Annotated in this window: 55 protein-coding genes (1 of these 55 running past the window's edge); 24 read left to right on the top strand and 31 right to left on the bottom strand. The window is 71.6% G+C overall.

Going from position 1 to position 56,651, the window contains the following annotated elements:
- Both AB0I71_RS28505 and AB0I71_RS28500 read left to right on the top strand, forming a co-directional pair.
- Positions 1 to 1,965 carry the 3' portion of a 3-hydroxyacyl-CoA dehydrogenase NAD-binding domain-containing protein gene (locus AB0I71_RS28505; RefSeq protein ID WP_357589774.1) on the top strand. Its footprint begins 102 nt before the window's first position, so 1,965 of the gene's 2,067 nt are visible here — the last part of the coding sequence; its start codon lies off the left edge, out of view; it ends in the stop codon at positions 1,963 to 1,965.
- Between the two features lie 132 nt (positions 1,966 to 2,097).
- Positions 2,098 to 2,943, top strand: coding sequence for a hypothetical protein (locus tag AB0I71_RS28500; RefSeq protein ID WP_357589772.1), 846 nt, complete (start codon positions 2,098 to 2,100; stop codon positions 2,941 to 2,943).
- Positions 2,944 to 3,045: 102 nt separating this feature from the next.
- On the opposite strand, the gene AB0I71_RS28495 is transcribed toward AB0I71_RS28500, so the two are convergent.
- A complete protein-coding gene (locus tag AB0I71_RS28495) occupies positions 3,046 to 3,477 on the bottom strand; it encodes a helix-turn-helix domain-containing protein (RefSeq protein WP_357589770.1) in 432 nt (143 codons plus the stop codon).
- Positions 3,478 to 3,604: 127 nt separating this feature from the next.
- On the opposite strand from AB0I71_RS28495, the gene AB0I71_RS28490 reads away from it, so the two are divergent.
- The gene (locus AB0I71_RS28490) at positions 3,605 to 4,477 is read left to right on the top strand and encodes an aldo/keto reductase family oxidoreductase (RefSeq protein ID WP_357589768.1); all 873 of its coding nucleotides are present in this window, start codon (positions 3,605 to 3,607) and stop codon (positions 4,475 to 4,477) included.
- Positions 4,478 to 4,537: 60 nt separating this feature from the next.
- On the opposite strand, the gene AB0I71_RS28485 is transcribed toward AB0I71_RS28490, so the two are convergent.
- The 4 genes from AB0I71_RS28485 to AB0I71_RS28470 form a co-directional block, all read right to left on the bottom strand.
- Positions 4,538 to 4,951 carry a VOC family protein gene (locus AB0I71_RS28485; RefSeq protein WP_357589766.1) on the bottom strand — a complete coding sequence of 138 codons (414 nt, stop codon included), beginning with the start codon at positions 4,949 to 4,951 and terminating at the stop codon, positions 4,538 to 4,540.
- A 730-nt stretch (positions 4,952 to 5,681) separates the two neighbouring features.
- Positions 5,682 to 6,824 carry a HAMP domain-containing sensor histidine kinase gene (locus AB0I71_RS28480; RefSeq protein WP_357589801.1) on the bottom strand — a complete coding sequence of 381 codons (1,143 nt, stop codon included), beginning with the start codon at positions 6,822 to 6,824 and terminating at the stop codon, positions 5,682 to 5,684.
- Positions 6,825 to 6,868: 44 nt separating this feature from the next.
- On the bottom strand, positions 6,869 to 7,537 hold the full coding sequence (locus tag AB0I71_RS28475; RefSeq protein ID WP_357589764.1) for a response regulator transcription factor: 669 nt from the start codon (positions 7,535 to 7,537) through the stop codon (positions 6,869 to 6,871).
- Between the two features lie 117 nt (positions 7,538 to 7,654).
- Positions 7,655 to 8,950 carry a PQQ-binding-like beta-propeller repeat protein gene (locus AB0I71_RS28470; RefSeq protein WP_357589762.1) on the bottom strand — a complete coding sequence of 432 codons (1,296 nt, stop codon included), beginning with the start codon at positions 8,948 to 8,950 and terminating at the stop codon, positions 7,655 to 7,657.
- A 97-nt stretch (positions 8,951 to 9,047) separates the two neighbouring features.
- Here AB0I71_RS28470 and AB0I71_RS28465 point away from each other — a divergent pair, with 97 nt between their 5' ends.
- Positions 9,048 to 10,871, top strand: coding sequence for a hypothetical protein (locus tag AB0I71_RS28465; protein ID WP_357589799.1), 1,824 nt, complete (start codon positions 9,048 to 9,050; stop codon positions 10,869 to 10,871).
- A gap of 7 nt (positions 10,872 to 10,878) precedes the next feature.
- On the opposite strand, the gene AB0I71_RS28460 is transcribed toward AB0I71_RS28465, so the two are convergent.
- The 8 genes from AB0I71_RS28460 to AB0I71_RS28425 form a co-directional block, all read right to left on the bottom strand.
- Positions 10,879 to 11,268 carry an AtzH-like domain-containing protein gene (locus AB0I71_RS28460; RefSeq protein WP_357589760.1) on the bottom strand — a complete coding sequence of 130 codons (390 nt, stop codon included), beginning with the start codon at positions 11,266 to 11,268 and terminating at the stop codon, positions 10,879 to 10,881.
- Between the two features lie 104 nt (positions 11,269 to 11,372).
- Entirely contained in the window at positions 11,373 to 13,055 is a 1,683-nt protein-coding gene (locus tag AB0I71_RS28455) for a regulator (protein WP_357589758.1), read from the bottom strand.
- Positions 13,056 to 13,067: 12 nt separating this feature from the next.
- Positions 13,068 to 13,760, bottom strand: coding sequence for a cysteine hydrolase (locus AB0I71_RS28450; protein ID WP_357589756.1), 693 nt, complete (start codon positions 13,758 to 13,760; stop codon positions 13,068 to 13,070).
- An 8-nt stretch (positions 13,761 to 13,768) separates the two neighbouring features.
- Positions 13,769 to 14,458 (bottom strand): isochorismatase family cysteine hydrolase, encoded by a 690-nt coding sequence (locus tag AB0I71_RS28445; RefSeq protein WP_357589754.1) that lies wholly within the window; start codon positions 14,456 to 14,458, stop codon positions 13,769 to 13,771.
- Between the two features lie 18 nt (positions 14,459 to 14,476).
- On the bottom strand, positions 14,477 to 16,330 hold the full coding sequence (gene atzF / locus AB0I71_RS28440; protein WP_357589752.1) for an allophanate hydrolase: 1,854 nt from the start codon (positions 16,328 to 16,330) through the stop codon (positions 14,477 to 14,479).
- Between the two features lie 75 nt (positions 16,331 to 16,405).
- The gene (locus AB0I71_RS28435; RefSeq protein ID WP_357589750.1) at positions 16,406 to 17,071 is read right to left on the bottom strand and encodes a GntR family transcriptional regulator; all 666 of its coding nucleotides are present in this window, start codon (positions 17,069 to 17,071) and stop codon (positions 16,406 to 16,408) included.
- A gap of 44 nt (positions 17,072 to 17,115) precedes the next feature.
- A complete protein-coding gene (locus tag AB0I71_RS28430; RefSeq protein WP_357589748.1) occupies positions 17,116 to 18,936 on the bottom strand; it encodes a hypothetical protein in 1,821 nt (606 codons plus the stop codon).
- Positions 18,936 to 20,750 (bottom strand): hypothetical protein, encoded by a 1,815-nt coding sequence (locus AB0I71_RS28425; RefSeq protein WP_357589797.1) that lies wholly within the window; start codon positions 20,748 to 20,750, stop codon positions 18,936 to 18,938. The genes AB0I71_RS28430 and AB0I71_RS28425 overlap by 1 nt, the downstream gene beginning before the upstream one ends.
- A 662-nt stretch (positions 20,751 to 21,412) precedes the next feature.
- Between AB0I71_RS28425 and AB0I71_RS28420 the strand changes: the two genes are divergently transcribed.
- Entirely contained in the window at positions 21,413 to 22,615 is a 1,203-nt protein-coding gene (locus tag AB0I71_RS28420; RefSeq protein WP_357589746.1) for a hypothetical protein, read from the top strand.
- A gap of 153 nt (positions 22,616 to 22,768) precedes the next feature.
- Here AB0I71_RS28420 and dxs read toward each other — a convergent pair whose 3' ends face one another.
- The 3 genes from dxs to AB0I71_RS28405 form a co-directional block, all read right to left on the bottom strand.
- Entirely contained in the window at positions 22,769 to 24,721 is a 1,953-nt protein-coding gene (dxs, locus tag AB0I71_RS28415; protein ID WP_357589744.1) for a 1-deoxy-D-xylulose-5-phosphate synthase, read from the bottom strand.
- A 150-nt stretch (positions 24,722 to 24,871) separates the two neighbouring features.
- On the bottom strand, positions 24,872 to 26,092 hold the full coding sequence (locus AB0I71_RS28410) for a TRAM domain-containing protein (RefSeq protein ID WP_357589742.1): 1,221 nt from the start codon (positions 26,090 to 26,092) through the stop codon (positions 24,872 to 24,874).
- Positions 26,093 to 26,168: 76 nt separating this feature from the next.
- A complete protein-coding gene (locus AB0I71_RS28405; RefSeq protein WP_357589740.1) occupies positions 26,169 to 28,220 on the bottom strand; it encodes an APC family permease in 2,052 nt (683 codons plus the stop codon).
- Positions 28,221 to 28,372: 152 nt separating this feature from the next.
- Here AB0I71_RS28405 and AB0I71_RS28400 point away from each other — a divergent pair, with 152 nt between their 5' ends.
- Both AB0I71_RS28400 and AB0I71_RS28395 read left to right on the top strand, forming a co-directional pair.
- Positions 28,373 to 29,035, top strand: a complete 663-nt coding sequence (locus tag AB0I71_RS28400; RefSeq protein ID WP_357589738.1) for a TrkA family potassium uptake protein — start codon at positions 28,373 to 28,375, stop codon at positions 29,033 to 29,035.
- A 2-nt stretch (positions 29,036 to 29,037) separates the two neighbouring features.
- Positions 29,038 to 29,727, top strand: coding sequence for a TrkA family potassium uptake protein (locus tag AB0I71_RS28395; protein ID WP_357589736.1), 690 nt, complete (start codon positions 29,038 to 29,040; stop codon positions 29,725 to 29,727).
- 84 nt (positions 29,728 to 29,811) lie between these two features.
- Here AB0I71_RS28395 and AB0I71_RS28390 read toward each other — a convergent pair whose 3' ends face one another.
- From AB0I71_RS28390 to dut, 4 genes are all read right to left on the bottom strand, one after another.
- A complete protein-coding gene (locus AB0I71_RS28390; protein WP_357589734.1) occupies positions 29,812 to 30,534 on the bottom strand; it encodes a DUF3159 domain-containing protein in 723 nt (240 codons plus the stop codon).
- Between the two features lie 31 nt (positions 30,535 to 30,565).
- Positions 30,566 to 30,946 (bottom strand): OB-fold nucleic acid binding domain-containing protein, encoded by a 381-nt coding sequence (locus AB0I71_RS28385; RefSeq protein WP_357589732.1) that lies wholly within the window; start codon positions 30,944 to 30,946, stop codon positions 30,566 to 30,568.
- 175 nt (positions 30,947 to 31,121) lie between these two features.
- Entirely contained in the window at positions 31,122 to 31,808 is a 687-nt protein-coding gene (locus AB0I71_RS28380) for a DUF3710 domain-containing protein (protein ID WP_357589730.1), read from the bottom strand.
- Positions 31,805 to 32,335 carry a dUTP diphosphatase gene (gene dut / locus AB0I71_RS28375; protein WP_357589728.1) on the bottom strand — a complete coding sequence of 177 codons (531 nt, stop codon included), beginning with the start codon at positions 32,333 to 32,335 and terminating at the stop codon, positions 31,805 to 31,807. Before dut ends, AB0I71_RS28380 begins: the two co-directional genes overlap by 4 nt.
- A gap of 86 nt (positions 32,336 to 32,421) precedes the next feature.
- Between dut and AB0I71_RS28370 the strand changes: the two genes are divergently transcribed.
- Positions 32,422 to 32,913: a DUF3093 domain-containing protein gene (locus tag AB0I71_RS28370; protein WP_357589726.1), complete on the top strand. Its 492-nt coding sequence runs from the start codon at positions 32,422 to 32,424 to the stop codon at positions 32,911 to 32,913.
- 22 nt (positions 32,914 to 32,935) lie between these two features.
- Here the strand turns inward: AB0I71_RS28370 and AB0I71_RS28365 are convergent, their stop codons facing one another.
- A complete protein-coding gene (locus tag AB0I71_RS28365; protein ID WP_357589724.1) occupies positions 32,936 to 33,733 on the bottom strand; it encodes a hypothetical protein in 798 nt (265 codons plus the stop codon).
- A gap of 143 nt (positions 33,734 to 33,876) precedes the next feature.
- Complete coding sequence (locus tag AB0I71_RS28360) at positions 33,877 to 34,173, bottom strand: DUF4193 domain-containing protein (protein ID WP_007075406.1); 297 nt, start codon at positions 34,171 to 34,173, stop codon at positions 33,877 to 33,879.
- 429 nt (positions 34,174 to 34,602) lie between these two features.
- Here AB0I71_RS28360 and AB0I71_RS28355 point away from each other — a divergent pair, with 429 nt between their 5' ends.
- Positions 34,603 to 35,118 (top strand): LytR C-terminal domain-containing protein, encoded by a 516-nt coding sequence (locus tag AB0I71_RS28355; RefSeq protein WP_357589722.1) that lies wholly within the window; start codon positions 34,603 to 34,605, stop codon positions 35,116 to 35,118.
- An 84-nt stretch (positions 35,119 to 35,202) separates the two neighbouring features.
- Here AB0I71_RS28355 and AB0I71_RS28350 read toward each other — a convergent pair whose 3' ends face one another.
- Positions 35,203 to 36,024 (bottom strand): inositol monophosphatase family protein, encoded by an 822-nt coding sequence (locus AB0I71_RS28350; RefSeq protein ID WP_357589795.1) that lies wholly within the window; start codon positions 36,022 to 36,024, stop codon positions 35,203 to 35,205.
- Positions 36,025 to 36,312: 288 nt separating this feature from the next.
- Between AB0I71_RS28350 and AB0I71_RS28345 the strand changes: the two genes are divergently transcribed.
- Positions 36,313 to 37,911, top strand: a complete 1,599-nt coding sequence (locus AB0I71_RS28345; RefSeq protein ID WP_357589720.1) for an RNA polymerase sigma factor — start codon at positions 36,313 to 36,315, stop codon at positions 37,909 to 37,911.
- Between the two features lie 244 nt (positions 37,912 to 38,155).
- Positions 38,156 to 38,389: a hypothetical protein gene (locus AB0I71_RS28340; RefSeq protein WP_099846999.1), complete on the top strand. Its 234-nt coding sequence runs from the start codon at positions 38,156 to 38,158 to the stop codon at positions 38,387 to 38,389.
- A 200-nt stretch (positions 38,390 to 38,589) separates the two neighbouring features.
- Here the strand turns inward: AB0I71_RS28340 and AB0I71_RS28335 are convergent, their stop codons facing one another.
- From AB0I71_RS28335 to AB0I71_RS28325, 3 genes are all read right to left on the bottom strand, one after another.
- Positions 38,590 to 40,320: a DEAD/DEAH box helicase gene (locus AB0I71_RS28335; protein ID WP_357589717.1), complete on the bottom strand. Its 1,731-nt coding sequence runs from the start codon at positions 40,318 to 40,320 to the stop codon at positions 38,590 to 38,592.
- Positions 40,321 to 40,516: 196 nt separating this feature from the next.
- On the bottom strand, positions 40,517 to 41,170 hold the full coding sequence (locus tag AB0I71_RS28330; RefSeq protein WP_357589715.1) for a TRIC cation channel family protein: 654 nt from the start codon (positions 41,168 to 41,170) through the stop codon (positions 40,517 to 40,519).
- A 39-nt stretch (positions 41,171 to 41,209) separates the two neighbouring features.
- Complete coding sequence (locus tag AB0I71_RS28325; protein WP_099847002.1) at positions 41,210 to 41,428, bottom strand: DUF3039 domain-containing protein; 219 nt, start codon at positions 41,426 to 41,428, stop codon at positions 41,210 to 41,212.
- An 88-nt stretch (positions 41,429 to 41,516) separates the two neighbouring features.
- On the opposite strand from AB0I71_RS28325, the gene AB0I71_RS28320 reads away from it, so the two are divergent.
- Both AB0I71_RS28320 and AB0I71_RS28315 read left to right on the top strand, forming a co-directional pair.
- On the top strand, positions 41,517 to 42,452 hold the full coding sequence (locus AB0I71_RS28320; RefSeq protein ID WP_357589713.1) for a pseudouridine-5'-phosphate glycosidase: 936 nt from the start codon (positions 41,517 to 41,519) through the stop codon (positions 42,450 to 42,452).
- 5 nt (positions 42,453 to 42,457) lie between these two features.
- Positions 42,458 to 43,393, top strand: coding sequence for a PfkB family carbohydrate kinase (locus AB0I71_RS28315; RefSeq protein WP_357589793.1), 936 nt, complete (start codon positions 42,458 to 42,460; stop codon positions 43,391 to 43,393).
- Positions 43,394 to 43,409: 16 nt separating this feature from the next.
- On the opposite strand, the gene AB0I71_RS28310 is transcribed toward AB0I71_RS28315, so the two are convergent.
- Positions 43,410 to 43,772, bottom strand: a complete 363-nt coding sequence (locus AB0I71_RS28310) for a DUF3099 domain-containing protein (RefSeq protein WP_357589711.1) — start codon at positions 43,770 to 43,772, stop codon at positions 43,410 to 43,412.
- A gap of 110 nt (positions 43,773 to 43,882) precedes the next feature.
- On the opposite strand from AB0I71_RS28310, the gene AB0I71_RS28305 reads away from it, so the two are divergent.
- The gene (locus tag AB0I71_RS28305; RefSeq protein ID WP_099847004.1) at positions 43,883 to 44,182 is read left to right on the top strand and encodes a hypothetical protein; all 300 of its coding nucleotides are present in this window, start codon (positions 43,883 to 43,885) and stop codon (positions 44,180 to 44,182) included.
- Between the two features lie 2 nt (positions 44,183 to 44,184).
- The gene (locus AB0I71_RS28300) at positions 44,185 to 44,496 is read left to right on the top strand and encodes a hypothetical protein (RefSeq protein WP_357589791.1); all 312 of its coding nucleotides are present in this window, start codon (positions 44,185 to 44,187) and stop codon (positions 44,494 to 44,496) included.
- Between the two features lie 139 nt (positions 44,497 to 44,635).
- On the opposite strand, the gene AB0I71_RS28295 is transcribed toward AB0I71_RS28300, so the two are convergent.
- On the bottom strand, positions 44,636 to 45,862 hold the full coding sequence (locus AB0I71_RS28295; protein ID WP_357589708.1) for a low temperature requirement protein A: 1,227 nt from the start codon (positions 45,860 to 45,862) through the stop codon (positions 44,636 to 44,638).
- Between the two features lie 33 nt (positions 45,863 to 45,895).
- A complete protein-coding gene (locus AB0I71_RS28290; protein ID WP_357589706.1) occupies positions 45,896 to 46,477 on the bottom strand; it encodes an HhH-GPD-type base excision DNA repair protein in 582 nt (193 codons plus the stop codon).
- A 118-nt stretch (positions 46,478 to 46,595) separates the two neighbouring features.
- Between AB0I71_RS28290 and AB0I71_RS28285 the strand changes: the two genes are divergently transcribed.
- From AB0I71_RS28285 to AB0I71_RS28275, 3 genes are all read left to right on the top strand, one after another.
- Complete coding sequence (locus tag AB0I71_RS28285) at positions 46,596 to 47,651, top strand: iron ABC transporter substrate-binding protein (protein ID WP_357589704.1); 1,056 nt, start codon at positions 46,596 to 46,598, stop codon at positions 47,649 to 47,651.
- Between the two features lie 65 nt (positions 47,652 to 47,716).
- Entirely contained in the window at positions 47,717 to 49,252 is a 1,536-nt protein-coding gene (locus AB0I71_RS28280; RefSeq protein WP_357589789.1) for an iron ABC transporter permease, read from the top strand.
- Positions 49,253 to 49,328: 76 nt separating this feature from the next.
- Positions 49,329 to 50,402: an ABC transporter ATP-binding protein gene (locus AB0I71_RS28275; RefSeq protein WP_357589702.1), complete on the top strand. Its 1,074-nt coding sequence runs from the start codon at positions 49,329 to 49,331 to the stop codon at positions 50,400 to 50,402.
- A gap of 101 nt (positions 50,403 to 50,503) precedes the next feature.
- Here AB0I71_RS28275 and AB0I71_RS28270 read toward each other — a convergent pair whose 3' ends face one another.
- Complete coding sequence (locus AB0I71_RS28270; RefSeq protein WP_357589700.1) at positions 50,504 to 51,724, bottom strand: S8 family peptidase; 1,221 nt, start codon at positions 51,722 to 51,724, stop codon at positions 50,504 to 50,506.
- A 176-nt stretch (positions 51,725 to 51,900) separates the two neighbouring features.
- Here AB0I71_RS28270 and AB0I71_RS28265 point away from each other — a divergent pair, with 176 nt between their 5' ends.
- The 5 genes from AB0I71_RS28265 (at position 51,901) to AB0I71_RS28245 (ending at position 55,266) form a co-directional block, all read left to right on the top strand.
- Positions 51,901 to 53,385, top strand: a complete 1,485-nt coding sequence (locus tag AB0I71_RS28265; protein WP_357589698.1) for a methyltransferase — start codon at positions 51,901 to 51,903, stop codon at positions 53,383 to 53,385.
- 52 nt (positions 53,386 to 53,437) lie between these two features.
- A complete protein-coding gene (gene dtd, locus AB0I71_RS28260) occupies positions 53,438 to 53,860 on the top strand; it encodes a D-aminoacyl-tRNA deacylase (RefSeq protein ID WP_357589696.1) in 423 nt (140 codons plus the stop codon).
- A 77-nt stretch (positions 53,861 to 53,937) separates the two neighbouring features.
- Positions 53,938 to 54,402: an SRPBCC family protein gene (locus tag AB0I71_RS28255; protein WP_357589694.1), complete on the top strand. Its 465-nt coding sequence runs from the start codon at positions 53,938 to 53,940 to the stop codon at positions 54,400 to 54,402.
- The gene (locus tag AB0I71_RS28250; protein ID WP_357589692.1) at positions 54,399 to 54,737 is read left to right on the top strand and encodes a metalloregulator ArsR/SmtB family transcription factor; all 339 of its coding nucleotides are present in this window, start codon (positions 54,399 to 54,401) and stop codon (positions 54,735 to 54,737) included. Before AB0I71_RS28255 ends, AB0I71_RS28250 begins: the two co-directional genes overlap by 4 nt.
- 88 nt (positions 54,738 to 54,825) lie before the next feature.
- The gene (locus AB0I71_RS28245) at positions 54,826 to 55,266 is read left to right on the top strand and encodes an SRPBCC domain-containing protein (protein ID WP_357589690.1); all 441 of its coding nucleotides are present in this window, start codon (positions 54,826 to 54,828) and stop codon (positions 55,264 to 55,266) included.
- 23 nt (positions 55,267 to 55,289) lie between these two features.
- Here the strand turns inward: AB0I71_RS28245 and AB0I71_RS28240 are convergent, their stop codons facing one another.
- Entirely contained in the window at positions 55,290 to 56,078 is a 789-nt protein-coding gene (locus AB0I71_RS28240; RefSeq protein WP_357589688.1) for a sporulation protein, read from the bottom strand.
- 272 nt (positions 56,079 to 56,350) lie between these two features.
- On the opposite strand from AB0I71_RS28240, the gene AB0I71_RS28235 reads away from it, so the two are divergent.
- Positions 56,351 to 56,651, top strand: a 301-nt coding sequence (locus AB0I71_RS28235; protein WP_357589686.1) for a sigma-70 factor domain-containing protein, incomplete at its 3' end; no start/stop codon positions are given.

Below are 56,651 nucleotides of genomic sequence, written 5' to 3'. Positions count from 1 at the left end.
GGATTCGACCACACCAAGCCGAACACCTTCGGCCCGGCCGGCCTGACCAGCCTGGACGAGGCGATAAGCGCCGCGCTCGCGGCCGACCCGGCGTTCATCGCGGTCACCGGGAAGCCGTACATCTTCTGTGTCGGCGCGGACATCACCGGCCTGCCCCAGCTCGCGGACCGCGAGCAGGCGCTGGAGATCGGCCGGCTGGGTCACCGGGTCTTCGCCCGGCTCAAGGACAGCTCGGTACCGACCTTCGCCTTCGTCAACGGCGCGGCGATGGGCGGCGGTCTGGAACTGGCCCTGCACTGCCACTACCGGACCCTGTCGGCCGGCGCGGCGGCCCTGGCGCTGCCCGAGGTCTCCCTCGGCCTGATCCCCGGTTGGGGTGGCACCCAGCTGCTGCCGAACCTGATCGGCATCCCGGCAGCCACCCAGGTGATCATCCAGAACCCGCTGATGCAGAACAAGATGCTCAAGCCGAAGCAGGCCGCCGAGCTGGGCATCGCGGACGTGCTGCTGGAACCGGCCGACTTCCTGGAGCGGTCCCTGGAGTGGGCCGCCGGTGTCGTCCGGGGCGAGGTCGAGGTGACCCGGCCCGAGGTCGACAAGGACATGTGGGCGGGCGTGCTCTACTTCGCCCGGCAGACGCTGGACCAGCGGCTGCACGGCGCGGTACCGGCCGCGTACCAGGCGCTCGACCTGCTGGAGACGGCGAAGGACGCCGACTTCGCCACCGGCACCGCCGCCGAGGACGAGGCCCTGGCCGACCTGGTCTTCTCCGAGGAACTGCGCAGCGGCCTGTACGCCTTCGACCTGGTGCAGCGGCGGGCCAAGCGGCCGGCCGGCGCGCCGGACAAGGGCCTGGCCCGGCCGGTGACCAAGGTCGGCATCGTCGGCGCCGGCCTGATGGCCAGCCAGTTGGCGCTGCTGTTCGCCCGCCGCCTCCAGGTGCCTGTCGTGCTCACCGACCTGGACCAGGGCCGGGTCGACAAGGGCGTGGGCTACGTGCACACCCAGATCGAGAAGGCGGTGAGCAAGGGCCGGATGGACAAGGGCACCGCCGCGAAGCTGTACGGCCTGGTGTCCGGCTCGGTCGACAAGTCCGTCTTCGCCGACGCCGACTTCGTCATCGAAGCGGTATTCGAGGACCTGAGCGTCAAGAAGCAGGTCTGGGCCGAACTGGAGAAGATCGTCAAGCCGGAGGCGGTGCTCGCCACCAACACCTCGTCGTTGTCGATCACGGAGATGGCCGCGGAGCTGGAGCACCCGGAGCGGGTCGTCGGCTTCCACTTCTTCAACCCGGTCGCGGTACTGCCGCTGCTGGAGATCGTGCGGGGCGAGCGGACCGACGACGCCACCCTGGCCACCGCGTTCGCGGTCGGCAAGCAGCTGAAGAAGTCGAGCGTGCTGGTGAAGGACGCCCCGGCGTTCGTGGTGAACCGGCTGCTCACCCGCTTCCTGGGCACCGTGTTCGCCGCCGTCGACGCCGGCACCCCGCTGGAGGTGGCGAACCGCGCACTGGACCCGCTGGGTCTGCCGATGCGCCCTCTCGCCCTGCTCCAGCTGGTCGGGCCGGCCGTCGCGTACCACGTCGGCGGCACCCTGCACGCCGCGTTCCCGGACCGGTTCGGCGTCAGTGAGAACCTCAAGCGGATCGCCGACTCCGGTCAACCGATCGTCGTCGACGACGAGATCAACGCCGAGGTGGCGAAGCTGCTGGTGGTCGGCGACGAGCCGCTCACCGAGGAGCAGGTACGCCAGAACGCGCTGGACGCGCTGGCGCAGGAGATCCGGCTGATGCTCGACGAGGGCGTCGTCGCCGAGGCGCAGGACATCGACCTGTGCATGATCCTCGGTGCCGGTTGGCCGTTCCACCTGGGCGGCGTCACGCCGTACCTGGATCGGACCGGCACCAGCGAGCGGGTCACCGGCAAGCGGTTCCTGCCGCGCGGCGCGGCCAGCCTGGCCGGCTGAGACGGGCCTGACGACACCGATCGCGGTGGTCACCCCGACGAGGGTGGCCACCGCGATCGCGTTCGGTGCCGAGGGTGCGGGTGAAGCACCTGGCTACGATGACCGGTCCACCCGAGACCAGGAGCTGACAGGATGTCCCACCCCCCGGACGAGCACCAGAACCCGCCGGCCGCCGGGCCGTACCCGCCGCCGGGCGCGTACCCGAACACCGGCCCCACGCAGCCCCAACCTGGTGCCACGCCGTACCCGTCGGCCGGCGCCCAGTCGGCGCCGCAGCCCGGCGGCTACCCGGCATCACCCGGAACCTACCCGCCGCCCGGCGACCTGCCTCCGCCCGGTCAGCAGTACGCCACCGGCCCAGCGCCCACCGGTCCGGGGCCGGCCGGGCCGCCGAAGAAGAAGTTCGGGGTCGTGAAGATCGTGCTGATCGTCTTCGCGGTCCTGCTGGTGCTCTGTGTTGGCGGCGGCACCGCCATCTGGTTCGTGGTCAAGGACGATGTCACCGAGGCCGTGGACGCCACCCGGACCCGGATGGTCGCGCCGGACACCCTGGCCGGCCGGCCCAAGATCACGGACCCGGAGTTGCAGCAGGCGGCGGACGACATCGTCCGCGACATCCGGTCGACGGTCACCAACGAGACAAGCGCGGTGGGCGCCTTCTACGGTGATCCGGCCGACGAGGACCTCGTCATGATCGCGGGCGCGTCCGGCCTGATGTCCGACCCCAAGCAGGAACTCGACGCGGCGGTCCAGAGCCTCTCCGCCGACCTGGACCTCAGCAACATGACACCGGTCGATCCGGGTCCGCTCGGCGGCGAGGCCAGGTGCGGTGACGGCGGGTCGGAGGGTGTCCCGCTGGGCATCTGCACCTGGGCCGACCGGGGCAGCGTCGGCCTGATCGTGATGTTCTTCTCGTCCCGCGCCGACGCCCAGGCCGAGTTCGTCACCATCCGCGGCCAGGTCCAGCAACGCGAGTGAGCAGGGCCGGCAACAGGGCCGGCCGTGACCCCGCCAGCCCTGTTGCCGGTCGCTCCGGGGCGCGTGCCCCGGAGGGGTCGATGGAGTCTGGCCGGTGCCGCGTCAGGAGGCGTCGTAGTCGTCGCGGTGCGCGAGAACCTCGCCCATGTGTGCCTGGGCCCAGTACCTGATCTCGCGGGTCGTGCGGTGCAGCGAGAGACCGAGGTCGGTCAGCTCGTAGGTGACGGTGACCGGGACGGTCGGCGTCACGGTACGGGTGAGCAGGCCGTCGCGCTCCAGCGAGCGCAGGGTCTGGGTCAGCATCTTCTGACTGACACCGGCCAGCAGGCGGGCAAGCTCGGAGTAGCGCATCGCTCTCGGCGCGTCCGACGCGTCGGGTCGCTGAGCGGCATCACCGCCCAACGCGCACAGGATCAGCACGACCCACTTGTCCGAGATCCGGTCGAGCAGCTGACGGCTGGGGCAGACCGCGAGGAACGCGTTGTACTCCTCCCTGGCCTGCGCCTGCCGCTGAGCCGCTTTCGTCGTCGTCACTGATCGCCTCTCTTGCTGCTGGGTGGGTTACGCACTTCGAAGTGCCTACTTCCCGTTGGAAAGTTTCTCTCCAAGACTGAGCCAGGCAAGCGAAACGCGCCACCCTCTCACCAGCGACGGAAGCGACATGATGAGCACTACCCCTTCTCTTCCCGGCGGCACCTGGCCACTCGGCGATCGGACCATCACCCGATTCGGGTACGGCGCCATGCAACTCGCCGGCCCCTGGGTGATGGGTCCGCCCGCCGATCGCGACGGCGCCCTGGCCGTGCTGCGCGAAGCGGTCGACCAGGGAATCACCCACATCGACACGAGCGACGCCTACGGGCCCCGGGTCACGAACGAGCTGATCCGCGAAGCACTGCACCCTTACCCGGAGTCACTTGTCATCGCCACGAAGGTGGGGGCGAACCGCGACGCACAGGGCGGCTGGCCGACGGCCCGCCGGCCGGAGGATCTGCGCGAGCAGGTCCACCAGAACCTGCGCTCCCTCGGGGTCGAGACCCTCGATCTGGTCAACATGCGCATGGGTGACGCCGAAGGCCCCCAGCCCGGCTCGATCACCGAGGCGTTCGAGACGCTCGCCGCGCTCCAGCAGGAGGGCCTGATCCGTCACCTCGGCGTCAGCAACGTCACCGCGGCGCAGATCGCCGAGGCCCGGGCCGTCGCCCCCGTCGTGTGCGTGCAGAACATGTACAACCTCGCTCACCGCCACGACGACGGCCTCATCGAGCAACTCGCCGCCGACGGCATCGCCTACGTGCCGTTCTTCCCGCTCGGCGGCTTCTCGCCGGTGCAGTCCGAGGCGCTCTCGGCCGTCGCCGCCCGGGCGGGGTCGACACCGATGTCCGTCGCCCTCGCCTGGCTGGTGCAGCGCTCACCGAACATCCTGCTGATTCCCGGTACGTCGAAGGTGGCACACCTGCGGGAGAACATCGTCGGCGCAGGGCTCTCGTTGCCCGCCGAGGACGTCGCCGCGTTGGACGGTATCGGTCGCTGACCGTACGCAGACATCGGAGCGGCGGCACCCCGCCGCTCCGATGTCGTGGCGTCGTTTCGCTCAGGCGTCCGTCACGGTTCCCTCCGCCGCCTGCCGGGCTGCCGCCTTCTCGGCGGCGCTCCGCAGTACGCAGAACTCGTTGCCCTCCGGGTCGGCGAGCACCACCCAACCGGCACCGGTCGGCCCGATGTGGTCGGCGATGTGCCGCGCCCCGATGCCGAGCAGCCGCTCGACCTCCTCGTCCCGGGTCCGGTCGGTGGGTTCCAGGTCGAGGTGCAGCCGGTTCTTCACCGTCTTGCCCTCGGGCACCGCCAGGAAGAGCACCTCCGGACCGCCCGGCGGCAGCAGCATGGCCTCCGGGTCGCCCGGGAAGTCGTCCGGCTGGCGGGGGCACTCGAAGACCTGGGCCCAGAAACCGGCCAGGGCGTACGTGTCGTGACAGTCGATTCCGATGTTGTGGATCCGTGCGCTCATGTGTCGTCCCTCGTGGTGTTCGCCACCGGCGTCGCAGCCCTGTCGGCTACCGGCCGACAGACCACCAGGGCCGGCGCGCCTGCGAAAGGCACGACACGGCATGGCGGGGTCGGAGGCGGCCCGGCGGGCACGGACGTCGGGGCAGTCAGAACTGGCGTGTCTGGTCCGCTGAGTGGCGGGACAGCGATCCCACTACCGGTGCCCCGCGAGGATGAGCGGTCAGCCGGCAAGGCGGGGCGCGGACAGCATCATGGTGAACATCGACGCACCCCCCTCCTTGATCGGGCTGACGTCGTGATCATCGCATTGCCACGCCCCCGGGAGCAACCATCCGGACTTGATCCACGGGCAGGAGACCCTCGGGCGTCACCTTCCGTGTCCATCCAACCTGTCCTGTCCTCTGGTGCCCCACCCCTTTGCTCTGCTTCAACTGACGCAACGGTCACGCTCGGTGTCCAAGCTCGGCCGATAGCCGATTCTCATCTACCGCATCGCCGCTGTTCACCGACCATTGCGTGGGTTGAAGCAGAGCAAAGCACGCGAGGTGGCATAGCCGAACCGGGGCGATATGGTCACACAGCGTAGATAGCACGGAGAGTCATCCACCGGCGAATTGCGGGTGGCCTACCGGGAAAGCGGCTCATTGCCGAAGCCGACCACCGTCATGTCCTGCGGCATCCTGACGGCCGCCCCTCGGCAGCGTCCGCAGCTCGCCCGAGGCGATCATGTGTCACCGGGCGGCTTCCGCAGCCGGCAGGCTGACGGTCACCTCCAGGCCGCCGCCGGGCTGCGCGATGGCGGTCACCGTGCCGCAGTGGGCGTCGCAGACCGCGCGCACGATGGACAGCCCCAGGCCCGATCCGCGTGCCCCGGTTCGCTCCCGGCCGCCCCGCCGGAAGGGCTCGAACAGCCCCGGCACGTCGGCCGGGTCCACCTCGAAGCCGGTGTTGCCGACCACCAGCCAGGACCGCTGCCCGTCCGATCCGGTCCGCACCCAGAGCCGGCCGTGCAGGTGGTTGTAGCGGACCGCGTTCTCGATCAGGTTGCCGGCCAGCCGGTCCAGCAGCCCGGGATCGCCCACCACCGGCGCCGGCTCCAGGGACGTCTGGACCGCCAGCTTGATCCGCTCCACCTCCCGGCGTACGGCGGAGAGCGCGTTGACTGTTCCGGCGGCCAGGTCGAACTCGCTGCGCCGGCCGAGCCGTTGGCCGGTCTGCGCCTCGCTGCGCGCCAGCACCAGCAGCGCGTCGACCAGACCGTTTGCGCGCTCGGAGGCGTCGCGGACCACTGTCGCCATCCGGCGGTACTCGGCCGTGTCCGCCTCATCGTCGCTGAGCGTCACGTCGATCTCGGTACGCATCACCGCCAGCGGCGTACGCAGCTCATGCGAGGCGTTGGCCACGAACCGCTTCTGCGCCTCGAACGCGGCGGCGATCCGGTCCAGCATGGCGTCGAACGTGTCGGCCAACTCAGCCACCTCGTCGTCTGCCCCGGAGTAGCCGATCCGCTGGTCCAGCGTGGTCTCGCCGAGCCGGCGGGCGGTCGCGGTGACCTGGTGCAGTGGACGCAGCGCCCGGCCGGCGACCGCGTACGCCCCGACCACGCCGACCATGCCGATCGCCAGCAGCGCGGCCAGCCCCTTGGCCAGGAGTTCCCCGGAGGCCGAGTCGACGAGCCGCTGCTGCCATGCGGCGGCGTCCAGCGTGCTTCCGTCGGCGAGCACCACTGTGGCGCCGGGCAGCAGCTCGTCGGTGGGGCGCAGCGCGTCGCGCACCAGCAGCCAGGCCAGCAGCACCAGGATCGCACCGGCGCCCACCAGCAGCACGCCGTTGAGCAGGGTCAGCCGCAGCCGCAGCGTGGGACGTAGCCGCAGCGAGGGCCGGCGCAGGACGGGCAGCCGCCGGTTCGCCGGGCGGCTCACGCCACCACCTCGGCCGTCCGGTAGCCGGCACCGACCACCGTCTCGATCAAGGGTGGGTCACCGAGCTTGCGCCGCAGCGTCATCACGGTGACCCGGACGATAGTGGTGAACGGGTCGGTGTTGGCGTCCCAGACGCGTTCCAGCAGTTCCTCGCTGGAGACCACCGCACCCCGGGCCTTGAGCAGTTCGCAGAGCACCCCGAACTCCTTGTTCGTCAGCTCCACCGGCACCCCGCCCCGGGTGGCCGTGCGGCGTGCCGGGTCGACCACCAGGTCGGCGACCTCCAGCACCGGCGGCGCCGCCGGGGTGGCCCGTCGGCCCAGTGCCTGCACCCGGGCGACCAGTTCGTCAAAGGCGAACGGCTTGGGCAGGTAGTCGTCGGCACCGAGCTGCAAGCCCTCCACCCGGTCGGCGACCGTGCCGCTGGCGGTCAACATCAGCACCCGGGTCAGTGCGCCCGACGCGGCCAGCTCCGCGCAGATCTGGTCACCGTGCATGCCGGGCAGGTCACGGTCGAGCACCACCACGTCGTAACGGGTCACGAAAGCCATCTCGTGACCGCTGTCGCCGTCGTACGCGACGTCCACAGCGATGCCGCGTTTGCGCAGGCCCCGCGCTATCGCGTCGGCGAGGTTGCGCTCGTCCTCGACCACCAGTACCCGCATGCCCGCCCCTTTTCCGCCCGCCGACCACCGACAAAGTAACGTCGCCGACCAAGCCGCCTGTGACGGGTGCGGACCCGACCGGCCGGGACAGAGCCAGGCCGCCCGTGCCGGAGCGGGTCAGCCGGGCAGTTGCCAGATGCCGTAACGACCGTCGAGCAGGCGGCAGGCGACCAGGTCGTACCGGCTCTGGCAGTCACCGCCGGCGTCCGGCAGCAGATCGATCCGGCGGGCCGGTGCGCCAGTCGGGTCGAGCCGGGCCAGCACCAGACCCACCTCGGCCACCGGACGCACCGCGAGCACCTGCGGGGCGTACTCGTAGCGGGCGACCATGTTCCACGACCCGTGCTCGGCCACCAGCGCACCGGAGGACAGGGCGATCGTGACGATCTCGTTGGTGTTCCTGGCCACCGCGAGGGCGTTGCGACCATCGACGAGCGCGAGGTCGAGGATCTCCTCGCTGCCCCACCGCACCGCCCCGGTGGCCGGGTCGAGAACCTGCAACCCGCCGCCGGCCAGTCCCGCGCAGAGCATCGGCCCGCAGACGGTGACGTAGGTAGCCGTCGGCACGGTCACCTGCCAGCGCTCGACCAGACCGTCGATGGTGAGCGCGACGACGGTGCTGGAGTTGCGTACCACCGTCACCATCTCACCGGTCACCCACGCCTGCTGGTAGCTGCTCGAATGGTCGGCGGGCGGGGGAAGGCGGTGCCGTACCGTCCCGGTCAGCGGGTCGACCACCTGGACCTCGCCGTCGATCGTGGCCACGACGATGGAGTCGAGCGTGCCGTCGTCCCGCTGCCAGTGGTCGACACTGGCCGCCGACAACGGCATCGACCACAACTCCCGGGCGGTCGCCAGGTCGATCATCCGGAGGACGTTCGGCGCACTGTCGCTGTACGTGCGCAGCAGTGCCCGGTCGGACATCTCCATGATCGCGACACCGGGCACCCGCCAGCGCTCCTGGCCGGTGCGCGCGTCGAGTCGCGCGGTCTCGCTCGTGCCGGTGTCCGGCCGGGCCGTGGCGACCAGGATCCCGCCGTCGGTGACGGGCTGCACCCGGTAGACCCGGTTCTGCGGTGACACGGGTGTCCGCCACTGCGGCACCAGTCGCTGCGGCGTGACGGTGGCCCGATCGGGGCGCGGGTAGGCGAGGAGTTCCTGGCTGCCGTCGGTGACCCCGGGCAGCGGGGCGACGGTGAAAATCTGATCCGCGGTGAGGAACAGGTCGCTGCCCAGAGCGGCGGGCACGATCGCGTGGATCCGCCTGGCCGGTGGTGTGGCACCCGCCAGGGTGAGCAGCGCTACCAGCGCCATCACCACCGCCGCCACCCGGCGGCCAGCCGGCCGGGGGCGTCGGCGCGGCGCTGGCGGATCGGTCAGCTCGGTGAGTTCACCGAGGTCGATCAACGTCACGCTTGTCCTCCCCTGACACACACCAGACGCGCGGCGGGCGGGCGGGGTTCCGCCTGTACGATGGCCCGTCGTGGCTGTGCCGGTGGTGAATCCCTCGCTGAACTCCGTCTCCGATTCCGTCGAGACGCGATCAACGACAACCCGTCCCCGGCGGCGGCCGACGCGCGCCGACGCGCTGGCCATCGGAGCCTACGTGCTGCTCGGCGTCATCGTCTGCCTGAACTACTGGGCGGACGTGAACAACCGGGTGTCGTCCCATCTGCCCACCGATCACAGCTGGTTCGAGTGGCTCTTCGCGCACGGTGCGTACTCAGTGCAGCACCTGGAGAACCCCCTGTTCACCGCGCGGCAGAACGCCCCGGACGGGGTGAACATGATGGCCAACACCTCGCTGCTCGGGGTGACCCTGCCGTTGGCGCCGCTCACCCTGCTGCTCGGCCCCCAGGTGGTCTACGCCCTCTATCTCGGCGGGGCGCTGGCCGCCACCGCGGGCACCTCCTACTGGGTGCTGTCGCGGCACCTGGTGCGCTCCCGGGCGGCGGCCTTCGTCGGCGGCGCGTTCCTCGGTTTCGCCCCCGGCATCGTGCACCACGCCAACGGCCAGCCCAACTTCGTCTCCAACTTCCTGCTGCCACTGATCGTGGTGCGGGTGTTCCGGCTGGTCGAGCCGGGCCGCTGGCGGCGCAACGGGCTGGTACTGGGGCTGCTGGTGGCGTACCAGATCTTCATCAACGAGGAGATGCTGCTGCTCACGGCGATGGCCTGCCTGGTCGTCGTGATCGCGTACGCGGCGATGCGTCCCCGCCTGGCATGGGCGCGGGCGGGCACGTTCGCGGCCGGGCTCGGCCTCGGCGGTGGGGTGGCGCTGCTGTTGACCGCGTACCCGATCTGGTTCCAGTTCAACGGCCCGCAGTCCTACCGGGGACTCCAGGGCGGGGTGTTCCACAGTTGGGGCGAGGACATCGCCGCCTTCGTCACCTTCCCCCGCGACACCATCGCCGGTGACGAGGCGGTGGAGGCGACAATCGGCATGACCGAGCAGAACACCTGGTTCGGCTGGCCGCTGGTGCTGCTGTCGGTGGTGGCCCTGGTCCTGCTGGTCCGCCGCTCGCTGGTGGCCCGCATCCTGGCCGTGCTGGTGGTGCTCTTCTCGATCGCCGCGCTCGGCCCGGAGATCCGGTTCAACGGCGAACTGACCGGCATCGCCGGCCCGTGGTCGTACATTCCGGAGGACCTGCCGCTTGTCGAGATGATGATGCCGACCCGGCTGACCCTGGTGACCACCGCCGCGCTCGGCGTACTGCTGGCACTGGCCTGGGACGCGGTGGCCGGCAGCCACCGACCGCCGGTGCCGGCTCCCCGCGCCCCGGAGGGGGCGGCCCCCGCCCGGCGGCGCCCGCGCTGGCAGCACATCGTCGGGTACGCCGCGATCACCCTCGCGGTGCTGCCGCTGCTGCCCACGCCGCTACCGGCCGAGCCGGTCGACCCGCCGCCGACCTTCATCACCTCCGGCGCCTGGCGGCCGTACGTGCCGGACGGTCGCACGCTGGTGCCGGTGCCCATCCCGAGCAATGTGCACGGCCTGTCCACGTTGCGGTGGAGCGCGCTGACCGGGCACGAGTTCCCGATCCCGGCCGGCTATTTCATCGGCCCCAACCTGGACGGCGAGGGCGTCTTCGGCGCACCGAACCGGCCCACCAGCACGCTCATCTACCGCACCATCGACACCGGAGAGCTGCCCGAGCTGACCGACGAGAACCGTCGGCAGGCGCTGGAGGACGTGCGCTTCTGGCGGGCGTCGGTGGTGGTGCTCGGCGCGCATCCCCGCGAGCCGGTGCTGCGGGAACTGCTGACCGCGCTGCTCGGCGACCCGCAGCGCGTCGACGACGTCTGGCTCTGGGACGTACGCGACCGGGTCTGACGCACCGTCATCCGGCGTCGGAACGCAGCGGTTCGGAGACGTGGGCGGTGACGATGCGCCAGCCCTCCGGTAGGCGTACCCACGTCTGGCTCTGCCGGCCGGTGGTGGCGCCGCCGGCGTACCCGAACCGGGTGGTGACGACCGCGAGGTCCGCGCCGAAGGCGGTGACCACCGTGTCGACAAGTCGGCGGCCGGGCGGCAGCGGTGGTTGCACGGCCCGCCACTTGCGCTGCTCGTCGAGCCCGTACTGGTGGTCGGCGAGGCCGAAGCGCACCGTGGCCTCGGAGTCCCAGAAGTGTCCGCAGATCCGTTCGGCGTCCCCGTCCATCAGCGCCTGCTCGTAGCCGAGGAAGGCCGCCGTCACCTCGGCGACCACGTCCGTCCGGTCGATCTCCATGCGGTGGGTCCTTTCTGGACGGGTGGGACGGCAGGTGTGGCGCACCGGCCGGGCGGCGGCGGACTGGTGCGCGCCGCGCCGCCGCCCGGCCGGACGACGTCAGCTCAGCTGTTCACCGCTGGCTCACGCTTCTCACCACCGGCCGGCTCACCGGTGGCGGCGGGTGCCGCCGGGGCCGGGGCGGCGGGTTCGGCGGCTGCCGGGGGCGTCGCGGAGTTGCCACCGTGCAGTCGGTCCAGTTCGGCTTCCTCCGGGTCGGGTACCCGGGGCGGGTACTTGCCCAGCGCGAAGATCGCGCAGATCACCGCCACGAAGAGGTAGCCGAGCGCCACCTGGCCGTTGGCGTTCCACTGGACCTCCTCGCCGTGGATCAGACCGATGAAGGCGAGCACCGCGCCGGAGGCGGCGAAGACGGCCGCCTGGACGAAGCGTTTGTCGATGATGAAGGCGACGATCGCGCCCAGCACCAGACCGGCGAGGATGGCCCCCTCACCGAGGATGCGCAGGCCGTCGTAGACCACCCCGGCACCGGCCAGGGCCTCGTCGCCGACCTCGGCGGCGGTGGTGCCGGCCGCCGCCAGGGCGTTGTTCATCTGCCCGGTCGCCCACGCCGCGATGTTTGGTATCAGGGCCGCCACCACCGCCGCGGCGTGCGCCCGGGGTGTCGCCTGGAACGCCTGGGCACCGATCAGCAGCCCGATGTAGAGCAGGATCGGCACGATCGCCGCGGTCGGGAAGATCGCGCCGAGCAGGGAGAACATGCCGAGGAAGCAGAGCAGCGCGATGACGATCCCGGTCGCCATCGAGTAACCGGTACGCCCACCGGCGGCCTTCCAGCCCGGGTGGCCGACGTAGACCGCAGGTGGGAACGGCGAACCGAGGGCGGAGCCGATGACCGCGCCGGCCCCGTCGGCGAGCAGCACACTGCGCAGGTTGTAGTTGTCCCCGGCGGTGGCCGCGCTCTCCACGTTCGTCATCGCTTCGGTGAAGTTGTAGACACCCAGCGGGATCGCGGTCGCCAGCAGCGGCGCCATGTCGGAGAGCCCGCGCAGCAGCAGGTCGAGTTGGAAGGTGGGGAAGGCGAACGCGATGTCCCGGGCCGCCGAGGTGACGTCCGGCACCGACATCGCCCCGCCGAGCCAGCCGATCGCCGTGCCGAGCAGCAGGGCGGCCAGCCCGATCGGGAAGTTGAACGGCAGCTTCACGTCGGTCAGCAGGCCGATCAGCAGCAGGGCCAGGACCGGCAGGGCGATCCAGGCCAGCCGCCACATCTGGCCCGCCGGGTTCATCGAGATGAAGGTGATGGAGATGCCGGCGAGGGTGCCGAGCAGCGCCGCGCGCGGCGTGTAGCGGCGGATGTACGGGCCGACGAACGCGCCGATCAGCACGATCACGCCGATGATGAAGGCCCAGGCCAGCCCCGCCTCCCAGGCGCGTACCGCGTCGCCGGTGCTGAGGTAGATGGGCAGCATGATGACGAAGATGACGATGAACATGTGCGGCACGCTCGGCCCGTACGGCAGGGCTGTCACGTCGGAGCGGTTCTCCCGCCGGGCCAGCCGTCGGGCCAGGTGGGTGTAGTAGATGTTGCCCGCGACCAGGGCGATACCGAGGGCCGGCAGGATCGTGCCGAACACCTCCCGCTCGGGCAGGTTCACCACGAAGAGACAGAGCCCGGTCAGGGTGAGCACGTTTACCAGGACGTTGACGCCGAAACCGAAGAACGCGTTGGTGTCGCCGCGCACCCAGTACGGCAGCGACACGACTGAGGGTCTGGTGGGGACCATGGCTGCTCCCGGTCAGGAGGAGGGTTGCAACACAGGGGTGGTGGGCAGCACGGCGAGCACGTCCGTGGAGTCGGCGACCCACCCGAAGATGCCGCCCTGGGCGGCGATCATGTCGAGCCCCACCCGGTGGAACTCCGGGAAGTAGGACCCGACGCAGTCGGCGAGCACGAGGCACTCGTACCCACGGTCGTTTGCCTCCCGGACCGTGGTGTGCACACACACCTCGGTGGTGACCCCGGTGACCAGGAGACTCTGGATCTTCCGCTCGGCGAGCAGGGCGTCCAGCCCGGTGGCGTGGAAGGCACCCTTGCCCGGCTTGTCGATGACCGGCTCGCCGGGCAGTGGCGACAACTCGTCGACGATGTCGTGGCCGTACTCGCCCCGGACGAGGATCCGGCCCTTGGGCCCGGGGTCGCCGATCCGCCTGCTCGGCAGGCCCCGGTTGAGCTTGGCCGGTGGGCAGTCGGAGAGGTCGGGCAGGTGCCCCTCACGGGTGTGCACCACGCTCAGTCCGGCGGCGCGGGCACCGGCCAGCAGCGCCGTCAGCGGCGCGATGGTCCGCCGCAGCTGGCCGACGTCGTTGCCCAGGCTCTCGCCGAAGCCGCCGGGCTCCAGGAAGTCGCGCTGCATGTCGATGACGAGCAGCGCGGTGGTCGCCGGGTCGAAGGTGTACGGGAACGGCCGCGCTGCGGCAACTGTCAACATGGCTCACCTCACCTGGTCGTGGCGGCGATGACGTCGTCGGAGGTGGCGACGCAGCCGAAGACGCCGCCCTGCATGGTGACCATGTGCAGCGCGGCGTCGTGGTTGTCCTTGTCGGTGGCCCCGGTGCAGTCGGAGAGGATCAGGCACTCGTAGCCCCTGTCGTTCGCCTCGCGCATGGTGGTGTGCACGCAGACGTCGGTGGTGATGCCGGTGAGGATCAGGTGGGTGATGCCCCGGGTACGCAGCACCAGGTCGAGATTTGTGGCGTAGAAGGCGCCCTTGCCGGGCTTGTCGACGATCACCTCGCCGGGTGCCGGCGCGACCTCGGGCACGATCTCCCAGCCGGGCTCGCCCTTGACCAGGATCCGCCCGCACGGGCCAGCCCCGCCGATCTCGGCGCCGATCTGCGCCGACCGCCAGCGCTTGTTCGCCGGCAGGTCGGACAGGTCGGGGTCGTGGCCCTCCCGGGTGTGCACGACGAGCATGCCGAGCGACCGGACGTGGTCCAGCAGCCGGGCGGTGGCCGGCAGTCCGGCCCGGGTGAGGCCGATGTCGTAGCCCATCGCGTCGACGTAGCCGCCCGGGCCGCAGAAGTCGGTCTGCCAGTCGATGCAGAGCAGTGCGGTACGCGCGGTGTCGGCCGAGCCGTCGTACGGCCACGGGTAGGGGTTCGCCGTTACCGGCCCGATCCTGCCCATCCTCTCCTCCTCCGTTTGTCAACTCCGGTGCGCCGCGGCCCGGCGGTAGGCCCGCCACCCGCCGGCGGCGCTGATGTCCTCGGCCGAACCGGTGGCGTACGCCTCGCAGAGGAAGCCGAGCACGTCCCGACCGTCGTGCAGCCGGACCCAGCCCAGCGAGAGCGGAGCCGGTACCCCGGCCAGCAGTTCGCCGACGGCGGTCACCGGCAGCCGCCACAGCTCCACCTCGATCGGATGCCCGTCCGGGTCCGTGGGCGCGACCCGGACCAGGCCGGGCAGCCCGTCACCGTCCGGTGTCTCCAGGCGGTAGAGCCGGTAGCGTGGCGCGGTGCGCGCGGCTCCGGCGAAGGTGCCGCCCCGCTCGGTCAGCTCCGCGTTGCGGGACTCGCCGGCCAGGTGCCGGCCGACGACGGCGATCAGCACCTGCGCGGGCCCGGCCGGCGGGCGGAGGCCGACGGTGGCGTCCGGCGCGGGTGAGTCCGGGGCGGTGCCGGCCGGGTCGGCAACGGCATCGGGGTTGGCGCGGGTCGCGGCGGTGAACGCGGCGGCGAGCCGGGCCAGGGTGGTGTCGCTGAACGCGGGACCGAGCAGGGTCAGGCTCGCCGGCCGGCCCGCGGCGGTGAACCCGTTCGGCACCGTCACCGCCGCCAGGTCGAGCAGGTTGGCGAACTGGGTGTAGCGGCCGAGCATCGTGTTGCGGCCGATCGGGTCCTCGGCGATCTCGTCGAGCGTGAACGTCGTACCGACGGTGGGCACCACCAGCACGTCGACCTCGCACCACAGCTGGTCGACCCGGGCCCGCAGCTCGCGCAACCGGTGTCGGCCCCGGAAGACGTCGATCGCGTCGTAGCGTCGGCCGGTCTCCAGCACGCTCCGGGTGACGGCCAGGACGGCCTCGGGATGCTCCCGCAGGAAACCATCGAGCGCGGCGAGCCGCTCGGCCACCCATGGTCCCTGGTAGAGCAGCTCTCCCGCCTCGAAGAAATTCCGCAGCGGCACCGGCCCGACCTGGCCGACCAGACCACGCAGCGCCTGCACACCGGCCGTGAACCGGACCCTCTGACCCGCGTCGCCGAAGAACTCCAGGTCTTCTGCGCGGGGCACCCCGAGGCGTAGCGTCGCGGGTATGCGGGCCACGACCCGCTCCGCCGGCAGCGGACGCCCCCACGGGTCGGCCGCCGAGACGCCGCGCGCGGCGTGCAGCACGTCCACCGTGTCCGCGACGTCGGTGGCGAAGACCGAGACGCAGTCGAGCGAGCGGCAGGCCGGCACCACACCGGCGGTGCTGAGCAGGCCCCGGGTGGGCTTGAGGCCGACGATCCCGTTCAGCGCGGCCGGCACCCGGCCGGAGCCGGCGGTGTCCGTACCCAGGGCGAAGCTGACCTGGCCGGCGGCGACCGCGACGGCCGAACCGGAGCTGGAGCCACCGGAGATCAGCCCGCCGCCGAAGACGCTCTCGCAGCTGCCGTACGGGGATCGTGCCCCGGTGAGTCCGGTGGCGAACTGGTCCAGGTTGGTCTTGCCGACGAGGAGGGCACCGGCGTCGAGCAGCCGGCGCACCACTGGCGCGTCCTCGGCGGCGGGGTACCCGAAGTCGGGGCAACCGGCGGTGGTGATCATGCCGGCGACGTCGATGTTGTCCTTGACCGCGAACGGGACCCCGTACAGCGGCAGGGTAGCGGGGTCGGCGGTGGCGGCCAGCCGCTCGGCGCGGGTGAGCAGCTGGCCGGCCGGCACGGTGCTGATCCAGACCGGCCCGCCGTCCGCTCCGGACAGCCCGGACAGGACGCGTTCCGCCAGGTCGGTGGGAGTCAGACCGCCGTGGCGGTACGCCGACCGCAGCTCCGAGATCGATCCGATCCGCTCTGGCATACAGTCGATTGTCGACAGTTCTGTTACGACGAACGGCGCGGCACGTAACGACGACGTGACGGGCGGCCGGTGGAGCTACCCGAGGTACGACCGGGCTCCGTGCTCCGACAGCACCGCCAGGACCATTTCCGGATCGCCGGCGGCGACCGCCTCGAAGAGCCGCTCGTGCCGGTGGACGCCGTCGTGCGGCTGCGCCGCCTCCGCCTCACGGCGCAGGTTGATCGCCATGTAGAGCTGCAACTTCACCAGGATCGAGTCGTACACCGTGGAAAGCTGCCGGTTGCCGGCCAACGCCACGAGCGCGACGTGGAAAGCCCGATGCGACTCCGCGACGGCCAGGCGATCACCGTTCCGGGTCGCCTCCCGCATCTGGTCCAGGGCCGCCCGCAGCCCGACCAGGTCACTCTCCCGCTGCACCGGGATCGCCGACCGCACCGCGAAGCGTTCCAGCACGTCGCGCAGCTCGTACAGCTCCCGCACGTCGCGATCCGACAGGGTGGCAACCCGGACCCCCCGCCGAGGTACGTGCTCGACGAGCCCTCGCTGCGCCAGCAGCCGCAGCGCCTCACGCAGCGGTGCCCGGCTGATGCCGAGCCGCCGGGTCAGCTGCTCTTCCACCAGCCGTTCACCAGGATCACTACGGCCGCCGAGGATCTCCCGGGTCAGCCGGGAGACGGCGAGCTCCACCAGACTGACACTCTCCAGCTCGCCCTCCGCCGGCGATGCGGCCACGTCGCTCACCCCGACGAGTGTGCCACCTGTCGCCGCAGCCCTCGCCGGGCGCGTCAGCCCACCAGGTGCCGGACGTCCCAGATGAGCGCACCATCGACCTCCCGGGCCGGGCCGAGCAGCGCCTCGACCGTCCGACGCACCGGGTCGCCGTGATGCAGTCCACCCTGGACCACCACGGCCGCCCGCCAGTGCCGCAGGTCAGCCACCGCCTGCCGGCGGTCGGCCTCGCTTATCGGGGGCACCTCGCCGGTGTCGGCCACCCGACGCAACAGCAGCGAGGTGGGCCGGTCCGGCGCGCCCCAGCGCGCCGCCGGGTCGTCCGGGGAACGGGGGCCGATGAAGAAGCCACCCGGGGCGGTGAAGGCCAGGCCGGTCCGGGCGGACCAGAGCATCGCCGGGCTCTGGCCCGCGTTCGTCACCGGCGGCACCGGCACCAGCGTCCGGCCCGCCGGCACGTACGCCCGCCAGGTCCCGTCCGCCACGAACGCCGGAACCGGCCAGGTCGGAACGGTGCGGATCGGTGTCGGTACCAGCGGCAGCAGCGCGGCGGCGACCGCGCCGGCCCAGAGCAGCCGCACCGGTACCCCGTCCGGTCGTGCGCCGGCGGTGGCCGGCTGCCGTCGTACCCGGTCCACCGAGAGAGCGAGCAGAATGCCCAGCACCGGTACGCAGACCAACGAGAACCGGGCCGGCACCACGTGGTCGAGCAGGGGCAGCTCGGCGATCAGCCGGTACGGGCCCGGCAGCTCCGTGAGCGCACCGTCGAGGCGTACCCGGGCACCGAGCGAGAGCAGGGCGAACACGACCCCACACGCGGCCAGCGCACGGACCAGCGGGCGACGCCACAGCCACACCGTCACGACCAGGGCCAGCACCAGCAGACCCGGCCCGAAGAAGGAGTTCTCCTCGGTCGCGTTGGGGGCCAGCAGGGCCGGCAGGCGATGGTCACCGAACACGGTCTGCCGGGCGGTGGCGGTGAACGAGGCGGCGTCCAACTGGTAGGCGATCGCGTGGAAGGGCATCCCCCGGTAGTGGCCGGGGCCGAAGAACTGGAACCACAGCGGATAGGCCAGCAGGGCCGCCGCCACCACCGCACCGAACCCGATCCGGCCGGCCGTGGCCGGGGCGAGCCGGCGCGCGGTGGCCCGGTCGGCCAGCGCGTAGCCGAGGACGAAGACGCCCGCGGCGAGCGCCACGAAGAGCAGCACCTCCTCACCGAGGAAGACCTGGTACGTCACGACCAGACCGAGCAGCACACCGGGCCGCCACACCCGCGACCAGGCGCCCGTTGCCGTTGCCGGAGCGGACGGTTCGGGCACGAACACCAGCGCCAGGATCACCGGCACCAGGAACTGTGCGGCCATGTGCAGGTGCGAACCGGCCTGGGCGACCATGCCGGGGGCGAAACCGCAGACCAGCCCGCCGACCGCGGCGGCCAGCCGGGACTCCACCAGGCGGCGGCGCAGCAGCACGTACCAGGCGGTGGCCGTGCCGGCGAGGCACCCGACCACGGCCACCTCGAACGCCACCTGCGAGCCGAACAGCAGCGTGACCGGGGCCAACGGGACGCCCAGGCCGAGCACCGAGGTGTTGGCCATCAGGTTTACCCCGCCCGGCGCGTTCAGCGCGTCACTCCACAGCGGGTTCTCCCACGCGACCAGGGCACGGGCCGCCCGGGCCAGCATCCATTCGAAGAGGATCTGGTCGCCGGCCTGATGGAAGAGCCGGTCCGGCCGGCCCCACTGCCGGCTGGTCAACCAGGTGGCCAGCGCCAGGTAGCCGGCCACCACCGCCAGGTCAGGCGTACGCGGGCGGAGCCGCCGACGGCGACGGGTGCGGACCTCGACTTCCCGCTCGACGGTGCCTGCCGACATCAGACCCGGGGGTCGGTGAGCGACCGTACGTCCCACACCCAGACGTCCAGTTCGAGCCGGGCCGGGCCGACCAGTTGCTCGACGGTCTGCCGCAGCGGCTCGGAGTGCGGCTGCCGGACCGGCAGCACCAGGATCGCCGCCCGCCAGTGCCGCAACTCGTCAAGCGACCGGCGGCGCTGGCGATCGTTCAGTTCAGGCGTCCGGCCGGTGGTGGCGACCTCCTCCAGCAGCTTCCCGACACCACTCGGCCGCCCCCCGAAGCGGCCCGGGTCACCGGTGTTGCCGTTGCGTGGGGCGAGGAAGTAACCGCCGGGGATCTTGAAGTCGAGGTTCGTGGAGGCGGCCCAGCGCATGCCGTGGGTGTTGCCCATGCTCGGCACCGGGATCGGCACCAGGGTCTGGTCCGGCCCGACGTAGGCGCGCCACCGGTCGGAGGTGATGAAGTCCGGCACCGGGGGGCGGGAGGTCATCGGCAACGGCATGGGGGTGATCGGCAGCAGCGCGAGCACCAGGCCGGCGGCGGTGAGCGTACGTACCGTGCGGCGGTCCATGGACAGCGTGCTGGTCCGCTCGATGGCCAGGGCTAGCAGGACCGCGATGACCACGGTGGTGATCATGCCGAACCGGGTCGGCACCACCGCGTCGAGCAGCGGCAGCCGGACCAGCCATTCCCACGGGCCGACGATCAGTTCCCGGTCCCACCAGGTGATCCGCTCACCGAGGGAGAGGATGGTGTAGAAGGCGGCGGTCACGGCGAGCGCCCGGACCAGCACCTCCCGCCGGAGCCAGAGCACGATCCCGACCGCGATCAGCGCCAGACTCCACCCGAAGAAGGCGTTCTCCTCGGAGTAGTTCGGCGCGAGGTTGACGTTGGCCCGCTGGTTGCCGCCGATGGTGGGCGAACCAGGGGCGAAGTACGCGGCGATGTCATTGCCGTAGTCGCGGACGGCGTCGCTGAGCCCGTGGTACGCCATCGGGCCGGCGAACTGGATGTACAGCGGGTACGCCAACAGCGAGCCGGCGATCACCGTGCAGGTGGCGAGCGCCTTGGCCAACGGTCGCCAGGCCGCCGACCAGAGGCCGGGCCGCTGGACGACCACCGCGATCAGGAAGATCCCGCAGCCCATCGCGGTGAAGAGCAGGATCTCCTCGTTGATGAACGCCTGTGCGCTGACCAGCAGGGCCAGCAGCGCGCCGTCCCGGTACGGCCGGGTCGACCGGGTGATCACCATGACCCGCCAGACGATGAACGGCAGCAGGAACTGGCTGATGATGTTCGGATGCCAGCTGGCGTGCGACAGCATCGCCGGTGAGAAGCCACAGAACCAGCCGCCCACCACCGCGGCGAGCCGGTTGTTCACCACGTGCCGGGACAGCACGAAGTACCAGGCCGAGGCGGTCCCGGCCAGGCCGAGCGTGACCAGCAGCACGAAGGTCACGGCCGGCCCGAAGAGCAAGGTCACCGGCACCATCGGGATACCCAGGGCGAGGATGGCCGTGTTGGCCATCAAATTGACGCCGTCGGGGTAGTTGAACTGCTCGGTGAAGAAGGGGAACTCCCCGTGCAGCACCACCCGCACCGAGTGGGCGAGGAAGAACTGCACCTGGGCCGGGTCACTGCTGTAGAGCGAGGCCACCCGTCCGGCCGGATCCATCCAGATCTGGCTGGTCACCCAGAGCGCGGTCAGCAGGAACCCACCGAAGATCGCGAGATCCCGACGGCGAGGCGTCCACCGGAACCGGCGGCGACGGGCCGGAGCGGCATCGCCGGTGTCGGCTCCCCGGGTACCGTCCGCCGGGCCGGTGCCGGTCAGTTGCCGGGTCGCCCCGGCCTCGGTCGTAGGTGCCGGTACTTCGGTCGTCGGTGCCTCGGTCGTCGAGGTCGCGGGGGCCGGTGCCTCGGTCGTCGGTGCCCGCGTCTCGGTCGCGGGGGCCAAGGCGTCGGTCGCGGGGGCCAAGGCTTCCGTCGCGGGGGTCGGTGCCTCGGTCGCCGGGGCGAGGGCGTCCGTCGCGGGGGCCGCACCGTCGACTGCCGGGGACCTGACCGGGGCCGTCCCGGAGCCGGGCACGGGAGCCTCCGGCGCGGACCGGACATGATCGTCGGGTCGGGACGGTGCCTCGGAGACCGTCGGAGTGCCGGTGCTGTACGTGCCGCCGTGGGTGGCTCCGGCGTTCGTGCCGGCGGCGGCTCGCGCCGCACCGGCAGCGCCGTTCGCCCCATCACCCACGGTGACGACTTCGGACGGAGAGTCGGCGACGTCGGCGGATCTCGGCAGCGCGGCGGCGCGGGTCTCAGCAGGCGTCACAGTCGGCGGAGTCTACCCGAGTGGGGAAAATGCCCCAAGTCAACGCGGTGTCCCCTGTGGTCGGTGTGGTGACCGTGCGACGCAGCGTATGGCGACCCGAAGCGTCGGCGGGACATCTCGTACTATTGCCCTCCGACACGACGACGCGATCTGATCGAGGGGCGTGACAGGTGGCTTCAGCCCGTTGGCGCGGCTTCACCGCCACCGGCCTGTCCACCCTGCTGATCGCCGTCACCGCCTGCGGGCCGGTCGCCGAGCGTCAGCCACGGGACCTGCGGGTCGGCTACGACAGCAGGGACGGTTCGTTGACGGTGTGGCCGCCGCGTGGCTCGCTGGCCGAGGACACCGCGGCGACCGCCGCCGTCACCGCGGCGGTACGCGACTGGCGCTCACCCGTGGACGACCGGGTACATCTACCCTCGTCCGGGATTCTCTTCTCCGGTGAGGTGGACGGCCTGCCGCTGGCCCTGGTCGCCGCGTCGGTACCCGGTGAGGCCGCGTCCTGGCTGCTCCAGCTCACCGGCGACGGTGAGCAGCGGTACACGGTCAGTCACGCCACCGAGTACACCGATCCCGGCTACCTGGTCTACTCCGACGTGTTGCCGGTCCAGACCGCCGACGGGCGGCGTTACCTGACGTCCGAACGGGTCCGGCGGCTGGCCGGGCCGAACGGCCGCACCCTGTCCGACACCGACGGACTGACCGATCCGGTGCAGGTGCCCCGGTGCCGGGCGGTCACCGTCACCGCCACCCTGCGCTCCACCGAGTCACTGCCCCGGGGCCGGGCCAGCGACCGGCTGCTCGACCTCGGCACCGGCACCACCGCACCCCGCTACCCGCTGGTTCGCGACGAGAGCGGCTCCGGCCGACGAGCCCTGACCGGCCTCGACACCTGCCTGCTGGCCGGCGAGGACGGCCCGTTCGGCAGCATCTTCCGGCGCGTCGGCGACCGGGACGTCCCGCAGTCGGTGCCGGCGTCCTGGCCGATGGCGAAACTCGCGGTGCGTACGCTCGGCGAACTCACCCTCGACGGTGGCGAGCCGGGTGAGTTGGAGCAGCTCACCTGGGAGAGCGCCGAGGGCACGATGAGCGCGGTGGTGTACCGGCCCGCCGACGACGGCCCGGTGGTGCTCTCCCCCGCCGACCGGACCAACCCGTTGCAGGTCTACGAGCTGCCGGTACCGGATCAGCCGCTTGTCGTGTTGAGCTGGCGCGCCACCAAGGACACCACGCTGTCGGTGCCGCCGAACACGACCCGCCTGGTCGACCGTCCCGGACTGGTGGTGGCCCCACTTCCCGAGCGCCGCGAGACCTTCAGCCTCGCCGCCGACGAGAAGACCCACTACCGCTCCGCCGGCTCCCCCCGCCGCTAACCCTGCTTCCCCTACCCTCCCCCGGGCCCCACCCCCGCCGCCGAGCGTTGATCATGAAGTTGTTGTCGGGCCACGCCGACCGGAGTGACAACAACTTCATGATCAACACTGCCGACCGCCCGCGCGGTGCTCACGGAGGCGGGGTGGGGTGGGTCAGTTGGGGGTGGGGGTGGGGTTGGCGGTGAGGCGGGGCGGGTCGACCGGCTCGGTGTCGAGGCGGGAGATCCAGCCGGTGATGTCGCGGGCCACGTCCTGGGCGGTCAGGCCGAGCTCGGTCAGGAGCTGGCTGCGCGAGCCGTGCGGATACCAGCCGGCCGGTACGCCCAGGTCCCGCAGCGGCACCCGGACGTCGGCGTCCCGCATGGCCCGGGCGAGCGCGTCACCCACCCCACCGGAGCGGACGCCGTCCTCGACCGTGACCACCAGCCGGTGCTCATTGGCCAGCTCGATCAGCTCGGCCGGGACCGGACGGACCCAGCGCGGGTCGACCACCGTCACCCCGTATCCCTGCTCGGCGACCCGGGCGGCGACCTCCATGCCGAGCTGACCGAAGGCACCCACCGCGACCAGCAGCACGTCGGTACGCGCCGACTCCGCCAGCACGTCGACCGGACCGACCCGTCGCACGGCGGGCAGGTCGGCGGCGACCGCACCGGTCGGGAAGCGGACCACTGTCGGTCCGTCGTCGACGGCCACCGCCTCGCGCAGCTCCTCACGCAGCGTGGCGGCGTCCCGGGGTGCCGCGATCCGCAGGCCCGGCACCACCCCGAAGACCGACATGTCCCAGATGCCGTAGTGGCTCGGCCCGTCGGGGCCGGTGATCCCGGCCCGGTCCAGTACGAAGGTGACCGGCAGCCTGTGCATCGCCACGTCCAGCAGGACCTGGTCGAACGCCCGGTTGAGGAAGGTCGCGTAGACCGCCACCACCGGATGCAGCCCACCGAGCGCCAGGCCGGCCGCCGAGGTGGCGGCGTGCTGCTCGGCGATGCCGACGTCGTAGGTGCGCTCCGGGTACTTGCGGGCCAGCTTCGCGATGCCGGTCGGCTCGGCCATCGCGGCGGTGATGCCCACCACGTCGGGCCGCTCGTCCGCGATCGCGACCAGCTCGTCGGCGAAGACGTTGGTCCACTTCACCGACGGTGCGGCGGTGGCCTTGCCGTCGGTGATGTCGAAGGCACCGGGGCTGTGGAAGCAGTCCGCCTCGTCCTCCTCGGCGGGGCGGTAGCCGTAGCCCTTGCGGGTGACCGCGTGCACGATCACCGGGCCGCCGAAGTTCTTCGCCGCCCGCAGCGCCGTCTCGACGGCGGCGAGGTCGTGCCCGTCGACCGGGCCGACGTACTTGATGCCGAGGTCCTCGAACATCGCCTGCGGCGCGACCGCGTCCTTGATGCCCTTCTTGACCGCGTGCAGCACCTCGTACATCGGCTTGCCGACCAGCGGGGTCGAGCCGAGGGCGTCCTTGACGGCGTCCAGGACCTTCTCGTAGCCCGGGTTGAGCCGCAGCGTGGAGAGGTGGTGGGCGAGGCCGCCGATCGTCGGCGCGTACGAGCGGCCGTTGTCGTTGACCACGATGACCAGCGGGTTGTCGGTGGCGGCGATGTTGTTCAGCGCCTCCCAGCACATGCCGCCGGTCAGTGCCCCGTCGCCGACCACGGCGACCACGCTGCGCGACTCGCCGCGCAGCGCGTACGCCTTGGCCAGCCCGTCGGCGTACGACAGGGCGGTCGAGGCGTGCGAGTTCTCGATGAGGTCGTGTTCGCTCTCGGCCTGGTTGGGATAGCCGGAGAGCCCGCCACGCTGGCGCAGCTTGTCGAAACCGCCCTGCCGGCCGGTGACGATCTTGTGCACGTACGCCTGGTGGCCGGTGTCGAACAGCAGCCGGTCCCGGGGAGAGTCGAAGACCCGGTGCAGAGCCAGGGTGAGTTCCACCACGCCCAGGTTGGGCCCGATGTGCCCGCCGGTACGCGACACCTTGGCGATCAGGAAGTCACGGATCTCGGCGGCGAGGATGTCCAGTTCGGTGGCTGACATCCGCTTGACGTCCTGGGGACCGTGCACCGTGGCCAGCAGCCGGCCGTGGTTGGCCGTGTCCTCTTCAACACTCATGACCGCAGAGTCTATCGGCCCTCGCGCACCCCGCAGCCCGGGCGCGGCGACCATCGGGACTGAGCACCTGGTCAGCTCCGCACCCGTAGCCGGCGTGGCGACCCGCCCGCAGGACGGACCGGGTCGAGGACGCCGTCCGGGGGCGGCCGATCAGGCCGGCGTCAGCAGCCCGACCAGCTCCACGTGCCGGGTCATCGGAAACAGGTCGTACCCACGCAACGCCGCCAACCGCCAACCCAGCTCGGTGAAGCCCCGCAGGTCCCGGGCGAACGCGGCGGGATCACAGGCCACGTACGCCACCGCGCGCGGACCAGCGGCGACCACGTCGCGTACCACCCGCGTCCCGGCCCCCGTCCGGGGCGGGTCGAGCACCACCACGTCGACCGGGCCGGTGACCCGGCGACGGGCCAGGGCGGTCTCCACCCGGGCCGCCACCACCTCGACGGCGGGCAAATCGCGCAGGTTCTCCCGGGCCGCCGTGACCCCGTCACCGGCCGCCTCGACCAGGGTGACCCGCCCGGTCTCGCCGACCCGGTCGGCAAGCGCGGCCGCGAACAGGCCGGCGCCACCGTAGAGATCCCAGGCCCGCTCCCCCGGCCGGGGACCGGTCAGCTCCAGCACCGCGTCGACAAGGGTGTCGGCGGCGGCGGGATGCACCTGCCAGAACGACGAGGTGGGCAGCACCCACTCCCGGCCGGCGGCCCGCTCCCGGACCCGTTCCGGGCCACTGACCCGGCGGCTGGACCCGGCCGCGACGGCGGTCACCGCCACGTCCCCGCCGGTGGAGGCGACGGTCTCCACCGCCTCGGCATCCGGCCAACTCGCCCCGGCGGCGGTGAGCACCGGCAGCTCCTGGATGGCCGGATGGGCGATCAGGCAGCGGTCGACCGGCACCACCTCGTGCGAGCGGTGCTTGAGCAGCCCGGCGCGACCCGCCGCGTCGACCGCGTAGCGGACCCGGGAACGCCAGCCCAGCGAACCACCCGGCAGCGCCGTCACCCGCAGGCCCAGCGCGTCACAGCCGGCCTCGTCCAGCCCGCCGAGGCGGATGAGCTGCTCGCGGACCACCGCCTCCTTCCAGCGCAGCTGGGCGTCCGGGGCGACGTGTTGCAGGTCGCAGCCGCCACAGCGCCCCGGCCGGGCGTACGGGCAGGGTGGGGTGACCCGGTCCGGGGCCGCCTCCAGCACGGTGACCGCGTCGGCCCGGACGAAGCTCCGGTGCACCTCGGTCACCTCGGCAAGTACCCGCTCACCCGGCAGCGCGTGCCGGACGAAGACCACCTGGCCGTCCACCCGGGCCACGCAGTGCCCGCCGGGGGCGACCGCCGCCACGGTCAGCTCGACCCGCTCGGCCTCCTCCAGCCCGCTCATCGCGCCACCTCGCCACGCTCGGCGTCGGGACGAGGCAGCACCGCGCCGAGGCCGATGACCCGCGCGCCACGCTCGCTCATCGTGGTTCCCCGTCCGTCGGTTCGAACTCCGCAGCCGGCGGTGGCAGGGTGCCACGCGGGGCCACCCGGGGGCCACGGACCGGCCCACGGCCGAGCGTGGCGTCCATCCGGTCCAGATCCTTGCCGGCCGTCGAGGCGAGCTGCCACGGCACGCTCGTCACCATCACCCCCGGCTCGAACAGCAGCCGACCCTTGAGTCGCAGCGCGCTCTGGTTGTGCAGCAGGTTCTCCCACCAGCGTCCCACGACGTACTCGGGGATGAAGACGGTGACCACGTCGCGCGGCGACTCCCGGCGGACCCCGGCCACGTAGTTCAGGATCGGGCGGGTGATCTCCCGGTACGGCGAGTCGATCACGGTGAGCGGGATCGGCACGTCCCGCCGTTCCCAGTCGACCTGCAACTGCCGGGTGTCGTGGTCGTCCACGTTCACGGTCACCGCGGTGAGGGTGTCCGGCCGGGTGGCCTGGGCGTACGCCACCGCCCGCAACGTGGGCTGGTGCAGCTTGCTGACCAGCACGATGGCGTGGTTGCGGGCCGGCAGCACCGGCCGCCCGTCGTCCGGGGCCAGCTCGACGGCCACCCGGTCGTAGTGCCGCCGGATGGCCAGCATCAGCACGTAGATCACACCCATCGCGACGATGGCGATCCAGGCGCCGAGCAGGAACTTGGTGATCAGCACGATCACCAGCACCGCGGCGGTCATCGCCATGCCGAAGGTGTTGATCGCCCGGGACCGGACCATCCGGCGGCGCGCCTGCGGGTCCCGCTCGTTGCGCAGCAGCCGGTTCCAGTGCCGGATCATCCCGGCCTGGGAGAGGGTGAACGAGACGAAGACGCCCACGATGTAGAGCTGGATGAGCTTTGTCACCTCAGCCTGGAAGCCGACGATCAGCAGGATCGCGAACCCGGCCAGGAAGAGAATCCCGTTGGAGAAGGCGAGCCGGTCGCCCCGGGTGTGCAGTTGCCGGGGCAGATAGCGGTCCTGGGCGAGGATCGATCCGAGCACCGGGAAGCCGCTGAAGGCCGTGTTGGCGGCCACGAACAGGATCGTGGCGGTCACCCCGACGACCAGGAACAGCAGCACCGAGCCGGACCCGAAGATCGTCTCACCGAGCTGGGCGGTGACCGTCTTCTGCACGTACCCCTCGGGGCCGCCGACGATCTGCAGGGCGGGGTCCTCGACGAACTGCAGCCCGGTGAGCCGGGCCAACCAGACGATGCCGACAAGCATGGTCACCGCGACCAGGCCGAGCATCAGCAGCGTGGTGGCGGCGTTGCGGCTCTTCGGTGCCTTGAACGCCGGCACCCCGTTGGAGATCGCTTCCACGCCGGTCAGCGCGGCACAGCCGGAGGAGAAGCTGCGCAACAGCAGGAACGCCATCGCCCAGCCGGTGGTGTCGTGCCACTCGGCGGCGATGACCAGGTCGGCGCTGGGGGCACGCAGGTCCTCACCGAGCACGACGATCCGGACCAGCCCGGTGACGATCATCCCGATGATGACGATCATGAAGCCGTACGTCGGAATGGCGAACGCGCTGCCCGCCTCCTTGATCCCGCGTAGGTTCACCGCGGTCAGCAGCACCACTGCGGAGACCGCGATGAGCACCTTGTGGGTCGCCACGAAGGGAATCACCGAGCCGAGGTTGGCCACCCCGGAGGAGACCGACACGGCGACGGTGAGCACGTAGTCGACAAGCAGCGCACTGGCCACCCCCACCCCGGCGCGCGGGCCGAGGTTCACCGTGGCCACCTCGTAGTCGCCGCCGCCCGAGGGGTAGGCGTGCACGTTCTGCCGGTAGCTGGCCACCACTGTCAACATGACCACGACCACCCCGAGGGCGACCCACGGGGAGAACACGAACGCCGAGGCGCCCGCGATGGAGAGCATCAGCAGGATCTCGTCCGGCGCGTACGCCACGCTCGACAGCGCGTCCGAGGCGAAGACGGGCAGGGCGATGCGCTTCGGCAGGAGGGTGTGCTTGAGCCGGTCGGACCGGAACGGCCGGCCGACGAGCAGCCGCTTCAGCAGGGAGGTGGATCGGGCCACAACGGCAAAGCGTACGACCACCGCCGGTGGGCGCGTGGGGTGGCCGGCTGCGGACGTATCCGGCGCCGGAGTACCGTCGGTCCCCGCCCGCGGCCCCGACGTGGCAGGCTCGCAGGCGACGAGGCGCAGCGGTACGCACCGTGGGAGGCAGCGTGCATGTCGTGATCATGGGTTGTGGCCGGGTCGGCTCGACCCTGGCTCACAACCTGGAGTCCCGGGGGCACTCGGTAGCGGTCATCGACCAGGACGCGGACGCCTTCCGCCGGTTGCGGCCCGACTTCGCCGGTGTCACGGTCACCGGGGCCGGCTTCGACGGCGACGTGCTGCGCCAGGCCGGCATCGAGCGGGCCGACGCCTTCGCCGCCGTCTCCAGCGGCGACAACTCCAACATCATCTCGGCCAGGTTGGCCCGCGAGACCTTCGGCGTGGTCCGGGTCGCGGCCCGCATCTACGACCAGCGCCGGGCACAGGTCTACGAACGGCTCGGCATACCCACCGTGGCCACCGTCAGGTGGACGGCCGACCGGATGCTGCGGCACCTGCTGCCCGAGGGCAACGTGGAGATCTTCCGGGATCCCACAAGCACCGTCTCGATCGTCGAGGTGCCGGTGCACAAGGACTGGATCGGCCGCCCGGTGCGGGCCCTGGAGGATGCGACCGGGGCCCGGGTGGCGTACCTGATCCGGTTCGGGATCGGCACGCTGCCCACCGCCTCCAGCGTGGTGCAGGAGGGCGACCAGGTCTTCATGCTGGTCACCGACGACATGGTGGCGGCGGTCACATCCGTGGCGGCGACGCCGGAAGGGGGACAGTGATCATGCGGGTCGCCATCGCCGGTGCCGGCAACGTGGGCCGCTCCATCGCCCAGGAGCTGATCGAGAACGGCCACCAGGTGATGCTCATCGAGCGGCAGCCCCGGATGCTGCGGCCGGCCCGGGTACCGGACGCGGAGTGGGTGCTGGCCGACGCCTGCGAGCTGGCCAGCCTGGAGGAGGCCGAGCTGGCCGGCTGCGACGTGGTGGTCGCGGCCACCGGCGACGACAAGGTCAACCTCGTGGTCTCGTTGCTGGCCAAGACCGAGTTCGCGGTGCCCAGGGTGGTCGCCCGGGTCAACCGGGCCGAGAACGAGTGGCTGTTCACCGAACAGTGGGGCGTGGACGTGGCGGTCAGCAAGCCACGGGTGATGGCCGCGCTGGTCGAGGAGGCGGTGACAGTTGGTGACCTGGTCCGCCTGATGACGTTCCGGCAGGGTGAGGCGAACCTGGTCGAGATCACGTTGCCGCCGACCGCGCCCTATGTCGGGCGCCCGCTGCGCGACGTGCCGCTGCCCCGGGATTCCGCGCTGGTGGCGATCCTGCGCGGCAAGCGGGTCCTGGTGCCCAGCCCGGACGACCCGGTCGAGGCCGGCGACGAACTGGTCTTCGTCTGCACCGCCGAGATGGAGGACGCGGTACGCGCGGTGGTGCTCGGCCCGGACAGCGTCGAACGCACCCGCGAATCACGCTGACCGGGGCGTCCCAGCCGCTCACTGACCGGAGCCGTCCAGGCCGGGCCGCTCCGGCGGGCCGGGCAGGCCACCGCCGGTGGCGGCTCAGCTCGTCAGCGGCTCCGTCGGGCGCTCGCGAGTCACCCGACGCACCGTCCAGACGGTGATCAGCAACAGCAGCACGTACGGCGGGTAGCCCAGGGCCAGTCGCGCCACCCCGAGGGCGGTCTCCATGTCGGCGGCCGCGGCCTCGTCGCCGAGCTGGTCGAACCGGCGGGCCGCCAGGTAGATGGCGGCCTGCACGCCGACCTTGGCCAGCCAGACCACACCCCAGAGCACGGTCAGCCTGGTGAAGGTACGGACCAGCAGGGGATCGTCGCGCCACTCCGAACTGCCCTTGGCCACCAGCACCGACCAGATCCAGCCGACGAGCGGTTGCCGGATCACCGCCGAGAGCAGCAGGGCCAGGCCGTAGCCGATGCCGTAGAGGATCCCCGGCAGGTAGAAGTCACGCGCGTCGCCGGTACGCCAGGCGATGGCGGCACCGATCCCGATGCCGAACAGGCCGTTCACCGCGTGCCGCACCGGCCGGCGCTGAGCCAACCGCAGCCCGCCGATCAGCAGCGCCACCGCCACCGACGCGATCACGGCGGGCCGCAGCTCGCCGATGATGTTGGCGATCACGAAGACCACCACCGGGATGCTGGACTCGGCCAGCCCTCGCCAGCCGCCGAGCTGGTCGGCCATCTGCTCGGCGACGGTGGGCAGCCGCTCCTCGTCCGCCGGCCCGGTCTCCGGCTGGGTCGCCGGGTGTTGTCCGGTCGTCATCGTCCGCTGTCCATCCGCAACGCCCGCAGGTTCACTTTGACGACTCCAGCTCGTAGTACGGGTTGTAGATGACCTTGCGGTCGTCGCGCACCGCGATCCGTCCCCGGGCCGTCAGGTGCCGCCCGGGCTCGATGCCGACGATGTGCCGCCGCCCGAGCCAGACCAGGGTCACGACGTCACTGCCGTCGTAGAGATCCGCTTCCAACGCCGGCAGGTTCGTCCGGGGGGTGTAGACGACGGTACGCAGCCGGCCACTGACCGACACCACCTGCCCCCGCGCGCACTGCAGCACCGGCACCGCGCCGCAGCGGGCACTCTCCCGCTGTAGCTGCTGGGCCTCGATCTCGGCCTCGCTCGCGGTCAGCCGTCGCAACATCCGCCGCAGCGAACCCCGACCCTCGTCGGTGGTCATGAGCTCCGCGTCACCCTCTCCACGCCGGCCGGCTGGCACCGGAAGCCACCGCCCCCGGACGACAGCCGGGAGGGCACCCGTCAGCGTACGCCGCACCGCGCGCTCCCGGCGCGCCGGAAGCGCTCGTCCGGCCGGGCCGGGCGGCCCCTGGAGGCACCGGGCCGCCGAGGACGGCTCAGCGGCCTCCGGGCGCCGACGCGGCGTCGGCCGGCCCGGCGGCGGGGTCCGCCGTTGCGGCCTGCTCGCCCGCCTCGCGCGGCAACCGCAACGGCAGCGGCTCACGTACCGGTTTGGCCTCCACCCCCCGGTCGACGACCAGCCCGTCCAGACAGTGGGCCAGCGGACCGGCGGCGGCCGGGTCGGTGGCCGCGGCGCCCTGGTAGACCGCACGGACCATCCAGCGCGGTCCGTCGACGCCGACGAACCGCAGATCGGTCAGGCCGTCCTCGGTACGTACCCGGGCGTGCAGTTCCGTGCCGTACTCGCCGTCGACCTCCTGCGCGGCGGCGCCGTCGGCGAACAGCGACTGGCGGATCTCCTCGCGCACCTCGTCCCAGATCCCCTCGGAGCGCGGCGCGGCGAAGACACCGAGCTGGAGGGCGCTCTGGCCGTGCACCAGCACCACCTGCTGGACCACCCCCTGCTGGTCGGCCTGCACCCGCACCTCGACCTCGGGCACCGCCGGGATCTGCAGGCTGCCCAGGTCGAGCCGCTGCACCCCGTCCGGCGCCTCGGTGACGTCGTACGGTCCACGCGCCGGCTCCACCGGGGCCGCTGGGGCACCCTCGGCGGTGTCGGGCAGGTTCGTGGCCCGCTCGTCAAGGGCGTGCCGTCCCGCGGCCCGCTTTCGGGAGAAGATCACTGCGTCCAACCTCCGCTGTTCGCACTCACGGTGCCGTCTTTTCCGTTCGCGCCGTCCATGGCCGGCGGCGGTACCAGCCCGGCGTGACCGCCGGTGGAGCCGTGCCCACCGGTCCCGCGTCCGGACGCGGGCAGCTCGGCCACCGGCTGGAAGATCGCCCGTTCCACCCGCTGCACAACCAGCTGCGCGATCCGGTCGCCCCGGGAGATCTTCACCGACGCGGCCCGATCATGGTTGATCAGGTTGACCAGGATCTCACCCCGGTAGCCGGCGTCGACCGTACCGGGCGCGTTGAGCACCGTCACGCCGAGTCTGGCGGCGAGCCCCGATCGGGGATGGACCAGGCCCACGTACCCCTCGGGCAGCGCGATCGCCACGCCGGTCGGCACCAGCGCGCGACCACCGGGTGGCAGCTCCACGTCGGCGGCCGCCACCAGGTCGGCACCGGCGTCACCGGGATGGGCGTACGCCGGCACCGGCAGCTCGGGATCGAGCCGCCGGACCGGCACGGGCACCACGTCGGTCACGATGTCCCTCTTTCGTCCGTTCCGCTGGGGGTGACCCTGTCATCCTGCCCGGTACCCGGGGCTCGCCGCGCCGTACCCTGGCACGAGTGAGCCAGTCACCGTCACCTTCGTCCGTCTCGGCGCCTCCGGCGTACGCCGAGCGTCTGCGTCTGCCCTGGTGGTTGTGGCTGGCCGGGCTCGCGGCCGCCGCCGGACTCGCGGTGGAGGTGTGGATGGGCGCGCCCGGTGCGCGCGCCTGGCTGCCGTTCGCGGTGCTGCTGCCGGCCGCCGTCGCCGGGCTGGCGTGGCTGAGCCGGATCCGGGTCGCGGTGCGCGATGGCGAACTGCGGGTCGATGACGCCCGGCTGCCCGTCCGGTTCGTCGCCGACGCCGTCGCGCTGGACGCCGACGGTCGGCGTGAGGTGCTCGGTGTCGGTGCCGATCCGCTGGCGTTCGTCGTCCAGCGGCCGTGGATCCCCGGTGCCGTCCAGGTGGTCCTGAACGATCCGGCCGACCCCACGCCGTTCTGGGTGGTCAGCTCCCGGCATCCGGTCGAGCTGGCCGAAGCCCTGCTGGCGGCGCGGGACTCGGCGCGCTGATCCGACCCGCCACCCGTCGGGTTCAGGAGGAGCCGGGCAGGGCGGGTGGAGCGGGTGGCACGCCGGGCAGGCCGCGCCGCTGTCGGCGCAGGTCGGCGCGGAGCTGGTCGGCCAACGTGCGGGTGGCCCGCCGGTTCAGGTAGCTCGCCACCGCGGCTCCGGTCAGGAAGGGGCCCAACGTGGTGAGGTTACGGCCGAAACGCTTGAGCAGGGTGTCCCGCAGCTCGTTCCGGGCGGCCGTGCCCAGCACGGCACCCACGCCGACGCCGGGCATCATCGGATTGACCCCGCGCTGGCTGGCCCAGGCCTGCACCAACGCGATCGTCCGCTCGGTGCCACCGGCCGGCAGCGGTACGCCGTAGACCTCGTGCAGTTCACCTGTCAGCTTCAACTCCACCGCCACCACCGCCACCGTCTCGGCGGCGAGCAGTACCGGAGCGGACAGCAGGCTCGGGGTGACCGTCCACTGCACCGCCGAGGCGCCACCGCCGGCAGCGCCGACCCCGGCCGTCGCCCGGGACGCGTTGCGGACCAGCCGGTCGGCCAGTTCCTCGTCCGACAGCCCGGGAAAATGCCGACGCAGGGTGGCCAGGTCCCGCACCGGTACGTGGGGAGCGATCTCCGCGACCGTGTCCACCATCCAGCGCACCGCGGCCCTCGGCTTGAACAGGTCGCCGATCCCCCGGGCCCGGGCCTGCCCGACCAGCCGGGCGAGCAGCTGACGCCGTTTCGCCGGCTCGATCTCGTCGGCGGTCAGTGCCGCGACAGTCTTCCCCAGCTCGTCGGTGCCATCGTCGGCACCCTCGCTGTGCTCGCTCATGACCGCACCACGGCGCCGAGCCCGCCGATTCGCTCGCTCATGGCTAACGAGTCAACCAGGTCGGGCGGCGTGGCGCTCGCCGAGCCGGGCGGCGGCGACTCCACACGGGAGTCGCCGCCATGGTCGTGGACATCGCCCTGCGGTCAGACGCACTCTCGGCAGATCAGCTCGCCGTTCCGCTCCACCGCCAGCTGGCTGCGGTGGTGCACCAGGAAGCAACGGGCACAGCGGAACTCGTCCTGCTGCATCGGTAGCACCTTGACCGTCAGTTCCTCGTCGGCAAGGTCGGCGCCGGGCAACTCGAAGCTCTCAGCCACTTCGGCCTCGTCGACGTCCACGGCGCCCGACTGCGAGTCGACACGCCGGGCCTTGAGCTCTTCCAGGCTGTCCTCGCCGAGGTCGACCTCGTCGCGGCGCGGGGCGTCGTAGTCGGTGGCCATCGGTTTCACTCTCCCATTTCGATGTTGTCGCTTCCGGTTGTAACGCCGGACGACGCTGTTTCGGTTCCGCTGGCCGGCCACCGCTAGTGTCGGCCACCTGACCCGACGACCGCTCGGACCAGACCGCCAGAGGATCTCCCCGGCGAGCGCGGAACCCTACCCCCCCTTTGGGCGAGGCATGTATACCGCCCTCGTGGCTGAGATGTACGCCCCTGCACGGGAAGTTGTTCCCAATGTGACTCAGGCGACACGAAGATAGGGGTAGTACTACCCCGTTCTCCGGTGGCGCGCCGGCATGTCGGACTGTTTCCACGCGACGGTCGGACACCCGTTAACCTCAGCGGCGTACCCGACGGCCGACGGGACGGCCCGATCGCCGGCCGCTGCCACCCACCATTGCCCGGGAGTGCCCTGATGAGCTTTGCGCGAGTGCGAGCACTCGTTGTCGTCGGCCTGCTGGCGGTGGTCGCCCTGGTCTTCGTGGTCATGGCCCTGGTCAAGGACACCCAGGGTAACGCCGGTGTCGGCGAGGGTTGTCCCGACGACTGGCCGCGCGCCGACGTCACCCTGCGCGACCGCAAGGATGTCAAGGTCAACGTGGTGAACGGCACGGAACGCCCCGGTCTGGCCGCCGATGTCGGGAACTCCTTCCGCAACCGCGATTTCCAGGTGCAGAAGGAAACCACCCAGAAGAAGAAGATCGACGACGTGGCGGTCCTGCGCTACGGCCCGAAGGGGGTCGGCTCGGCGCACCTGCTGCGAGCGTACTTCCTCGGCGACGCCGAACTGGAGTACAACCCCAAGCGCGAGGACGACATCGTCGACGTGGTGCTGGGCAGCAGCTTCCAGCAGTTGGCCACCACCACCGAGGTCAACCAGTCACTCGGCGACCTCGGCGCCCCGGTCGCCCCGCCGGGCTCCTGCCCGGTGACTGTCGACGGCTGACGCCGAGCGGATTCCGGTCCGCCGGCTGACCGCCGGATCGCCGCACGGTCCCGCACCGGCCTGGCCGGGCACGCCCGGGCACCGTCAGGGGCCGCCGGAGGCGTCCAACGCGGCCAGGCGGTCGTGCAGCGCGTCGAACAGGGCCGGTGGGGCGGCGACGACCATCTCCGGCCCCGGGTCCAACCCCTTGAGCCCACCGACCCGCAGGCCGGCCTCGGTGGCCACCAGAGCTCCGGCGGCCTGGTCCCAGGCGGCCAGGCCCTTCTCGTAGTAGGCGTCGGCCCGCCCCTCGGCGACCATGCAGAGATCGACGGCGGCGGCGCCGAGGCGGCGGATGTCGCGGACGTGTGAGATCAGTTCGGTGAGCACCCGGGCCTGATGGACCCGGCGCGCGGAGTCGTAGCCGAAGCCGGTGACCACCAGCGCCTGACCTAGATCGGTCTCAACGGAGCAGCTCAGCCGCCGGCCCTCGCGCCAGGCACCACCGCCGAGCGTCGCGGTCCACTCCTCGCCGGTGTGGATGTTGCGCACCACACCCGCCACCACCTCGCCGTCCACCTCCGCGGCGATCGACACGGCGCAGTGCGTCAGGCCGTACAGGTAGTTGACGGTGCCGTCGATCGGGTCGACGATCCACCGCACCCGGGGCCGGGGGCCGCCGCCGTTCGCCGCGGCGCCGTACTCCTCGCCCAGCACGGCGTCCTCCGGCCGCAGCCGGCGCAGTTCGGCGGTGATCTGGCGCTCCACCTCCCGGTCGGCCGCGGTCACCACGTCAGTGACGGTGCTCTTGGTCGCCGCGACCGAGACGCCCTCGGTGCGCATCCGGTACGCGGTGGCCGCCGCACCCCGGGCCACCTCGATCGCGATCTCCAGCAGTTGCGGTGGCGATGGCGCCGAGCGCTCCATCATCCGTCCCCTTCCCGCACGGCCAGGTATCCGGCTTCCGCACGGGTATCATCCTTACAAAGTCCAAAAGCGCACCGAATCGGCGGTCCCGACCGCCGATCAGCCGTGCGGCGCAGGATGATCGCCGCAGACGGCGTTACAATTCACCCCTGCCCACGCGCCACGGACCGCCCGACACCCGGCCGGCCCGGGACACGGGGGTTCCTCAACCACATCGCCCGCCGCGGTGCCCCACGCTGCGTCGGACGAACCCGGCCGTGCTCGCTCTTCGCCTCCGGAAGGTCATTCGTGACAGAACCCCGCCAGACCGGCGCCGACGTTCGCTCGCTCACCGACACCCTGATCGCCCACGCGCAGAGCGCCGGCGGCCAGCTCACGTCGGCCCAGCTCGCGCGCACCGTCGAGTCCGCCGAGGTGACTCCGGCCCAGGCCAAGAAGATCCTACGGGCGCTCTCCGAGGCCGGGGTGACCGTCGTGGTCGACGGCTCGGCCAGCACCCGCCGACGGGTCGCCGCCGCCCGGTCCGCCACCCCGGCGTCCCGGGCCACCACCGCCAAGACCACCAAGAAGGCGGCCGCGCCCGCCCCGAAGCAGGCGCCTGCGGCCGAGGAGGCACCGGCACCGGCGCCGCGGAAGGCGACCTCGCGCAAGGCGGCCGGCACCACTGCGGAGGTGGCCGCCAAGGCCGCCGCCCCGGCCAAGAAGTCCACCCGGGCCACCAAGGCCACCGTGGCCGCTGCCGCAGGCGCGAAACCGGGCAAGGTGGGCGAGGGCGAGGCCGCCGAGGGTGAGGTCAACCCCGAGGAGCTGGCCGCCGAGATCGAGGACGTGGTGGTCGAGGAGCCGGCGGAGCTGGCCCGGGCCGCCGCGACCGACGCGGCGAACTCCGCCACCGACAACGACTTCGAGTGGGACGACGAGGAGTCCGAGGCGCTCAAGCAGGCGCGCCGGGACGCCGAGCTGACCGCCTCGGCGGACTCGGTCCGGGCGTATCTCAAGCAGATCGGCAAGGTCCCGCTGCTCAACGCCGAGCAGGAGGTGGAGCTGGCCAAGCGGATCGAGGCCGGGCTCTACGCCGCCGAGCGGCTGCGGGCCGCCGACGAGGGCGAGGAGAAGCTCGCCCGGGACATGCAGCGAGACCTGCTGTGGATCTCCCGGGACGGCGAGCGGGCCAAGAACCACCTGCTGGAGGCGAACCTCCGCCTGGTCGTGTCGTTGGCCAAGCGGTACACCGGCCGTGGCATGGCCTTCCTCGACCTCATCCAGGAAGGCAACCTCGGCCTCATCCGCGCCGTCGAGAAGTTCGACTACACCAAGGGCTACAAGTTCTCCACCTACGCCACCTGGTGGATCCGCCAGGCCATCACCCGCGCCATGGCCGACCAGGCCCGCACCATCCGCATCCCGGTCCACATGGTCGAAGTGATCAACAAGCTGGGCCGGATTCAGCGCGAGCTGCTCCAGGATCTGGGCCGTGAGCCCACGCCTGAGGAACTCGCCAAGGAGATGGACATCACACCGGAGAAGGTGCTGGAGATCCAGCAGTACGCCCGGGAGCCCATCTCGCTCGACCAGACCATCGGTGACGAGGGCGACAGCCAGCTCGGTGACTTCATCGAGGACTCGGAGGCGGTGGTCGCCGTCGACGCGGTCTCCTTCTCCCTGCTCCAGGACCAGCTCCAGCAGGTGCTGCAGACGTTGTCCGAGCGTGAGGCGGGTGTGGTACGTCTGCGGTTCGGGCTGACCGACGGCCAGCCGCGTACCCTGGACGAGATCGGTCAGGTCTACGGCGTGACCCGCGAGCGGATCCGGCAGATCGAGTCCAAGACGATGTCCAAGCTCCGGCATCCTTCCCGTTCCCAGGTGCTCCGCGACTACCTCGACTGATCAGGATCCGTCAACTGATCGTGCCCGTTTGACCACCTGGCGTACAACGTCGGATGGTGATCAGGTGGTTGCACGATTGTGATCGTTGACGTGGCACCCTTGGTGCACGGCACACTGTCCGTGCCATGTGTGACCTCGGTCCCCCGCGGGCACACAGGGAAGGCGAGGCCCGGCAAGGGTGTTGCACGATAGGTGACCAAGACCGAAGAGAGTGTTCATCGGTGACGACCAGAGGAGGAAGGCGATGACCCCGACCCTCACGCCGCCGCCCGAGACGGTGAGCCCCCCGGCCGCCGATGAACGGTGCGACCGCTGCAATGCCGCCGGCAAGCTCCGGATCACCCTGTCGGGTGGCAGTGAGCTGGTGTTCTGTGGGCACCACGCCAACAAGTACGCCGAGGATCTCGTCAAGATCACGGTGCGGTACGCGACGGACCCGGAGTTCACCTGGCGCGGCGCTGACCTGATGGCCAACTGAGGGCTCAGCAAACCCGACATAAGCCGGCCGGAGACATCCCAAGGATGTCTCCGGCCGGCTTTTCGCATCCCACCCACCCGCGCATCGCCCACCCGCGTTGATCAAGAAGTTTGCGTCACCGTCGACGCCGTGTCGTGACGCAAACTTCTTGATCAAGGCGCCGGTGAGGTGGGTGGGATGGGTGGGGAGGCCGGGGTGGGTCAGAGGGTTTGGACGGTGGCTATGCGTTCTTCGAGTTGCTCGATGGTGGCCTGGGCGCTGGGGGGACCACCGCAGAGGCGGCGCAACTCGGCGTGGATCTTGCCGTGGGGCTGGCCGGTGCGATGGTGCTGGGCGGCGACCAGGGCGTTGAGCTGACGACGCAGTGCCACCCGGCGCTGGGCGGCGCTCATCGGTGCCGCCGGAGCGGACTCGGGCGCTGCGGATTCCGTCCGCCGCTCGGTCGCCCGACGCCGCTGGGCGGCGAGCTGATCGGCCTGCCGCTTGGCGAGCAGCGACGCCACCTGTTCCGAGGTGAGCAGCCCGGGCAGGCCCAGGTACTCCTCCTCCTCGGGGGTGCCGGCCTGGGCCGCCGTACCGAACGAGGCGCCGTCGAATATCACCTGATCCAGTTCGGCGGTGGCGGACAGCGCGGCGAAGCGCTTCTCCAGTTCGCCGCTGGCCTGCTCATCGCGTTGAGCCCGGTCGAGCAGGTCGTCGTCGAAGCCCTCGCGGTCCTTGGGCTTACCGAGCACGTGGTCCCGCTCGGCCTCCATCTCGCTGGCCAGCCCGAGCAGGTGCGGCACGCTGGGCAGGAAGACCGACGCGGTCTCCCCCGGGCGTCGGGCCCGGACGAAGCGCCCGATCGCCTGCGCGAAATACAGCGGGGTGCTGGCACTTGTCGCGTACACACCGACGGCCAGCCGGGGGATGTCCACGCCTTCGGACACCATCCGCACCGCGACCAGCCAGCGTTGCTCAGACGCCGCGAACGTCGCGATCCGGGCCGAGGCGCCCACGTCGTCGGAGAGCACGACAGCCGCCCTCTCCCCCGTCACCTGCTCGATGAGTTTGGCGTACGAGCGGGCCGCCTGCTGGTCGCTGGCGATGACCAGGCCGCCCGCGTCCGGCATGCCGGCCTCCCGCAACACGGTCAGCCGGGCGTCGGCCGCCCGCAGCACCTGGGGCATCCAGTCGCCAGCCGGGTCCAGGGCGGTACGCCAGGCCTGGGCGACGAGATCCTGGGTCATCGGCTCACCCAGTCGGGCCGCCAGTTCCTCCCCGGCGTTTGTCCGCCACCGGGTCTCCCCCGAGTACGCCAGGAACAGCACCGGGCGCACCACGCCGTCGCGCAGCGCGTCGCTGTAGCCGTACACCGAGTCGGCCCGGGAGCGCAGCAGGCCGTCGCCGCCCCGCTCGTAGCTGACGAACGGGATGGGGTTGTCGTCGGACCGGAACGGCGTACCGGTCAGCATCAGCCGGCGGACGGCGGGCTCGAAGGCCGCCTTCACCCCGTCACCCCAGGTACGCGAGTCACCGGCGTGGTGGATCTCGTCGAGGATGACCAGGGTCCGTCGGGTCATGGTTCGCCGCCGGTGCACCTGTGGCGCCATTCCGACCTGCGCGTAGGTCACCACGGCACCGTGGAAGTCCGCCGAGGAGTGCAGGTCGGCGTTGCGGAACGCGGCGTCGAGCTGGATGCCCACCCGGGCCGCGGCATCCGCCCACTGCGTCTTCAGGTGCTCGGTCGGCGCGACCACGGTGACCGCCTCGACGCTGCCGTCGGCGAGCAGCTCGGCGGCGATCCGCAGGGCGAATGTGGTCTTGCCGGCCCCCGGTGTGGCGACCGCCGTGAAGTCCTCGCCGCGACGGCGCAGGTACTCCACCAGAGCCTTGCGCTGCCAGGCACGCAGGGGCGGAAACGTCTCGAGCGCCGGCGTCCGGACTGCCACGCGTTCGCTCCTCTCCGGCCGCACGGGGATGTCCCGGCCGCAGGCCGGCGGACCCGGGCCGAGGGGCACGGCGGTAACCCCACGAAAATGCCTCCGCGCAGCCGAGCCGCGAAGGCCGACTCAGCATAACCAGGCCCCGCTGTGGTGCCCACGCGACGCCACACCTGTCACAGTGGTGCCGTTCGCCACTGGCGGCTCACTCCGGCGGCGGTCCCGACAGGCCGGTGCGCGGCGGCCGCAGCGTCGCCACCGGCGCCGACCAGCGCCGTCGCAGGGCCACCAGGCGTACGCCGAAGACCAGCACGACGGCGGCGGTGAGCGGGATCGGCCCGGTGTGGCCGAGGCTGTTCAGCAGCACCACCACCACCGAACCGACGAGCGACGCGACGGCGTATATCTCCCGCCGCAGTACCACCGGGATCTCACCGGTGAGCAGGTCGCGGACGAGTCCACCACCGATCGCGGTGATCATGCCGATCAGGCAGGCGCCGACCGCCGGGACCTGGGCGTCGAGAGCCTTGAGGGTGCCGGCGACGGTGAACAGGCCGAGCCCGGCCGCATCCAGCACCAGGACGGTGGTACGCAGCCGGGCGAACTGCGGATGCAGCCAGAAGATCGCCGCGGCGGTCACGGCTGCGGTGCCCGCGTAGCGCCAGTCGGCGAAGGCAAGCGGTGGGACCTCGTCGATGACCAGGTCCCGGACGATTCCGCCGCCGAGGGCGGCGACGAAGCCGACGAAGACCACGCCGAAGAGGTCGAGCCGTTTGGCCACCGCCGCGGAGGCACCCGAGGCGGCGAAGACCGCGACTCCGGCCAGGTCAGCCAGGAGCAGGGCGGTGGAGGTGGTCACCGCCGCAGGTTACGCGGCCCGCCGCGTGGGCCGGAGGCTTCACTCGCGGTACGAGTCGTAGATCTCCTTGCACTTCGGGCAGACCGGCGAACCCGGTTTGGGCGTCTTCGTCACCGGAAACTTTTCCCCGCACAGCGCCACGACGAAGGTGCCCATGACGGCACTTTCGGCGATCTTTTCCTTCCGGACGTAATGGAACATCTCCGGACCGGTGTCGGCGTCCTTGAGCTCGGGACGTTCGAGGACCTGTGTATTCACGTCTGCACCTCCAACCGACAAGTCTGGCAGGTCACCCTCACCCGGTCCACCTGAGGTGGCCCGGGTGGCGGGCGTACGGTGAGCGATTGTGACCGACTTTCACCTTCGCTACGGCACCGAGGTGGCCCGGGCACTGCGCGAGCAGGGTCCCGTGGTCGCTCTGGAGAGCACAATCGTCTCGCACGGCCTGCCCCGGCCGGACAATCTCCGGGTGGCCCGGGAGATCGAACAGGCCGTCCGGGACGCCGGCGCGGTGCCGGCCACCATCGGCATGGTCGGCGGCGAACTCGTGGTGGGGCTCGACGACGCCGAGCTGACCCGGCTGGCCACCGCCGACGGCGTGACCAAACTCTCCGTACGCGATCTCGCGGTGGCCGCCGCGACCGGCGCGGACGGTGCGACCACCGTGGCCGCGACGAGTGCCGTGGCGGCCGCGGCGGGCATCGCCGTGTTCGCCACCGGTGGGCTGGGCGGGGTGCACCGTGAGGCGGCGCAGACCTTCGACGAGTCGGCGGACCTGGTCACCCTGGCCCGTACGCCTATCGCTGTGGTCTGTGCCGGGGTGAAGTCGATCCTCGACGTGGGCGCCACCCTGGAGCGACTGGAGACCCTCGGGGTGGCCGTGGTCGGCTACCGGACCCGCCGGTTCCCGGGTTTCTTCATCACCGACGGCGGTTTCGACCTGGACTGGTCGGTCGACTCCCCGGAGCTGGTGGCCGACGTGCTGGCCGCCCGCGAGCAGCACCGCGCACACCATGGCGGGCTGATCGTCGCCAACCCGCTACCCACCGACGAGCAGCTCGACCCGGGCCTGCACGACCGTACGCTCACCGAGGGTCTTGCCCGGTTGGAACGCGACGGGGTGACCGGCAAGGCCGTCACGCCGTACCTGCTGGCCCATTTCCACTCCGCGACGGAGGGTGCCAGCCTGGCGGTCAACGTCCGGATCATCCTGCGCAACGCCGAGCTGGCCGCCCGGATCGCGGTCGCGGCCGCCCAGCGCCGGGCCGACGCGTCGGCGTGACCGGGGTGACCGGGAACGGCGGCGGGCCGGTCGGGCCGGGGCGGGGCCACACCGGCCGGGTCCTGGTCGTCGGTGACGTGGTCACGGACGTGGTGGCGGTGCTCTCCGGCCCGTTGGCGCCCGGCTCCGACACCCCGGCGACCATCAGGTCCACCGGGGGTGGGCAGGCGGCCAACACCGCTTCCTGGCTGGCCGCTCAGGGCGTACCGGTGACCCTGGTGGGGGCGGTCGGTGACGATGGCGCCGGGCGTGACCGGGTGGCGGAGCTGACGGCTGCCCGGGTCGACTGCGCGGTGGAACGGATCGCCGGGTCCGCCACCGGCACGGTGATCGTGCTGACGGCCGGTGACGAGCGCACGATGGTCACCGAACGCGGAGCGAACGTACGGCTGCGTCCCGGGCACGTGGACGCGGCGCTGGCCGGTACGCCGGACGCGACACACCTGCACCTGTCCGGGTACACCCTGCTGGACGCGGACTCCCGACCGGCCGGTCTGCGGGCCCTGGCCGGCGCGCGCGAGCGCGGTCTCACCACAAGCGTCGACGCGGCCTCGGCGGCACCGCTGCGGGCGGCCGGTACGGCGGCCTTCCTGGACTGGGTACGTGAGGTCGACCTGCTGCTGGTAAACGTCGACGAGGCCACGGTGCTGGCCGGCGGGCTCGAACCGGCGGCGCAGGGCAGGGCGCTTGTCGCCGCCGCTCGCCGCGTGGTGGTCAAGCGCGGCGGTGCCGGCGCGGTCTGGGTCGACCGGGACGCCACCATCGTCACCTCACCGGCGCATCGGGTGACGGTGCGGGACGTGACCGGGGCGGGTGACGCCTTCGCGGCGGGTCTGCTGGCCGCCTGGCTGGCCGGTGCGAAGCCCGACGCCGCCCTGGCCCGGGCGTCCGATCTCGGTGCCGCGGCGGTGGCGCAGGTCGGTGCCCGACCGGCCGGTTGAGCCGCGCCGGGGCGGATCAGGGCTCGGCGTCGATGATCTTGTGCGGCCGCTCCTCGGCGGCGAGGCTCATCGGGGGCGGTGCCGCCTCGGTGGCCGAACGCGAAGAGAAGCGGTTGGCGAGGCGGTGGCGCTCCTTGGGCGGCCGGTCGTTGGCCAGCAGCACCGCGAGCCACGGGATCAGCACCATGCCCAGCGCGACCAGGGGCAGCCAGAGCCAGAGCAGGGGTGCCCGCACGCCGACCAGGACCGCGCCGACGATCACGCAGGCGACGCGGATGCCCATCATCACGACGTAACGCCGCTGCCGGCTGGTCAGTTGATCATCCTGGCTGCGTGAGGCGTCGGTGATGAGGATCGGCTGGTACGCCTGACGCTTCACCGTGGTACCTCCTCCGGAGGGGTCGCACTCCATCCTGTCACCCTGACCGGGCGAGCGACGAGGATCGTGACCGCCGATATTCGTGTTACGCCCGTGGTACGCTCACCCGTGTGGGCAGCAGGTTCAGCTTCACCGACGAGGCGCTGGCCAATCTGCGGGTCTACGACGTCACGCCGAGGGAAGTCTGGGAGGCGCTGCACAGCGGCCGGCGGGTGATCCGCCACCTCGGCGACGACGTGATGGTGGTCTACGCCACCACGACCCACGGACGCCGGGTGGCCGTGCTGCTGGCCGAGGCCGACGGCGCCGACAACGACTGGGACGTCCTCTCCGCCCGCGAGCTGAGCGACGTCGAGACCAAACGCTACGACGAGGCCGTGCGGAGATCTCCGGAGACGAGGAGGCGGTGACGATGAACCGTCACGACGCGACCAAGCAGTTCCACGGCGGCGGCGACCGGATCGCCGATCTGATCGACGAGAGCCAGGCGGTGGAGCTGCCCGCCCCCGACACCGAGACACCGATGGTCAGCCGGTCGGTCCGGCTGCCCCTGGAGACGTACGAACGGGTCCGGGCCGCCGCCGACGCCCGGGGCATCGGCGTGACGACCCTGATGCGGCAGTGGATCGAGGCGGGCCTGGCCGACCTGGACGACTCCGCGACCGTCTCGCTGGCCGACGTCCGGCGGGCCATCGCCTCCCTCGCCCATCCGCACGCCGCCTGAGCGGGCCACCGACCCCGCACGCTGCCTGAGCGGGCCACCGACCCCGCGCGCCACCAGCGTGGACCGGCAACCCCGCAGGTGGTGAACGCGGTCCGGCGCACCCGCAACTGAATCCCCGGGCGGGCGCGGAGCACGCGGGTCAGGTCGGGAAGTCGCCGCGACGGGGGTCCACCCGGCCCAACGGAGACGCCGACGGCTCCATGGGCTGGTGCCGGGCACGCAACCCGTCCACGACGGCCACCACCGTCAACCCGCCGGCGACCACGGACAGCGCCAGCATCGGCGTACCGAGCAGGAGCAGCGGCGCGGACCCGGCCAACGCCAGCATCATCAGCAGCCGGCGGTGGGCGATCCGGGCGAAGATCTCGTACTCGAAACGGGCCCGCCCCAGCAGGAACAGGGCCGGGCCGCCGACAACGAAGAACAGCCATGCCGGCTCGACCCGGTCGAACGGCTTAACGATGACCAACTCGTAACCCACTCCGGTGAGCAGTACGCCGAGCACCATGACCAGGTGCGTGGTGGAGGTGGACACGCCGAGTCGACCCGGCGACCGAGCCATCCGCAGCGCCTCGACGAGCAGGTGCCCGGCCCGGTAGAAGTAGATCCGCCAGAGCAGTGCGGTGGTGAAGACGGAAACGGTGAAGGCCGCCGCGGCCAGCCGTCCGAACCCCTCGCCGCTGTAGGTGATCCCGATCACCAGGATCGTCTCGCCGAGCGCGATGAGAAATATCTGCTGGTAGCGCTCCGCCATGTGCTCGCCGGTGATCAGCCAGGCCGAGACCGGTGCCCGCCCCAGACCGGGTACCGGCCAACCCAGCAGGTAACCGGCCATGTCGATGGTGATGGCCAGCGCCCACAGCCCGAACCGCAGTTCATCCGGCCCGAGCGCACCGGCCAGCCAGAACACCCCCGCCAGCGCCGCCCAGGCGGCCAGCCGCCAGGGCACGGTACGACGCGGATGTCGCCCCAGCACTGCGGCGATCAGCAGCGGGCGGCCGATCACCGACGCCAGGTAGGCCACGACGAACGGCAGCGCGCGCTCCTCGAACGCCCGGGGCAGGGTGACGGCCATCACCAGGCTGCCGAACATCGTCCCGACCACGACGAACTGGATCGTCAAGGCGTCCGGCTCGTACCTGCTGGTGACCCAGGTCATCAACGTCCAGACGTGCCACAGGGCGAGGAACAGGATCAGGGCCTCCAGGAAGCCCATCACGGTCAGCCCGTGCTCGATCTCGTCGATCAAGCGCACCGACACCCGGGTCAACGCGAAGACGAAGGCCAGATCGAAGAAGAGCTCCAGGAAGGTGGCCCGGGACGATCCGGTGATCCCACGCAGCAGCGCGCCGCCCCGCTGCGCCATCGCCGCCCCCTGCCATCGTCGGAGGCGGCCCGGTCAGTCGCCGCGCGCGCTCGCCTTCGCCGCCGCCTTCATCTGCTGTTTGTACTCCCGAACCAGGCGCAGTGACTCGCCATCGGTGACATCGGCGACGGACCGGTGGGCATCCGGATCGCCGTAGTCACCGGCCGCCTCCCGCCAACCCGGCGGCCGCACCGCGAACCGCTTGCCGAGCAGCGCGAGGAAGATCTGGGCCTTCTGCCGGCCGAAGCCGGGCAGGGCGGTGATCCGCCCGAGCAGTTCGCGGCCGTCGGCCGGGTCCGCCCAGAGCCGGGCGGCATCGCCGTCGTAGCGCTCGACAAGCACCCGGCAAACCTCCTGCACCCGGGCCGCCATCGCCTTGGGAAACCGGTGCAACGCGGGCGGCCGGGCGAAGATCGCCACCAGCGCCTCCGGATCGAACCCGGCCAGTTCCCGGGCGTCCAGGTCGTGTCCGAGCCGCTGGGCCAGCACATACGGCGAGGAGAACGCCTTCTCCATCGAGACCTGCTGGTCGAGCACCATGCCGATCAGCAAGGCCAACGGATCGCGGGCCAGCAGGCGGTTCGCCTCCGGGTCAATAGGCAGTGCGAGCGTCATGCCCTCATCCTGCCTGTCCGTCGGGGGTTGACAGTGATCCGCCACCCACCCGATGCACAAGTGAGGTTAGGCTGTGCTAACTTCCCTCCGGTCGTCCAGACCGGAAGAGGGGTTCACCGTGCCAAGCACCCGCCGCGCCACCAGCGCGCTACTCACCGCCAGCCTGCTCGTCCTCGGCCTGGCCGCCTGTGGATCCGGCGGAGAGGACGAAGCCGGTTCCGGCGATCAGGGCGACAAGCAGATCACCGTCTACAGCGGGCGCAGTGAGCAGTTGGTCAAGCCGTTGCTGGAGAAGTTCACCGCGCAGACCGGCATCTCCGTACAGCCCCGGTACGCCAGCACCGCGCAGCTCGCCGCCCAGTTGGTCGAGGAGGGCGACAAGTCCCCGGCCGACGTGTTCTTCGCTCAGGACGCCGGTGCCCTCGGCACCGTCGCCAAGCGCGGCATGTTCAGCACGCTGCCCGAGGCGACCACGTCACAGGTGCCGCAGAACTACCGGGCCGGCACCGGCCAATGGGTCGGCGTGAGCGCGCGGGCGCGGGTCCTGATCTACAACCCGGACCTGGTCGCGGCCGACCAGTTGCCGAAGTCCGTATTCGACCTGGCCGATCCGGCCTGGAAGGGGAAGGTCGCCCTGGCTCCGACGAACGCCTCGTTCCAGGCGTTCGTCACCGCGATCCGGGTGCAGCACGGTGACGCCCGGGCCGAGGAGTTCCTGGCCGGGCTCCAGGCCAACGACCCGCAGATCCGCGACGGCAACGGCAAGATCGTCGAAGACGTGAACAGCGGCACCGTCGCGGTCGGCCTGGTCAACCACTACTACCTCGGGGAAATCGCCAAGGAACAGGGCACCACCCCGGAAGCGCTCAAGGCCAAGCTGCACTTCTTCCCCGGCGGTGACACCGGCGCCCTGGTGAACGTGGCCGGCGTGGGCGTGCTCAACCGTGCCGCCAACGACCCGGACGTGCAGCGGTTCGTGGACTTCCTGCTCGGTCAGGAGTCGCAGGCCTACTTCGCCGAGCAGACGTTCGAGTACCCGGTCATCGGCGGCGTGCCGGGACCGGCGTACGTGCCGCCGCTGGCCGACCTGTCGGTGCCCGAGGTCGACCTGAACGACCTGGACACGCTGGACGCCACCGTCACCATGATCAAGAATTCGGGGCTGGTCCCCTGACCGCTCCGCCGACCACCGCAGGGCCGCCCGCCACCGGGACGGCCCTGTCGGTCGTCTCCGGCCGGCTGCGGAAACTGGCCCCCCGCCCGGCGCTGCTGGCCGCCTCCACCGCTGCGGTGGCCGTCGCCCTGATCCCGCTTGTCTATCTCGCGGTACGCACCGCGGAGGCCGGTGCGGACCGGATCGCCGCTGAACTCTGGACCGAACGGGTCGGTCTGCTCGCCCTGCGCAGCCTGGGCCTGGCCAGTGTGGTCACCGTCGCCTGCGTCCTGCTCGGTGTCGGCACCGCCTTCCTGGTCACTCGCACCGATCTTCCCGCGCGGCGACTCTTCGCCGTGCTGGCGGCGCTGCCGCTGGCGGTCCCCACCTACATCGCCGCCTTCGCCTGGGTCTCGACAGCGCCCCGTCTGGAGGGCTTCTGGCCGGCGGCCCTGGTGCTCACGCTCTGCTCCTACCCGTACGTGCTGCTGCCGGTGGCAGCCGCGCTGCGCGGTGCGGACCCGGCCCAGGAGGAGGTCTCCCGGTCGCTGGGGCGCAGCGGCTGGCGTACCTTCACCGCCGTCACGTTGCGGCAGGTCCGGCCGGCCACCGCCGCCGGGGCGTTGCTTGTCGCGCTCTACGTGCTCTCCGACTTCGGCGCGGTCTCGATCCTGCGTGCGGAGACCTTCACCCGGGCCATCTTCGTCTCCTTCGACCTGGGCTTCGATCGCACCGGAGCGCTCGTACTCTCCAGCGTGCTTGTCGCGCTGACCGTGCTGCTGCTGGGCGGCGAGACCACCACCCGCCGTCGCGGTGCCCGGTACGCGCGGCTTTCCGGCGCGCGCCGTCCAGCGTCCCGGCTGTCGCTCGGTCCGGCCCGCTGGCCGGCCATGGCAGCCCTGGTAGTTGTCGCCGTACTGGCGCTCGGTGTGCCGGCGGCCAGCCTGGGGCGGCGACTCGCCGCCGGCACGTCCCGTCCGGGGGCGTTGCCCGAGGTGCTCACCGCCGCCGGGAACTCCCTGACCGTGTCGCTGGCCGGTGCTGCGTTGACCATGCTGCTGGCACTGCCCCTCGGCCTGCTCGCGGCCCGTGCGCCGGGCCCACTGACGACCGCACTGGACCGGTTGGCGTACCTCGGTCACGCGCTGCCCGGTGTGGTCATCGGGCTCTCTCTGATCTTCTTCGGCATCAACGTGGCGTACCCGCTCTATCAGACGCGGTGGTTGCTGGCCCTGGCGTACGCCACGCTGTTCCTGCCACTTGCGGTCGGAGCGGTGGCCAGCGCCGCCGCCCAGTCCCCCGCCCGGCTGGAGGAGGTGGCACGCTCCCTCGGTCGCGGGCCCTGGACGGTGCTGCGGACGGTGACCCTGCCGCTGATCCTGCCGGGCATCGGTGCAGGTGCGGCGCTTGTGTTTCTCACCGGTATGAAGGAGCTTCCGGCCACCCTGCTGCTGCGTCCCACCGGGACGGACACCCTGGCGACCGAGTTGTGGACCAGCACGGCCGTCGGTGCGTACGCCGCAGCGGCACCCTATGCCGTGTTGCTGGTGGTGATCTCGGCCCTGCCCACCTGGCTGCTGGTCGCCCGCAGCGGGCTGCTCGACAAGGAGAAGCGCGCATGAGTGAACGTCGGCGAACGAGTCATCGACACGGCGCGCTGGTGCCTCAGGCCGGCGCGAGGCGGAGCGGAGAGTCGGCATGAGCGAGGTCGTGGTCAGTGGTGTGATCAAGCGGTACGGCCGGGTGACCGCCCTCGCCGGGGTGGACCTCCGCGTACCGTCGGGCCGGTTGACCGCTGTGCTCGGGCCGTCCGGCTGCGGCAAGACCACCCTGCTGCGCTGCCTGGCCGGTTTCGAGCGGCTGGACGCCGGGGAAATCCGCATCGACGGCGCCCTGGTGGCGGGCGGCGGGCGACACCTACCGACGCACCGGCGCAACATCGCGGTGGTGCCCCAGGAGGGTGCCCTCTTCCCGCACCTGAGCGTGGCGGACAACGTCGGCTACGGCCTTGACCGGGCGACTCGGCGTTCCGATCGGATCGCGGAGGTGCTGGCACTGGTCGGGCTGGCCGGGCTCGGCACCCGCATGCCGCATCAGCTCTCCGGCGGGCAGCAACAGCGGGTGGCGGTCGCCCGCGCCCTGGCACCCAGGCCGTCGGTGGTGCTGCTGGACGAGCCGTTCAGCGCCCTCGACGCGGGCCTGCGCGCCGGGCTGCGCCATGACGTCCGCGACGCGCTGCGGGCCGATGGCGCGACAGGCGTACTGGTCACCCACGACCAGGGCGAGGCACTGTCGGTGGCCGACCAGGTGGTGGTGCTCCGCGACGGGCGGGTGATACAGGCCGCCGCACCGGCCACGGTGTACCGCGAGCCGGCCAACCCCTGGGTGGCCGAATTCGTCGGCGACGCGGTGCTGCTGCCGGCAGACGTCGAGCAGGGTGTCGCGCGGACCGCGCTTGGCCTGGTGCCGGTCACCGGCGCCGTGCCCGACGGTCCGGTCACCGTGCTGGTACGCCCCGAGCAGGTCCGCCTCACGGCCGGTCCGGGCGGGGTCACCGCGACCGTCCTGCGACACGACTTCCACGGCCACGACGCACTTGTCGGTCTCGGGCTGACCGACGGTACCCGGATCACCGCCCGGGTCCTCGACGGCGACGCCACCGTGGCCCTGGGTGGCGAGGTGACGGTACGCGTGGACGGCGCGGCCCGGGCCTTCCCGGCCGATCCGTCGGTCGGCCGGCCGGTGCCCACCCCGGTGCGGCTGGCCGGCTGAGGCCACCGCACACCACGACGACGCGAAGCGGCCCGGCGGATCGATGTCGGTCCGCCGGGCCGGTTCACGTCAGGGCCAATTGAAGCCGGCTCGCGTCAGGGTCAGTTGACCACGAACAGGAGGCGGTTCGGGGAGCCGCTGCCCGGGCTGGTCACCACGCCGGTGGTGGCGTTGTTGATCAGGTAGCTCTTGACCTGGGCCGGGGAGTAGGACGGGTTGGCACCGAGCACGAGAGCGGCGGCGCCGGCCACGTGCGGCGAGGCCATCGAGGTGCCGCTGATCGTGTTGGTCGCGGTGTTGCTGGTGTGCCAGGTCGACGTGATGCTCGAACCCGGCGCGAAGATGTGCACGCAGGAACCGTAGTTGGAGAAGGACGAACGGGCGTCGGTGTTGGTGGTCGAGCCGACGGTGATCGCGGTCGAGGTGCGGGCCGGCGAGTAGTTGCAGGCGTTGGCGTTGGAGTTGCCCGCCGCGACCGCGTAGCTGACACCGGAGGCGATCGAGTTGGCGACCGCGTTGTCGATCGAGCTGCTGGCTCCGCCGCCGAGGCTCATGTTCGCCACGGCCGGCTTCACCGCGTTGGCGGTAACCCAGTTCACGCCGTTGACCACACTGGTGGTGGTGCCGCCGCCGGAGCAGTTGAGCACCTTCACCGCGACCAGGCGGACGCCCTTGGCCACACCGTGGGTCGAACCACCGACGGTGCCGGCGACGTGGGTGCCGTGGCCGTTGCAGTCGGTGTTGTTGCTGTCCACCGTGTTGGTGCCCCAGGTGGCCCGGCCGCCGAACTGGTTGTGGCTGGTCCGGATGCCGGTGTCGATGATGTACGCCCGCACGTTCGAGGCCGTGTTCGGGTAGGTGTAGGTGGTGCTCAGCGGCCGGTTCCGCTGGTCGATGCGGTCCAGGCCCCAGGTCGCGTTGGTCTGGGTCGCCTGGAGCGTGACCACCTGGTCCTGCTCCACGTAGGCCACCGCCGGGTTGGCCGCGAGCCGGGCCGCCTGAGTGGCGCTCATCTTGGCCGCGAAGCCGGTGAGCGCGGCGCTGTAGGTGTCGGAGACCTTGCCCCCGTACCGCTTGACCAGGGCGCTGGCCCGGTCCGGAACGGCGGCACGAGCCGTCGACGAACCGGCGGCACCGACGGCGTCGGTGCGCAGCACGACCAGGTAGCTGCCGCTTACCGCGTTCGACGCGCCGGCGCCACGGATCTCGCCGGTCGGTGCGGCGACCGCCGCGGTGGTGCCGGCCGCCGAGACGGCCGCCGCGGTGGCGACGACGGCGAGCGCCCGGATGAGCTGCCGTCGCGCGGTGGACCCTGAGGACATGGTGCCTCCCTTACCTGGGCGGCCGACCGGGCTTCTGGCCGGGCGGTCCGCACCCTGGACTGAGTTGGAGAGATGCTAGCGTCAGATCGATGAATATGACAGGGATGTCCATCGATTGATTTCCAATGTCACGGGCGGTGCTCTCCCGACCCGACCTCACCAGGCAGGATGACGGTGTGGACGGACACGACATGCTGCTCTCCCCCGCCGGCGTCGAAGCGCTGCGGACCGCGCTGACCCGGGCCGCCTTCACCGCGAACGGCATCGCCGCCCGGCTCGGCCCGCAGGCCACCGGCGGGGTGGCCCGCAACGACTTCCGGGCCGCGCTGCGGGCCACCGCCGACCGGGACCCACTCGCCACCCTGATCCGGGTGTTCATCTGCGAGCAGACCGAGCCGGAAGCCGCGGTCGCCGCCGCGCTGGCCCCGCTGCCGCTCAGCGACGCGCTCGCCGCGGGACTCGTCGAACGGCACGACGACGGACTGCGGATGGGCCTGGACCTGGAGCCGTACGGCGACGACTGGTGGGTCCTCGCGGACGTGCCGGCCAGTGCCCGCCCCGGCCATCCGCTGCACGCCGAGCACGTGCTCGGCATCGGCGGGGCGACGCAGACGATGATCGGCGCCGCCGTCCGGCGGCCGGTGGACAGCGCACTGGACCTGGGCACCGGTTCGGGCGTGCAGGCCCTGCACCTGGGCACCCACGCCCGGCGGGTGACCGCCACCGACGTGTCCCGGCGAGCGCTGCGCTTCGCCGCCACCACCGCCGCCCTCAACGGCCAGGACTGGGAACTGCTGCGTGGCGACATGGTGGCCCCGGTCGCCGGCCGACGGTTCGATCTCGTGGTGAGCAACCCGCCCTTCGTGGTCGGGCCGGGCACCACCACCCACGTCTACCGCGACTCCGGTCGGGTCGGCGACGCGATCGGCGCCGAGCTGGCCGCCGCCGCCCCGGGACTGCTCACCGAGGGCGGCACCATGCAGTACCTCGCCAACTGGGTGCACGTGACCGGTGAGGACTGGGGCGAGCGGGTGGCCGGCTGGTTCGCCGGCACCGGCCTGGACGCCTGGGTCATCCAGCGCGAGATCGCCGACCCGATGGCGTACGTCAACCTGTGGCTGACCGATGTCGGGGAGGCCGCCGACCCGCAGCGGATGGCCGACTGGCTCGACTGGTTCGACGCGCACAAGGTGGAGGCGATCGGTTTCGGCGTCGTCTCGCTGCGGCGGAGCGGGCACGACGACCCGGTGCTGCGGGTGGAGGACCTGCGCCAGCGGGTGCAGCCACCGATGGGCGATCGGATCGCGGACTGGTTCGACAGGCAGGACTGGCTGCGCGGACGCGACACCGACGGTCTGCTCGCCGCGCGGTACCGCGCCGCCGACGGCCTCCAACTGCGCCAGGAGGCGACGATGGGCTCCGACGGTTGGGCGGTGGACCGGCAGGTCCTCGCCATGCCCGACGGGCTGCGCTGGACCGAGGAGATCGACCCACTGGTGCTGGCTCTGGTCGGCGGGGCCGACGGGCGGTTGCCGCTGCGGGACCAGTTGGCGCTGCTCGCCGTCGCCCACGACGTGGCCGCCGAGGAGCTGGCCGAGGCGGCCGGGCCGATCGTGGCGCACCTGGTGGAGCGGGGCTTCATCGCGCCGGTGCAGCCGTGAGGCGCCCGATGCCGGCACCGTCGGCAAGCGTCCACACGCCGGTGGTCGCCTGATGCGGGCGGTGGTGCAGACCGTCGGCCGGGCCACCGTGACCGTCGACGGTGAGGTGGTCGGCGCGGTCGACGACGGGTTGCTGGTGCTGCTCGGGGTGACCCACACCGACACCCCGGAGACCGCCCGGACGATGGCCCGCAAGGTGCACGAGCTGCGCATCCTGGACGACGAGCGGTCGGCGGCGGAGATCGGCGCGCCGGTCCTCGTGGTCAGCCAGTTCACCCTCTACGGCGACGCCCGCAAGGGCCGCCGGCCGAGCTGGACCGCGGCCGCCCCGGCCGAGGTGGCGGAGCCGCTTGTCGAGGAGACGATCCGGGCACTGCGCCAGCGCGGCGCGACCGTCGCGACCGGCCGGTTCCGCGCGCACATGCTTGTGGAGAGCGTCAACGTCGGCCCCCGCACCATCCTCCTCGACCTTTAATGCAACCAGTGGTTGCACATCTGCGGGTCGCCCCATAGAGTCAGACGCAACCACAGGTTGCATGTCTGGAGAAGCGCATGGAGTACGGCAGCATCGAGCGGGAGATCCACGTCGACGCCACACCCGAAGTGGTCTACGAGGTCGTCACGGCGCCCGAACATCTGCGGCAGTGGTGGCCGGACGACGCGGATCTCGAGCCGGTCCCCGGCGCCACCGGGACGGTCTCCTTCGGCGACAACTCCACGCCGAACGTGCAGGTCGTGCCGCTCACCGTGGTGGAGGCCGACCCGCCCCGGCGCTTCTCGTTCCGGTGGGTGTACGACGACCTCGCCGCCCCGACGCCGACCAACTCGCTCCTGGTCACCTTCGAACTGGTCCCGTCCGGCGCGGGGACGCTGCTGCGGCTCACCGAGACGGGGTTCCGGGAGCGGGGCTGGGAAGCGGCCGTGCTCGAAGAGCACTACCGCGACCACGTCAGCGGCTGGGACTTCTTCCTGCCCCGTCTCGTCGGATACGTCGAGCGGTTGGTGTCGACCCGATGAGCGTCACCGTCGACGACGATCTCTGGTCCGCCGTCGGGGACCCGACCCGGCGGCGGATGCTCGACCTGCTGTTGAGTGAGGGCGGCGGCACGGCGACCACGCTGAGCGAGCAACTACCGGTCACCCGGCAGGCGGTCGCCAAACACCTGGGCGTGCTCGGCCGGGTCGGACTGGTCTACGGCACGCCGTCCGGCCGGGAACGGCGCTACGAGGTCGACGAGGCGCAACTCGCCCGTGCCGTCGCGCAACTGTCGTCGGTCGGCGCCACCTGGGACGCCCGGTTGCGTCGGATCAAGCGGATCGCCGAGGCGATCCAGCGCGGCCAGCAGAGCTGAACCCACCCGAACCTGCGTCGCCATGTCCGTGGCGGCGTGATCCATCCTGCCCGCATTCGGGCATCTTCAACAGAGACGAGGTATCACGATGCTGGACATCCTGCACCGGGTCGGCGTCACGTCGGCTCCCGAGGAGGTCTACGCGGCCCTGACCACTGTCGACGGGCTGGCGAACTGGTGGACGGAGCAGACGGACGGCGACGGAGACGTCGGCGGAGTGCTCCGGTTCCGGTTCATACCCGGCGGCTTCGACATGAAGGTCCTGGAAAGCCGGCCGGCCGAACTGGTGCTCTGGGAGGTCGTCGACGGTCCCGAGGAGTGGATCGGCACCCGGGTCCGGTTCGAGCTGAAGCGCGAGGACGACTTCACGATCGTGCTGTTCCGCCACGAAGGTTGGCGGGAGCCGGTGGAGTTCATGTATCACTGCAGCACCAAGTGGGCGATCTACCTGATGAGCCTCAAGAGGCTTGTCGAGACCGGTAAGGGTGAGCCCGCGCCGCACGACGTGCAGATCAGCAACTGGCACTGACGTACGGCGCGGGTCCGCGGAGTTCAGCCGAAGAGGCCGCGGCGTTGCAGCGACTGACGCAACCAGCCGTCGAGCTGGGCCGCCCAGTCCGTGTTGGCCGCCGAGGCGTGCTCGACGGCGAACCGGCCGAAGACGTCGCGGCCCTCGGTGAACAGCCCGCCCCGCTTGTCCAACTCCAGCACCACCTGCACCTGCCGGGGATCGGTGACGAAGGTGACCTCCAGCTGCTTCATCGCGCCGGCGTACTGCGGCGGCGGGTAGAACTCGATCTCCTGGTAGAACGGCAGCGTCTGGTGGACGCCGTAGATGTGCCCACGCTCCACGTCGGCCCGGGCGAATCGGAAACCGAGCCGCAGCAGCGCCTCCAGCAGGCGCTCCTGGGCCGGCAACGGGTGCACCGCCACCGCGTCCAGGTCACCCTTGTCGACGGCGCGGGCCACCTCCAGCTCGGTACGCAGACCCATGGTCATCCCGTGCAGGTGCTGCCCGTACAGCACGGTGAGCGGGGTCTCCCACGGCACCTCGAACCGGAACGGGACGTCGTAGCGCTGCCCCGCCTCCAGCCGGAACGGGCCGGTGACCTGCTGGCGCTGGAACTCCTGGTTGGTGGCGTACTCGTTGTCGCCGCTCTCCACCTCCACCCGGGTGAGCAGCCCCAGGGCCACGTAGGACACGTCGACCACGTGGTCGCCGCCGGTGACCGCGATGCTTCCCTCCAGGTGGCCGCCCGGCCGGCAGTTCGAGTTCGACAGCACCGTCTCCACCGACGGGCCACCGACTCCCATCGCCTGCATGAGCCGTTTGAAGACCACAATTGCCTCCGTCGTTCGATCGCCCGCATCCGGGCGGGTACGCCGGCCCGACGGCCGACCGCTGGCACGGTAACCGGCGCCGCCAAGCCGGGACGGCCGAACCGCCGGACCGCTGCGTGACCGACCGGCGACTCAGCGACGGTCGGTCACGCAGAGACTGTCGGTTCCCCGATCGCCTCACTCCCGTTTTACGCCCCGACCGCCAAGCTGTTTGTCACCGGCGGAACTGGCCGGCGGACACGGCACGGACGTGGACACGGGGAGAGACTGAGATGGCCCAGCAGATGACGGAGCACCGGACGCACGCCGGCACCGAGGCGGAGCACGGCGTCGACACCCTGACCGACCTGGACGCCACCGACGAGCGCGGCGTCTCCACCGACCTGGTCCGGGCATACCTCAACGGAATCGGTCGGACGAAGCTGCTCACCGCGGTACAGGAGGTGGACCTGGCGAAGCGGATCGAGGCCGGCCTGTTCGCCGAGGAGAAGCTCAGCACCTGCACCCCGGTCTCCGAAGAGCTGCGCGCCGACCTGGAACTGGTCGCGCGACAGGGCCGGGCCGCGAAGAACC

This window comes from Micromonospora sp. NPDC049891 (assembly GCF_040660295.1).
GTDB lineage: Bacteria > Actinomycetota > Actinomycetes > Mycobacteriales > Micromonosporaceae > Micromonospora.
Note: the sequence above shows the minus strand (reverse complement) of the source record. Positions and strands in the feature narration are given on the sequence as shown.

What these genes read in the sequence shown, in the direction of transcription:
- AB0I71_RS28290 (WP_357589706.1), bottom strand. Translation starts at nt 46,477, where the DNA reads ATGACGCTCGCACTGCCTATTGACCCGGAGGCGAACCGCCTGCTGGCC.
- AB0I71_RS28490 (WP_357589768.1), top strand. Translation starts at nt 3,605, where the DNA reads ATGATGAGCACTACCCCTTCTCTTCCCGGCGGCACCTGGCCACTCGGC.
- dtd (WP_357589696.1), top strand. Translation starts at nt 53,438, where the DNA reads ATGCGGGCGGTGGTGCAGACCGTCGGCCGGGCCACCGTGACCGTCGAC.
- AB0I71_RS28445 (WP_357589754.1), bottom strand. Translation starts at nt 14,458, where the DNA reads ATGGGCAGGATCGGGCCGGTAACGGCGAACCCCTACCCGTGGCCGTAC.
- AB0I71_RS28450 (WP_357589756.1), bottom strand. Translation starts at nt 13,760, where the DNA reads ATGTTGACAGTTGCCGCAGCGCGGCCGTTCCCGTACACCTTCGACCCG.
- AB0I71_RS28360 (WP_007075406.1), bottom strand. Translation starts at nt 34,173, where the DNA reads ATGGCCACCGACTACGACGCCCCGCGCCGCGACGAGGTCGACCTCGGC.
- AB0I71_RS28250 (WP_357589692.1), top strand. Translation starts at nt 54,399, where the DNA reads ATGAGCGTCACCGTCGACGACGATCTCTGGTCCGCCGTCGGGGACCCG.
- AB0I71_RS28500 (WP_357589772.1), top strand. Translation starts at nt 2,098, where the DNA reads ATGTCCCACCCCCCGGACGAGCACCAGAACCCGCCGGCCGCCGGGCCG.
- AB0I71_RS28385 (WP_357589732.1), bottom strand. Translation starts at nt 30,946, where the DNA reads ATGACCACCGACGAGGGTCGGGGTTCGCTGCGGCGGATGTTGCGACGG.
- AB0I71_RS28300 (WP_357589791.1), top strand. Translation starts at nt 44,185, where the DNA reads ATGAACCGTCACGACGCGACCAAGCAGTTCCACGGCGGCGGCGACCGG.
- AB0I71_RS28395 (WP_357589736.1), top strand. Translation starts at nt 29,038, where the DNA reads ATGCGGGTCGCCATCGCCGGTGCCGGCAACGTGGGCCGCTCCATCGCC.
- AB0I71_RS28340 (WP_099846999.1), top strand. Translation starts at nt 38,156, where the DNA reads ATGACCCCGACCCTCACGCCGCCGCCCGAGACGGTGAGCCCCCCGGCC.
- AB0I71_RS28455 (WP_357589758.1), bottom strand. Translation starts at nt 13,055, where the DNA reads ATGGTCCCCACCAGACCCTCAGTCGTGTCGCTGCCGTACTGGGTGCGC.
- dxs (WP_357589744.1), bottom strand. Translation starts at nt 24,721, where the DNA reads ATGAGTGTTGAAGAGGACACGGCCAACCACGGCCGGCTGCTGGCCACG.
- AB0I71_RS28410 (WP_357589742.1), bottom strand. Translation starts at nt 26,092, where the DNA reads ATGAGCGGGCTGGAGGAGGCCGAGCGGGTCGAGCTGACCGTGGCGGCG.
- AB0I71_RS28295 (WP_357589708.1), bottom strand. Translation starts at nt 45,862, where the DNA reads ATGGCGCAGCGGGGCGGCGCGCTGCTGCGTGGGATCACCGGATCGTCC.
- AB0I71_RS28350 (WP_357589795.1), bottom strand. Translation starts at nt 36,024, where the DNA reads ATGGAGCGCTCGGCGCCATCGCCACCGCAACTGCTGGAGATCGCGATC.
- AB0I71_RS28365 (WP_357589724.1), bottom strand. Translation starts at nt 33,733, where the DNA reads ATGAGCGAGCACAGCGAGGGTGCCGACGATGGCACCGACGAGCTGGGG.
- AB0I71_RS28275 (WP_357589702.1), top strand. Translation starts at nt 49,329, where the DNA reads ATGAGCGAGGTCGTGGTCAGTGGTGTGATCAAGCGGTACGGCCGGGTG.
- AB0I71_RS28475 (WP_357589764.1), bottom strand. Translation starts at nt 7,537, where the DNA reads ATGCGGGTACTGGTGGTCGAGGACGAGCGCAACCTCGCCGACGCGATA.
- AB0I71_RS28270 (WP_357589700.1), bottom strand. Translation starts at nt 51,724, where the DNA reads ATGTCCTCAGGGTCCACCGCGCGACGGCAGCTCATCCGGGCGCTCGCC.
- atzF (WP_357589752.1), bottom strand. Translation starts at nt 16,330, where the DNA reads ATGCCAGAGCGGATCGGATCGATCTCGGAGCTGCGGTCGGCGTACCGC.
- AB0I71_RS28430 (WP_357589748.1), bottom strand. Translation starts at nt 18,936, where the DNA reads ATGTCGGCAGGCACCGTCGAGCGGGAAGTCGAGGTCCGCACCCGTCGC.
- AB0I71_RS28255 (WP_357589694.1), top strand. Translation starts at nt 53,938, where the DNA reads ATGGAGTACGGCAGCATCGAGCGGGAGATCCACGTCGACGCCACACCC.
- AB0I71_RS28390 (WP_357589734.1), bottom strand. Translation starts at nt 30,534, where the DNA reads ATGACGACCGGACAACACCCGGCGACCCAGCCGGAGACCGGGCCGGCG.
- AB0I71_RS28485 (WP_357589766.1), bottom strand. Translation starts at nt 4,951, where the DNA reads ATGAGCGCACGGATCCACAACATCGGAATCGACTGTCACGACACGTAC.
- AB0I71_RS28245 (WP_357589690.1), top strand. Translation starts at nt 54,826, where the DNA reads ATGCTGGACATCCTGCACCGGGTCGGCGTCACGTCGGCTCCCGAGGAG.
- AB0I71_RS28460 (WP_357589760.1), bottom strand. Translation starts at nt 11,268, where the DNA reads ATGGAGATCGACCGGACGGACGTGGTCGCCGAGGTGACGGCGGCCTTC.